Raw genomic sequence first — 54,995 nt, forward strand, 5'->3', positions numbered from 1 at the left:
CCGCCTTCATCGTCATGTTCAAGAAGTCCATGGGGACGCCCCCTGCACGCTATTTCTCCGAGCGTCGATCGCGTCGTGGTGCCTGAGCGTCACGCCGTGGGGTCCAGTGCACCGAAGCGGCAGCCTCTCCGAGCGCGGCGTCAAGCGCGCCACGCCATGTCATGCGCATCCAGGCCCCAGGGCATTGCTGCCTGCCCGGCAACGCCGTGTGGCCTGTTTGGCTGCTACCGCCTCCAAGGGGCGGCCCCTACGATGCCGCCATGCATGAAAAGCAAGCAACCTCGCCTGATGAGGCTGGCGATTCCCGACTGGGTATGACGTCCACCGCTGATGAAGTTCTGTCAGGCATCGACCTTCGCGGGAAGCGCATCCTCGTGACCGGTGTGTCGTCCGGGATCGGCGTGGAAACCGCGCGGTCCTTGGCCGCGCGCGGCGCGCAGGTCATCGGCACCGCCCGGGACCTTGGCAAAGCCGCAGACGCCACCGCGCCGGTCCGTGCCGCTGTGGCCGGCGGCGGCCTCGAACTGGTCGCACTCGACCTGGCCTCGCTCGCGAGCGCGCGCAGCTGCGCCGATGCTCTTGTTCGCGACGGGCGCCCGTTCGATGTCGTGATCGCCAACGCGGGGGTCATGGCGACACCGTTGGGCCGCACGCGTGACGGCTTCGAAACACAGCTGGGTACCAACCATCTCGGCCACTTCGTGTTCGTCAATCGCCTCGCCCCCTTGATCGCCGACGGTGGCCGGGTCGTGGTCGTGGCCTCCGCCTCCCATCGCTCGGCGAACTTCACGCTCGATGATCTGAACTTCGAACGCACCGCGTATGAGCCCGGAATCGCGTATGCGCGTTCCAAGACAGCAAACATCCTGTTCGCTGTTGAGTTCGATCGACGCCACAAGTCGCGCGGCGTGCGCGCGACCGCCGTGCATCCCGGAACCGTCCGGACGGAGCTCGGACGGCATATCGGCCTTGAAGCGATGGATCAGATCCTGCAGCGAATCAGCGTCGACCTGGTGGCACAAGGCCAGCCACCGTTCCAATGGAAGACCGTGCCTCAGGGTGCAGCGACTACGGTGTGGGCCGGTGTCGTCGCGACATCCACTGAGGTCGGTGGCCGGTACTGCGAAAACTGCCACGTGTCCGAGGTGGTCGACCGGGCTGTCAGTCCCGTTGCCGAAGGCGTTTGCTCGTACGCGCTCGACCCGGAAACCGCCAGACGGCTGTGGAGCAAGAGCGAGGAATTGGTGGGTGAGCACTTTTGAATGCCACAGCGCCGATGGCATGCCCGCGTCAAGAGAAGGACGCCAATTTGGCAGCAAGGAAATCAATGAAGAGGCGCGCCCTTGCGGGAGCGTGGCGTCCGAAGGCGTGCAATGCATACACCGACACCAACGGAAGTGGAACCTTCGGCAGCACCGGCTTCAACCTGCCGGCGTCGATGTCGTCTTGGATGGCAAAGCGCAGCATCTGCACGATGCCCATGCCGTTCAACGCCGCAATGCGCGTCGCAACGCCACTGTCCGCATCGAGGACACCTTCCGGCGTGAAGACGCTGCCGTCGGCGAACTTCAACGGAAAAGGCTTGCCGGCGAGCACGTAGCGGACGTGATCGTGATCCCGAAGCGCTTCCTTGCTCTTTGGAGCGCCGTGGGCGGTCAGGTATGCCGGCGACGCCGCCAGCACCATGGGCAGCCTGGCAACCAAGCGCGAGGTCAGGTCGGAATCCGCGACATCGCCTGCCCGCACCGCGATGTCGAAACCTTCGCGGATCAGGTCAACGTGCCTGTCCGTCAGGCTGATCTCCAGCTTGAGCCCTCGATGTCGGGGCAGGAACTCCCGGGTCAGCGGCTCCATCAGCACCCGGCCCAGATCTCCGGGTGCCGTCACGCGCAAGAGGCCTTGGGCCGTCGCCGTCGCGTGCATCACATCGCCCGCCTCGTCGAGCGCGCGAAGCAGCGGTGCGACGCGTTCGAAGTACGCCGCACCCTCCTGGGTCAGCGTCAAGGTGCGGGTGGACCGCTGGAACAGACGCACGCCGAACCGCGCCTCGAGCCGCGCCACGCTCTTGGAGATTGCCGATGGCGAAGTGCCCAACGCCCGCGCCGCACCGCTGAACGAGCCGGCCTCCACCGTGCGCACAAATGCGATCAGACCCTGGGTTCGATCCAGCATCGATTCAACTTCTTTTGGAACAAATGTTTGTCAAATTATGGACTACTCAATCCATTCAGGAATACCTAAATTCGTTGCATCAACCAAGGAACAACTCATGAGCAAGCTATCCGGAAAAATTGCAGTCATCACGGGCGGGAGCAGCGGCATCGGTCTCGCCGCGGCGAAGGCCTTCGCGGCCCAAGGCGCCAAGGTCGTCATCGTGGGTCGGCGGCGGGATGCCGTGGACATCGCCCTGGCCGAACTCGGCCCCGAAGCCACAGGAATCATCGGGGACGTCGGCGACTTGTCGACACATGACCGGCTGGTCGCGGAGGTCTCGGCCCGATTCGGCGCGATCGACATCTACATGGCCAACGCCGGCATCAATCGCATCGAGCCTTCATTGGCGGTGAGCGTGGAGAGCTACGACGCCCAATTCGCGACCAACACTCGCGGCGTCTTCTTTGGCGTCACCAAGATGCTGCCCTTGATGCGCGAGGGGGGGTCCATCATCCTCACGGGCTCGATCGCGAGCGCGAAGGTGCTCGACGACCATGCGGTCTACGCAGGGACCAAGGCGGCCATCGGCGCATTTGCTCGAAGCTGGGCGCTGGAACTGAAGGGTCGCGGCATCCGCGTCAACGTCCTCAGCCCCGGGCCGGTCGACACACCCATCCTGGAAAAGCTCGGCATCTCGCCAGAAGACCGACCTGCGTTCGAGAAAGGCGTGGCATCGGCGATCCCGCTCGGCCGTCTCGGCCGGCCCAATGAGCTTGCGCGCGCCGCGCTGTTCCTGGCATCCGACGAGAGCAGCTTTGTGACGGGCATTGACTTGCGCGTCGATGGCGGCATTGCCATCACATAGGTTCAGACGTCGTGACCATACTGGCCAGGCTCAGTGTGTGTTGACTTCAGCGCACTAACCCGTGACTCGCAACACCCGGGCCAGGCTCGCGCCGAGGTCGCGCGCCGAAAGCGGCTTCTGCAGGACTTCGTCGGCGCCGATCGCTGCACCCAGCGAGTCGGCAGCACCGCTTTCGCGCGCCTTTCCTGCCCTCGCTCCCAGATACCCGCTCATCAGCACGATGGGGATGGACTCGCGTATCCCTCGCACTTCGCGAATCAGCGCCGATCCCGACATTTCCGGCATGCGCTCATCGGTCATCAGGGCATCGAAGCGCTCGGGGTCTTCCCGGAATGCCGCGAGCGCAGCCGCACTCGAAGTAAAGCCGATGGGCACATAGCCCAGATCCGCAAGAGTACGGGTCGCAAGATCCACCAACGGCTCCTCGTCGTCGACGATCAGCACACGCTGACCATCGCCGCGCGGCGGGGCCGACTCCTGTTGATCGTTCGGCTCTGCCGCGTCACCGGAGCGCGGCAGGTAGACAACGAAGGTGCTGCCGGCGCCGAGGGAACTCGCCACGTCGATGGCACCGCCGAGCTCGGTGACGATGCCATGCACGAGGGAAAGGCCCAGACCGGTACCGGTGCCGACCTCCTTGGTGGTGAAGAAGGGATCGAAAATGCGATCGATGATCTCCGGCGCGATGCCGGCGCCGGTATCTGCGACCGTGAGTACGACATATTCGCCGGGCCGACGTGCGCCGATCGTCCCGGCTCGTCGAGCCTCGACGCGCTCGATGGCGAGCTCGACGCGCAGCCTTCCGCCGGCCGGCATTGCCTGGATGGAATTGGTCGCAAGATTGGCCACGACCTGATGTACCTGAGTCGCGTCGCCGAGTACCGCGGCGGCCCCCGCGTGCAGCGTGGCGTGCACCGTCACGGTCGCAGGCAACTTCGCCGAGACCAGGTCAAGCACCTCGCGTACCACCCCCTCGACGTGGACCGGCACACGTTCGCCGACCGCGCTGCGACTGAAAGCCAGCAAGCGCTCGACGAGTGCGCGTCCGCGCTCGCCGGCGACCATGATGCTGTCGAGGTCGCGCGCGAGGCGACTCCCCTTGGCCGCATCGCGCAATGCCATTTCGCCATACCCGAGGATCGCGCCGAGGATGTTGTTGAAGTCGTGCGCGATTCCGCCCGCAAGTGTTCCTATCGACTCGAGGCGTTGCGCCCGGCGCAGCTTGCGCTCCATGGTCCTCAACCCTTCCTCCGCGAGCTTGCGCGCCGTGATGTCGGTAGCCGATCCAGTCCACCGTGCGACCTTGCCCGCGTCGTCGCGCTTGCAGATGGCCTGAAGGTTGTGCCAGCGAGGCTCCCCATTGACGAGGTAGCGCACTTCCATGGCAATTCGCTCGCCCGTTCCGGCAAACAATGCCTGCCGCGCGGTCTCCCATCTCACGAAATCCTCCGGGTGCATGTTGATTCGCGCTCTGTAGTCATCCCTGTCGGCCCAGGTCGTGCCCGGCGGAAACCCGGCCAGTTCAAACGCTCTCGGCGATGCAAAGTACGTGTCGGTAGGAATGTGCCAATCCCAGTACCCCGATTCGCTCGCGGCCATGGCGAGTTCGTAGCGCTGCTCGGACTCCCGCAACGCCTCTTCGGCGCGCTTGCGCTCGGTGATGTCTCGCACCGTGCCGGTCCAGCGAACGACCGCGCCGGAACGACTGCGCGCTGCCATGCCGGCCAGTTGCACCCAGCGCGTCGTTCCGTCCCGGATGAAGCGGGTCTCGACTCCAAAGCGCGCCTCCTTGCCGGCAAAGTGCTCGGCAAACGCACGCAGCAATGGCGCACGATCCTCGGGATGGAACGGAATTTGTGCGATGAACTCATCGCGGCCGGTGAAACATGCGCCCGGCGCGAGGCCGTAGATCTCCAACAAACGTGGCGAGGCATAGATGGCGTCCTTGGCGACGATCCAGTCCCAGAAGCCATCGTCGCTGGCGTCCATGGCGCGCACGTAGCGCTGCTGATCGCGCAGCGCTCTGGCACGCCGAGCGCTCATCCAGCCTATGACAAGTCCCGCGACTGAGAACGTGACGAAGCGGGGCAGATCGAGAAAGCCGCCAATCAGCGGATAAGGCACCTCGATCAGCTGGGGCAGCGTGAGTGTGGCCGCCAGTGCAGCCACGAGTCCGGGTCCCGCGCCGCAGAACCACGCCGCGGCCAGCACGGCAAACACGAACAGGCCCGCGAGGCTGAGAGTCGGGCCGGCGGGTGAGAGGTGCACCAGCACCGCAATCACGATGCAGGCGGGCGCAAGCGCGTACCGCACAGCGACCGATTCCGTCACTCGCTCGTCGAGCAAGGCGGCTCCAGCCGACAACACCTTCTTTCGGGTAAATGGATTGGAACGCACCCTTCTTGCTCCGAGGCTGCGCGGCGGAAACCGCGCATGAAGCGTCCCAACAGGACGAATAGCGCGGCAGCATACACGGCCCAGGGCTCGCCAATTGTTACACTTCCGATCCGCTGAGCGGCGAGGTTGCGGCCTGATCCGTGCATCGCGGAACGTGGCCGGTCCGGCCCGACACAAGCGCACTGACGAGGAAGGAAAAATATGGAATTGCCCGCGCAGGGCGTAGCGCCACACGTTCTCGTGGTCGACGACGACCCGTCGATACGGCAGATGCTGGTGGATTTTCTCGGTGACTACGACTTCAAGGTCAGCGCTGTGGCATCTGGTGCGGCAATGAGGGAGGCACTGAACCTCAGCGCCGTGGACTTGCTGGTTCTCGATGTCCGCCTCCCTGACGAGGACGGCATCCAGATCGCACGCCGTTTGCGCGAGCAGTCCGACTTGGCCATCATCGTCATCACTGGCAGGCGTGACGAGGCCGACCGTGTGATGGCGCTCGAGCTCGGCGCCGACGATTACCTGACGAAACCCTTCTCGCCGCGTGAACTGTTGGCCCGCGTCCGCGCGCTGCTGCGCCGATCGAAGATGCGGGAGGTTGCAAGCCGCCGCGAGTCCGGAGTCCGCGCTTACCGCTTCGCCGGGTGGGAACTCAACGTGGGCTTGCGCAGGCTGTCCTCACCGCTAGGGGAAGTCGTTGGCCTGTCCAACGGCGAATACAACCTCCTCACCGCCTTTCTAGGTGCGCCGCAGCGCGTGCTGACGCGCGCCCAACTGCTTGAGCTCTCACGCCTTCATGACGACGAGGTCTATGACCGCTCCATCGACGTGAAGGTCGGTCGGCTCCGTCGCAAGCTGGAGTCCGACGACCGGCCTCCCATCATCCGCACCGACCGCGGCGCCGGCTACATCTTCATTCCGACGGTCGAGATCGTGCGCTGACGCAATCGCTCAACCGCCGCCCAGACACCGAGCGACCGCCGTAAGTAGTTCCTTGCACGTGAATGGCTTCGGCAGCATTCGGGCGACGCCAAATCGCCGCGCCGCGTCCTCTGACGCGGCGACGTCTCGCCTGAACCGGCCCGATATGGCAAGGATTGGAGCGCCGCCATGGCGGACACTGAGCGCCCGCAGCGCGACAGCGGCCTGCGCAGGGTTCGGAACATCCGCGATCACGAGCGCGACGCCCCTGGGCGTCGAATCGTCCATCTCGACCAGATAGCCCGCCTCGGTCAGCCAGCGCACGAGCAATTCGCGGATGAGGTCATCCGTTTCGACGATCAACAGCCGTCTGTTTTTATCTGGAGTTCTTTCGGTGGTCATGGCGGAGGGCCGCTCCGACGCGCTTCGTCAAATTGAGTAAGGCCATTGCACCGCCAGAGGTGCACGGTAATGTGTCTGTGGGGTCATGTTGTGTGTCAACCGACACAAATGCATGCAGCAGCTCCTGCATGACACCCTCCACGACGCTCCAATATGACAACTGAGAAGTGCCATTGCGATGCCGACATCGTGCGACCACGTCCCGAGAAGACATTGAATCCCCTCGATCTGCAGGAGCGAAGCATGGAATTCAATACGAGCATCCGGGACGCGCGCCGCACGGTGCCAGCATCGCCATCGATGCCTCTTCAAATTAAGGGGACGCTTTCATGACGTGCATCTCGGCCCCCTTTGCACCCGCCCCGACCCCTCTGCGTGCAGACCCCTTGGCCTCGAGTTTTGCCACGAGCTATGCGGGGGTCGTCGCTTTCATCGCCGTGGTCACCGAAGGCAGCTTCGCGCGGGCCGCCGAGCGCCTGGGCATCGGCCGCTCTGCGGTAAGCCGCAGCGTCCAAAGGCTCGAAGACCAGCTGAACGTGCGCCTGATCCTTCGGACCACGCGCAGTACCACGCTGACCCGCGAAGGTGACCTCTTCTTCGCCAATTGCCACGCCGGGGTCGATCGAATCGTCCGGTCCATTGAGGAAATGCGGGATCTGCGTGAGGGCCCTCCCCGCGGTCATCTTCGGATCAGTTCGCCGGTTGGCTTCGGGCGGAGAGTGGTCGCCCCCTTGCTCGGCGAGTTTCGAGCAACCTATCCGGACGTGTCGATCGACCTGCTTCTGGACGACAAGCCGGCCGACTTCATCTCCGACCGCGTGGACATCGCATTTCGCAATGGGCGGCTGGAGGACGACCGGACCATTGCGAAGCAGATCATCCCGATGCAGATATTGGTCTGCGCCTCGCCCGAGTACCGGGACGCCCACGGATTGCCAGACAGCGTGGATGACTTGGCCCATCACCAATGCATCAACTTCCGCTATGGGGCGGGCCGGATCCACGAATGGGAGTTCAAGGTGGACGGCCAGGTCCGGAAGTTCCAGCCACAGGCCAAGATCACCTACAACGACCCGAGCCTGGTGCTGCAGGCCGTGCTCGACGGGCACGGCATCGCACAGATGGCGGGCTACCTGGCCAGCGATGGACTCCGCTCCGGCGCACTCGTTCCGTGCCTCGCGCGGTATGCACCTGAAGACCGCGGCCACTACATCTGCTACTTGAGCCGGCAACACCTGCCTTCACGCATGCGCGTCTTCATCGACCTCATGACAGCCAGGATCCGAGCGTGCAACCATCAGTGCCTGACAGACCATAGGGACCTGAACGCCCCGGCTCAATCGGTGCGGCTGGCCGGCAGCACGAGGGTCATGAGCACCCTGCTCTCTTCCAGCGCATGAAGGCCGTGCAGCAAGCGGCCAGCGAGGTACATGATTTGCCCGGCCTCGAGCAGCTTCAAGTTGCCGTCGAGGTGCACCTCAACCCTTCCGCGCAAGCACTGCAAGGTCATCGATGTCGAGACGGCGTGCGACGGCACCCGCCTTCCGGCAGGAAGCACCAGCCACATGATCTCGACGTCGCGAGCCTTCAAGAGTGCACAGGTCTCTTCGGCGTGCATGTCGAGAGCGCCGAGATTCACGACCTGACCGGATGATGCGTGGGTGATCGCCATAGCTGACCTCTGCGCAGCCGTTCGGTCAAGCCTCATCTGGCTCGACGTCCGGGAAGCGGCCGTATCGAACGCAGTCGATGACCTGCCCGTTCTTGACAACGAACCCGGCGAACTCCTGGTGGTGTCCGTAGAACAGGTTGCGCGCAACGCCGTGGGCGATCTGCTGGAGCTCTTGCGCCGCCGCGGAGGGTAGCAGCGCGTCGGTGTGCTTGTGCCATAGCGTGAGCCAGCGGGCAAAGTGCGCCTCCGACATCGTCTCCAACGCCATGTGCTTCTTGAAGACATTGCCGCGGAACGACTTGCTGGCCAGCAATCGACGAGTTCTTTCAAACTGTCGCGACTGACCAGCCGCCTCATATTTGCTGCTTTGTCGTTCATGCAAGGCCTGGTTTGCGTTGCGTCCGTCACGTATCAGGTGCTGCGTAAAACTCGACGAAGAACCGGACCGGTCCCATCGGCTCCACGCGGTGCAGCACATCCGGAACCACGATGCCTGGGGCCTCCGGCGTGAGCGTCACGTCCGTGCCCCAGATGTCGACGACGTAGCGCAATCGCCCTTCCAGGACGTGGATCCTCCCCCAAACGCCGCCTCGGGTCGAGTGATCCTTGCGCAACGCGGCGGGAACAGTGTCCTCCATGAAAACCGGACTGGCCCTGTAGGGCTTGTAGTGCTCCGGCAATTCGAACCTTTCGCACCGCACGCACTGCAAGTGGGCGCCGATCTCGCTTGTTCTGCCTTCTTCGCTCAATACCCAGGGGCGGGACACCAGCGGCGGGGTGTGCCTGACGTGCTGGCGACGCCCGCAGTCCAGTAAGGCGACCCAGTCAAACACCTCGTCCTGCACGAAGTCAACGATGGAACGTTGCATTTCCAGCTCCGGTATGTATGCGGCGCAGTCCCTAGAACACCTCGTGTGCACCTTGCGGATTGCCGAGCGAATCCGCCATCGCATGGTTGACGTCGCGGTGCCCGGCCTCGTCATCCCGGACGGCCACCACCACGTCGCGCAACCGTGCGTCCTGATCCAGGCCCCAATACGCTATCGCGAGTGCAGGGGCCACAACATTTTCGACCCTGCCTCCGTCGATCTCCTTCAAATAGAGCGTGTAGCTCACCACGGCCTCTTCCTCGAAATAACCCACCAGCCGATGTGCCGTGCGGGCGGAGCACACGTACAGCGCCAGGAAGCACACGCAGAACACGGCCTGTGTCAGCAGGACCACAATGCGTTCGAACCAGTTGGGTTTTGCGATCTCCAGGAACGTCATCAGGTGCATGCGCTCGTTCTCGGCCTCCGCCAGCAGCTTCTGGATCCAGCCTTCATCGTCGATCATCCAGCGCAGGCACTTCAGGTGGATCAGCATGCCGCCCACCATGCCAGGCACTGCAGCAACGGTTTCCAACACGATCGCGCGGTTTCCATAGCGCTTTGCGAAGAAGGTGTCGGCCAAGAGCCGAAGCGTCAGCGTAATGCCCAGTGCCAGGCGATCCGAAATGCCATGAGGCTTGTGATGCTTGTAGCTGTCGGATGGAGGGCTGTGCTGCGTGTTCATGGACGACCTTCTGGAATCGAAGCTGGACGTCTGCTTCGGACGTTTTTGGATGACTGTGCGCCAGGCGTCTCGTATCGCCTTTGCTCAGGAAGCGACGCACTGAAGCAAATGCTAGAAGGTGCCGATCTTTGTCGGAAGGTCGATCTGTCTCACCTCGGTGTTTCCCGGAAGGCACCGACGCGAAGCACCGATCTCCAATGCCGTGACAACTGCCCGAAGCTGTTGTCGGGATTCGGTTAAATTGGAAAGAAAACGACTGAACACAATGCATAGCACTCGCCTCCTGTTCCCAAGACTTGTTGGATTGCGGCCATGACCCTTTGCCTGCGTCGTCGTCATGTCCTGGGGATCGCCGGCAGCGCCCTGCTAGGTGTTACCGGCGTGCATGCCGGCACATTCCCTGGCAGGCCGCTGAGCATGATCGTCCCCTACCCTGCAGGAGGCCCCGCTGACGCGCAGGCGCGGCAGCTTGAACCGCCAATGCGCGACGCGTTGGGCCAACCGCTCGTGGTGGACAACGTGGGTGGTGCCAGCGGCTCCATCGGCATTCACAAGCTTTTGTCGGCGCCACCAGACGGCTACACGATGCTTCTCGGCACTCCCAGCGAGGTGATCCTCGCGCCGCTTGCGCTGTCGGCCGTCAAGCACACGCCCGAACAGCTTCGCCTCATTGGCGTGACAGGCCACTCGCCCATGATTCTGGTCGGCAGTCAGCACCTCGGACCCCAATCCCTGGAACAGCTCGCGGCACGCGCGCGCGACAGCCAAAGGCCAAGCCTGACTTACGGCAGCATCGGTCCCGGCTCCCTCCATCACTTGATACTGGAAGACCTCGCATCGCGCTGGGGAGTCGTCATGACGCACGTTCCCTACAAAGGCGTCGCTCCCATGGTGCAGGATCTCATGGGTGGTCACCTCGATTTGTCGATCCTGCCGTCTGCTGGCAATGTGGTCGACCTGATCACCCAAGGCAAGCTGCGCGCATACGCCGTTGCCGATACCCGGCGTCTACAACAGCTGGCCCAGGTCCCGACCTTCGCCGAAGCGGCGGGCGCGGGCTTTCGCGACTTCATCTACGAGATATGGGGCGGCATGTTCGTAGATCGAAGGATTCAGCTTGAACATGCGCTGCGCCTCAACGCGGCGCTGAACGCCGCCCTGATGGACGTGGAATTTCAACAAGCGCAGTTGGCGGCCGGCTCCGTTCCGGGAGTGGCGATGAGTCTGGGAGAGGCCGAACGTGTTCTTACGGAACAGACCGCGCGCTTCCGGAGCATTGCCCAGAAGATCAACCTTCGGCCTCAATAGGGCGAGAGGCAAGACGCCTCGGGTCCGGGCCAATCGAACGGACGCCAGTCGGTACACGCTTCCCTCAGAAGCGACCGTCTCGGGAAACAGCGCCCTGACAGGAGGCTAGAAAGGCAACCGTGTGGCAATAGCCGCACGCAGTTGATCCCTCTGTAACTTCTGAATGTCCACGCGGGGCACTACTCACCGTTCATTGCGCACCCTAGATTCAGGGACTCGTCTGAATCCAAGGAATACCTGATGAACAAGCTGCCTGGAAAGAATTCGCCGTCGTCACTGACGGCAACCGTGGCAGCGGCCTCGTGCAGCCAGGAGCTTCATCGCCGAAGGCGCCAGAGTGCCTTGAGCACTGCCGGGTTTGACAGGTCAAGATACGGAACGTATCGTATCGAATTCCGAGCAATCGCTTGCCGTCCAACCTGTTTCTTCGAAGCGCATGCCCAGTTCCCCTCGAGCATCCGGCCGTTCCCAAGCGCCCGCCGGCCGCCCGCGGAGCGACGACGCCACGCGGGCGGTGCGTGCGGCCGCCTTGGCGCTGGCCTATGAAAAGGGCACCCAGTTCGCCACGGTCGAACGCATTGCCGCCCACAGCGGCGTGGCGAAAACCTCGATCTATCGCCGGTGGCCCAACGCGGCCAGCATCGTGATGGACGCCTTTCTGGCCGACGTCGGTCCCAAGATCCGCTACCGCCGAAAGTCCTCTGTACAGGAGACCTTCGCCGACTCTGTTCGGCAGTTGGTTGCCTCACTCGAGGGTCCGCGTGGCGATCTGCTGCGCCACGTCCTCGGCGCTGCACAGTCGGACACGCAGTTGCAGCGGGCGTTCCAAGAGAACTGGATCGCGCCCCGCCGGGCGCAGGCCATCGCCGTCATCGCGCAGGCGCAGGCCGATGGCGAGTTGTCGGCGTGCATCGACTCCGATGCGCTGGTGGACGCCATCTATGGCGCCGTGTACTACCGGCTGATGATTCCCTATAGCGACCTCTCGACGGCCTACGTAGAAACGATGGTGCGTCAGGTCTTCGAGGGTGTGATGGGCGGCCGCTCCGCGTGATCCGCGGGAAAGGCTCGCATGTGGCAGGCGCTCTGCCACTCCGATGAAGGACGAAGAACCATGAATGCCTTCGCGAATGCGGGCGACGCACCGACACCTGTCTCGCTCCATGGACCGGGGAACGTCGCCATCAACGCTGCCGTATCTCGTGCCCAGAGCGTCTCCTTCGGGCCGTTTCGCCTCGATCCCGCCGCGCGGCGCGTCGAGAAGGACGGCGTCCCGTTCCCGCTCAGCAGCCGCGCGCTCGACATCCTGATCGTGCTCGTGGAGCATGCCGGCGAAATCGTCGGCCACAGGGACCTGATCGCACGAGTTTGGCGCCATCTCGAGGTGGGCCCTGGCAGCCTGCGCACACACGTCGCCAGCCTGCGCAAGGCACTGGGCGATGGCGAAGGCGGCGCCCGGTACATCGCGAACGTCGCAGGCCAAGGCTATTCCTTCGTCGCACCAGTCCAACGCCGGCATCTGTCCGAACCCGCGTCCTCTCCAGTACGGGCCGGCGCCCGCGAGGGTGCCGCCTTCAAAATGCGTACGCTGCCACCGCTGCTCACCCAGATGGTCGGGCGCGACGAGGCGAGTCGCGCCATCGCCCACGACCTGATTGCACATCGATTCCTCACGATCGTAGGCCCTGGAGGGATGGGAAAGACAACGGTCGCCGTGGCCATCTCGCACGCCATGCGCGAGTCTTTCGCCGATGCGGTGTGCTTTGTGGACTTGGGCACCCTGTCAAATCCCGCGCATGTCGCCTCCACGGTCGCTTCGACGCTCGGGCTCACCATCGGAGCCGAGGACGCACTGCCGGAGTTGCGCGAATCACTGCGGCGGTCGCGAATGCTTCTGGTTCTTGACAATTGCGAACACGTGATAGGGGCGGCGGCGGCGCTGTCCGAGCAGATCTTTCGCGAGGCGCCAGAGGTACACATCCTCGCGACCAGTCGTGAGGCTTTGCGGGTCGACGGCGAGTGCACCTATCTGCTGCCCGCACTCGAGTACCCGCCGCCCGACATCCGCCTCGATGCAACCGCGGCCCAGTCCTTCCCGGCCGTCAAGCTCTTCATCGAGTGCGTCGCCGCCACCGGTTCCCGGTTCGAGTTGAGTGACGCTGACGCGCCCATCGTGGCGAGCATCTGCAGTCGGCTCGATGGAATCGCACTCGCGATCGAATTCGCGGCGGGGCGTGTCGGCGTCTACGGCATCGACGGCATCGACACCTTGCTGAACAGCCGCTTCGGCCTGGAATGGCCCGGTAGGCGCACCGCGCCGCAGCGCCACCAGACGCTCCATGCCGCGCTCGATTGGAGTCACGATCTGCTTTCCGACAGCGAGCGGGCGGTGCTGCGACGACTGTCCATCTTCGTCGGTACCTTCACGCTGGAAGCCGCACAGGCGGTAGCGTCCTCAGGCGACTTCGACAACGACAGTGTTGTCATCGATGTCGGCGAACTCGTGGCGAAGTCGGTGGTGTCCGCCGTCGCGGCCAACGACCGCATGGTGCGCTACCGGCTCCTGGAGACCACCCGTGCCTACGCATTGGAAAAGCTCAACGAGAGCAATGAACTGGAGGCTACCGCCGCACGTCACGCGGCGTATTTCACGCGGCTCTTCGATGCCGAGGGCGGCATCGACCCCCATCGCGACGATCGTGCCCTCGCCCTCGCCGAGCACCTGGGCAACGTGCGGGCGGCCCTTGATTGGTGCTTCAGCGAGCAGGCGAATACCCCACGGAGCACGGCGCTGGGTGTTGACCTCGCCGCCGCAGCGGCGCCAGTCCTCATGCAGCTCCTCCTATTGAACGAGGCCCACCGGTGGACCACGGCGGCCCTGGCGATGCTGGACGATGCAGACCGCTGGACCAGCAAGGAAATGATCCTTCAGGAGACGCTAGCGATTGCGTCGATGTGGACGCGATCCAATGGAAGTGACCTGCGCAACGCCATCACCCGCGGCCTCGAGATCGCCAACCGCCTGGGTCATGCCCGGCACCGGCTGCGATGGATGGTGGGAATGCACATCTATCTCCTGCGGATTGGGGATTTCTTCGGCACACGCGAAGTGGCTGAAACGCTGGATGCGGTCGCCCGCACTTCGGAAGATGTCTCGTTCATGGTCATGTCCGACTGGCTGCGTGGATCGTCGGCGCATTTCATCGGCGATCAGCAAGCGGCGAGACGGCTCTTCCAGAATGGTTTCGGGCGCACCGGGCCGCGGAACCTGCAGCTCTTCGGGCTCGACTATCGTGTGCGGGCGCTGGTGACCTTCAGCCGCGTGCTGTGGCTCAGCGGATCCCCCGACCGCGCGATGCAGGTCGCGCGAGAGGCGATCAGCGAGGCAGAGACTTTCGGCAGGCCGCTCGACGTGTGCTTCTCGCTGCTCTACCCCACGTCGGTGTTCCTCTGGTGCGGCGAATGGGAATCGGCACGGCGCTCTTTCGCCCAGCTGACGCAGCACATCAACTGGCCCGCGCTGCCTTCGTTCCACTCAACGGGCCAGGCCCTGGAAGGCGAGCTGCTCCTGAACCTTGGAGAAATGGAGCGCGGCGTCGCGATGTTGCGCACCGCCTTGCAAAGCATGCGGGATCATCGACAGCTCCTCTTCTTCACGCGGGCCGCCTGCGCACTCGCGGATGGCCTCATGAGACAGGGGCAGCCGGCCGACGCTCTCACCGTCGTCGACGACGCTATTGCTGAAACCGACGGTGGCGCCGAGGGAACGGAGTTCGCGGAATTGCTGCGGATGCGGGCCGAGGCCTTGATGCGGCTGCCCGGCTTCGACGCATCCTGCGTGGAAGACGCGCTGACGCGTTCGCTCGACTGTGCCCGCCGCCAGCACGCACTGAGCTGGGAGTTGCGAACATCCATGACGCTCGCGCGCCATCGCGCTGGCCAGGGCCACCGTGACGAGGCTCATCGCGTGCTCGTCGCGGCCCATCAGTCGTTCACCGAGGGTTTCATGACCCCGGACCTGCAGTCGGCCGCGCGCATGCTGAAAGAGTTGGCCCCGTCGGCCGAGGCGCCGGGTCCGCGCACCCGACGCATCAGGAAGTCAAGGGAAATCCCAGCGTCGTCAGGAGATCCCGCGCAGTGATGAGGTCGACCGTGCGGTGACCTTCGGAGAAGCGGCCGTGGATTGGCGCAAGTAGTCGTCTCGCCGGCTCAACCCGGCGTTGTCGTAGCCAGAGGCCCGCGAGGCTGTTTGACGCGCGCAGTTCCCAGGACAAGGCCCCCTGTCGGCGTGCGAAGTCGATGGCGTTAAGAAGGCATTGCTCAGCCGATTGCAGGTCGGCGGCCGGGGCGCTCGCCAGGATCTCACCTTTTACGCGCAGCGCCTCCGGCATGTTCGAGTAGCCGCCATGGCGTTCGATGAGCGAGATCGCTTCCTCGATGGCCGCCATGGCCTCGGAATGCTTCCCCAGTTTGGTGAGGCCTTCGGCCAGCGCGATGATGAACACACCGGTGCGCATATCGTAGCGATCGGCCCGCACGGCCCGCAGGCTCTCGCTCAACAGCCCGACACCCAACTCGGGCCTCGCGTGCCGGACCGCGACCTCGCCGCGCAGCCCCATGGCGACCGCCGCATAGGGCGACAGCGAGTGCTTGGTGGCATGAGCATGCAGCCGCTCGGCGATTCTTTCCTCGCGCGACCAATCGCCACGCCAGAGAAACACGGACCCGGCCCAAATCAACGCGATGCAAAGCGTCACGGGATGATCGAGCGACTCGGCCTGCTCGATCGCGTGCTGCGCCAGGACAGCCGCCTGATCGCATCGACCGCGAAGCCAGTGGCATCGTGCCTGGCCGGACAACGCATGGACGCGGTGATCGAAACCGAGGCGAGCCGTGCGAATGCGATTGCCCTCGCTGCTGCCCTTTAGCGCGGCCTCCCAGTGCACCTCGGCGTCAGCGATTTGCCCCGACAGATCAAGCGCCACGCCCAGCATCGAGTCCACCGTTCCCGACGCCACAGGGTCGCGCATGGCGCCTGCCACCACGTCGGCGTGCCGTGCGGCCTCGAGCGAACCCCTGAAATCGCCCATCCGAAGCAGGCACGTGCCGAGGCCGGCGAGCAGCCTCAACTGGTAGGCGTAGTCTTGGAGTTCCTTGGCAATCTCGAGGCCGTGCGAGAACGCGCGCCTCACCTCCTCGCTGTTGCCGCGGGTGAACATGAGCGACTGACCGAGCGAGGCTTGCAGTTCCATCTCACGGCGCGTCCCCCGCGCGGCCTCCGGCAGCGAGGCGATGGCCTTCTCCATCCAGCCACGGCATTCAGTCAGGAGCGACATCTCGAGGAAAAGCGGCGCCGCCGCGGCGGCCAGCGCGGTGCCTACGTCCATGTCGCCGGAATCTGAAAGGCTCCGGTCCAGCGCAGCGCGCACGTTGCCGAGCAGTTCGGTCGGCTGCAGGGGCGTTCGTTCGGCCTCGGTGGCGAATATCGGCAGTGCGCGCCGCTCGACCGCCCCGCGGAACCAGGCCGCATGTCGCGACGCCACCGCGGTCGACTCGCCGCACTCGATCAGCCTTTGCAAGGCGTAGACCCGCGTGCTGTCCAGCAGGCGATAGCACATGCCCTTTCCTCGGGCCTCGTTGGTCAGCAGAGACTTCGCCACCAGGTTCGCGACGGCCTCGACGACTTCAGCATCGTCTGTGCCAGGCTCGCCCGCCACGAACTGGGCCGCTTCGAGCGAAAAGTTTCCTACGAATGCCGAAAGCCTGCGTAGCACCGTGCGCTCGATCTCCGTCAGCAAGTTGTAGCTCCATTCGAGAGCTGCACTCATCGTCTGGTGACGCGGCACGGCTGTGCGGCGACCATGCCACAGCACAGCGATGCTCTTGTTGAGCAAGGCGGCGATCCCCTCGACTCCGTAGGCATCCAGGCGCCCGGCGGCCAGCTCGATGGCGAGCGCAATGCCGTCGAGCTCCCGGCAGATCCTCGCCACGGCTGGCGCGTCGGCGTCGCCGAGTCTGAAACGCCCGGCGTTCACCCCCGCCCGCTGCACGAAGAGTTGCACCGCCGGGTAGGCTAGGGCTTCTTCGGCCCCGAGCGAATCGCCAGCGGGTGGACACGCGAGCGGCGGCAGCAGGTGCACCCGTTCGCCCTCGACACGCAGGGACTCTCGGCTGGTCGCGAGGATATGGACCCGGGGTGCTTCCATGTAGATCCGATCGGCCAGCGCCGCTACAGCGCCGATCAGGTGCTCGCAGCTGTCCAGAACGAGCAGCATGTGCTTGTCGCGCAGGAAGTTCACGATCCCCGACGGAGCGTCGCCGAGGTGACCGACGAGCCCCAGCGTCGCCGCAAGCGTCCCGGGGACCAGGGCAGCGTCATTGACCGTGCACAAGTCGATGAAGCACGCGCCGTCGTCGAAAATCGGAAACATCGCGTGCGCCGTCGAGACGGCGACCGTCGTCTTGCCGATGCCTCCGGGACCGACCACGGTCACAAACCGCTTCTGTCGCAACTCCGCCTGGATCGCGCGAATGGTGTCGTCACGGCCCACCACACGTGCAGCCGAAGCCGGCAGTCCCGCGGCCGGCTCCGGACGCGCGGGAGCTTGCCCGAGCAATTGGTTCCGTGACACGTATGAGACGGGCGCCACGAAGCAATAGCCCTGGCCGGCGACGTTCGTCACGTATCGGGCGTCGGATGCGGCGTCGCCCAGGGCCTTGCGCAAGGCGACCATGTGGACTCGAAGGCTGCCCTCATCGACCACGACGTCGGGCCAAGCTCGTGCCATTAGCTTCCGCTTGTCGATGACTTGACCGGCCGCAGCAACAAGCGCGATCAGCAGGCTCAGCGCGCGTCCTCCGAGACGCACCGGCACGCCGTCCCTGTCGAGGAGCCGCTCGGCCGCGGACAGCCGGAAGGGACCGAACGCGGCAATCCAGTCTTCCTTGTCAGCGTGGTCCATCGTCGGTGTCGTCATCGCGTCGGCTTTACCTATGCAATCGAGCAACATTCTCGCTTCTCCTAGGATGCAGGAAGCCTCGACCCGGCTCGTCGGCAGGGCCATAGTCGAAGCTAACGCTCATGCCTGCGGCGCTGCGTCCGGCGGCCGACGCGTGAGGACCGCACTTTGAAGAGTTCGAATCTCCGGCGGCGAGTCGACCGGCCGCTTGTTGAGTATGAACAAGCGGACGATCTTGTCTGAGTGCATCGAAAAGTGGAAGGTCAGGGTCAGCACGCCCGGCAGCCCAGCCTTGTCGAATTCGCCATCCACGTTGGCAGTGAGGATCACCTCGCCGAAGTGCTCAGCAGCGTTAACGACCTGCATGGTCATTTTGCCGCCGACGATCTCGCGCTCGGCCCATCCTCGGATCGCGCTCGTCCCCAAAAAGTCGCGCAGCTGGTCGTTGACCAGCGCCCCGGGTGCAAAGCAGGCCACCAACGCGTCGGCATCGAAGGCATTGGTGGCTGCGACATAGGCTGTGACCGGCGGGGGCAGGCCGCCCGCCGGCAAATCCGCGATCTGCTCGCGCGAAGGTGTCATGAGGTCGCTTTGGTCTGTGCGTCTGGCGCGATCATCGACCTGTGCCGCGCCTTCTGCACGTCAGAACATGTCAAGCCTTGTTAATTTTGTCGGCCGGCGCCCGGGACGCGACATGCCACGAAGAACTGTCGGTCCCCTGCGCGCTTGCCTACGGTCCGGCTGGCGACCTTGGGGGCCGCGTTATCTCCAGCCTGAGCCGGTCTAGGCTTTCTTCCGTTCCTCGTATTCGCTGCGCGCGATCTTCATGTCCGTCGAGGTACGCGAGCTGCTCGGTGTAGACCATGCGAGTTCCGTGCTTGTGGGCAAAGAATTCGACCGTCACGAGTGAAACCGATAGGCGGCGTGAGTCGAGCTGGATGTCGTAGGCGAAGACGATGCGCCGTGCAGATTCGATGTCGAAGAACACTTTCTCGATCTGCTGAACGCGTCCGTCGGGATAGAGGACTTGATGCGTCTCATGCCCGAACGGGCGGAAGTCCAGACGGTACCCGGTTGTGTGCTCGGCGTGGCAGTCGGACCAGCGGCGCTTTGCCTGCGGGTCGGCCCAGGCCTGGAATACCGCCTCGGGCGTGGCGTCGAACTCGCGTTCGATGATGAAGTCGGTGTGCGTGCTGGGGATGTCCTTCATGACGCGGCCTTGCCTTTCTGCTCGGCGAGGTAGGCATCCAACTGGTCGAACTGCGCATTGAGCAGCGCCTTTCGCCTGGCGACCCATGCTCCCATTGCATCGAGCGCCTTGGGCTCGGCCGTATAGGTCCGCACGCGGCCATGCTTCTGGGAGGCGACGAATCCTCCTTCCTCAAGCACGGCCAGGTGCTTGACTGCCGAAGGCAGCGCAATGCCAAGCGGTTCGGCCAGTTCGGACACCGATGCTGGCCCTCGGCTCAGGCGATCAAGCATGCCACGGCGATACGCGTCGGCCAGAGCAAAGAACATGCGATCGAGCCGTGCGGGATCGGCGATTGCTTGCATCTCAGGCCGTCGCCGGATCGAAGAAGCGCCGAGAAAGGCCGCTACGCCCTGGATAGAACTTGAAGTAGGGCCGCGCGTGATCAATGGTGGACGCCACCGATGGATGATCCATCAACCGCTCGAAGTAGGCGGCCAGGTGGACATGCTGCGGTGACAGCGGCACGTATGTCACCGCATAGAACAGGGCCGGCGCCGCGGCGCAGTCAGCCATGCTGAACGCCTCGCCAGCCACCCAGGTCCGCCCTTCAAGGTGTCGGTCGATGAACGCGTAGGTCGATGACAAGCCTTCTCGTGCTTTGGCCACCCCGTGTGCGTCATGCTGACCTTCCGGCCGCAGAAGGTCAGCGGTCAGCGCCTGCATCGGCGTCATCACGTGCAGGTCGAAAAGACGGTCCCACAAGCGCACCTCAAGCGCGGCGTCCGGAGCATCCGGGATGAGCGTGCGGTCTGACTTTGCGTGACGCTGGAGATACTCGATCATGATGCTCGATTCGGGCACGGGCCGATGCCCGTCCACCAAGAGCGGCATCTTGCCTGTGGGCCACAGGGCAAGGTGCGACGCCCGCTCTTCGGGGTCGCCCAGGTTGAGCAGCCGCTTCTTGACCTCAATGCCCAACACGTCGATCGCGATGAGCACCTTGTGGCAGTAGGACGAGAGCGGGTGATAGTGCAGCGTGAGGTCCATGAGTCATCCATACTTTCCGACAAAGGAAAGTATATGTTCATGCGCATGCCGAAACAAGAGGGCGTTGGGCGCCCCCCTCACTCGGGATTCGCCGAGGAGTGGGAGCCGTAGTGCCCCAAGCCGCATCAATCGGGCGACTTTGACACGCCCGCGCGCGGTCAGTAATCCCAGATGACCGGTACCCAGCGAAAGATGTCGCCGTCGAACGCCACCCGGCCTACGGATGGGAACGGCAGGTGAGCAGCCACCAGCAGCCCGCGGGTTTGCGCCAGTTCGCGGAACAGACCGACACGAACGCGGGCAGATTCCTCGGGGTCATGCTCGAAACCGTTGTGCCAGTCGGGGTGGTCGAATGCGACCGGGAACATGGCGTCGCCGGCGAACATCAGGCGTTCACCGCCCGACACCAAATCGACCACGCTGTGCCCTGGGGTGTGGCCGCCGGTGAGACGGACGACTACACCTGGCGCAACCTCATGCTTGTCCTCAAAAATCCGCAGCCTGTCGCGGTACTCGTTGTAGAAGCTCGTGGCGGTCGAGCGGAGCACGCCCGGCACCGGCTTCGGCATGACCGTTTGGGAGAAATCGGGCGAGATCCAGAACTCGACTTCGGCCGCGGCCACGTGAATACGCACGTCCGGACTCAGTCGCTCCTTGATCCCGGGGACGAGCAGCCCGCCCACGTGGTCCATGTGCATGTGGGTAATGATCACGTCGGTCACGGACTCGAGTTCGATGCCGGCCGCGGCCAAGCGCTGGGGAAACTGCCCGGCGCGCGGAAACCCCGAGAACTGCCCGCCCAGCCCAGCGTCGATGAGGATGGTCTGGTCACCGCTGCGGGCGACCATCACGTTCAGCGGCCAGTCAAACTTGTCCGGCGGCATGAACATGTGGTCCAGCCAGTTCGCCAGATCGGCCGGGTCGGCATTGGTGGCCATCGTCGAGGTTGGGAGCGGCAGCACCCCATCGCTGACCACCAGCGCGTCAATCTCTCCAACCCGAAGCGCGTATCGGGACGGAACCAGGTCGTTGGATCTCTGGCTACTGGGATGCAAGGTGTCAGCTACGGAAAACATGGCGAAACTCTCCAAAAGGACGGCCCGATTACCCGGACCAAGACCAGCCAGGCGACTGGCAGCAAATTGCCGTTCAACACCCAAGGTTGTCCGGCACCGATCACGGCAGAAGGCCGACTGACACTCATCGTAGGTAGGAGGAGCAGGAGGCGGTAGGCCTGCGAACGGGCTCACTGTGGTGCCTGATATGCACCAAACGCGTGTGGAACGTTGCTATCGGCGGATCAGGTGCAAGACCTATGTCAAGACGGGATCACCGCGCGTACGGTTGAGCGACCACTCGTCGTTCTGCTCGAGCATCATGGCGCCAACCAGGCGCGTGATCGAGGCGTCGTTGGGGAAGATGCCCACTGACCTCCGCGGTGCGCGCTGCCCCTGGCTCTCAGTGAACAGATGGCAACCGATGGCACTGAAGGTACAACCGTCAGGACGCGGGCACACGTGCTCCCCCTCGAGAACTCGTCGTCCTGCAATTCCACTGACAACCTTAGCGCGGGAGAAATCTACCTGGGAAGTGCTTCGACAGCTGGAGGTCGATCCAAGTGCCCCACAAGGGCGGCGCGCCCCTGGCCACGGACGTGGTCGGCGGGCGCCTGGATGTCGGCGTCAACGACATCAGCGGCATCCTTCCGCTGGCGCGCGGCAAGAAGCAGGAGCGGAAGTCGCACGTATTCCCCGTTCGGAATCAGCCCCGTCCCGCTGATGTCTTGGTGCCGACCCGAGTCGCGGACACCGACGGCCAGGGAAGGGCTTCGATATATTCTTGGCTCATCTGCCACATTCCGAGACACGTTCAATGATCAAGACTCGTTCATTGCTGCTTTTCATCGGCGGCTTATGGACTTTCGCCGTTGGAATCTTCGGAAATCTCGTTGCACAACAGATTATCGACCCCAGCAACTTCGATGCGGTGGCGGCCGTTCACAGAGCCCTGTGTGTCACCGTCAACGTTACGATCTGGCAGATATTCCTGCTCGCGGCCGCGGCGACGGCGAGCGTCATCGTGCTCAACCGCGCAATCGAGCTGAAGCAGAAGAAGGCGACTGAACTCGAGGCGCAAATGGCCCATGATCGCCGCGAGTCCGAAGCGCAGATCGACTACCGCGACCAGACCATCGGCACGCTCCAGCGCCATTTGCACGATGCTAGGCAGTTCAGGTTCCTCGATGTCGTCACGGGCATTCCTAACGAGGCCAGATGGAAGAACGACATCATCCAGTACTCGGCGAAGGCGTCCATCGACACGCCACGACAGGTCGCGCTGATCGACTTGGTAGACTTCGGCCGCCTCAACGATGAACTGGGCTACAGCACCGTCGACAAGATATTGCGATACTTGGCGCAGTCCCTAGAAGAGAGCATGCGCAAGAACGAAGGCCTCTACAAGCGCCATCTGGTGGACAATGCGCTGCTGCCGAGCAGGCTCTACCGCAAGTATCCTGGGGGCGACGAGTTCTACGTCGTGGCGGAAGGTTCGGAAGCGTCCATGATAGGCCTTCTCACCCGGTTGCAGCGGTTGATCAGGACTCGCCTAGACGAGCACATTTCTCAGTCGATCGCGCAATCGAAAGCTCCGCTTCAGATCCTATTCTCAGGCGCCGTTTGCGAACTCCATCGTGATGAAGAACCTGAGGCGCTGACCCGCCGCCTCGAGGACCACCTGCGGCCGACCCGCTATCCCGATGCGACACTGCGCTTGAACTGGCAGTCCGGACAGAGGAGTGCCGACTTTTTGGTCGGCTCGATCGAACACAATCTCTATCGCGAAGCCGAGCGAGAATTCGCCATCGCGAGACCTGAAACCCGAAAGGCCCCGCAGGCGCTACCTCCCGAGTTGCCTGGTGCGCCGTCGTAGGGCGCCTTGGTCGTTACGATGCCTGAGAGGGGCTGGGCAACCACGCCTGAAGCGATGATGTCGTCGCCGCCTGGATCGCTCGCGACGAACGCGTGGCGGCATTGATTCGGCCGGAGACGTTTGTCTATGGGCTCGCGATATTGTTTGAACGTCAGCGCGGTCGCGACGGCAGGTTTGGGCTGAAGCTGACACTGGTTTCGAGGACCGCTTTCGGGAAGGGCGCAGCCCGTTGCAGACTTTAAGTTTGCCGACCTCGCCTCCGAAAAGCAGCCGTTGAAAGCAGCTCTGAGCTGGTGCCGTCGCCGAGCGGCAATGGATCGATGCTTGCGCGAGTGAGGCGTTGTACTCGGTTCCACCGCGCCATTTCCTGCGGCTCAAATGGGATCGCGTCTTCTTGTCGGCCATGAGGCCATACCCGATCTGCAGCATGACGACGGCGACGAAGGCGGCGAGCGTCAGCACGCCGAAGAGCCAATCCCCAGCCCCTGACGAGACCCTGCCTGTAGACCTCAATCGAGTACTGATGTTGGCAAGGCGCTTGATACCTGCGCGACTACACCCAAACACCCAACCATCCAACCATCCAACCATCCAACCATCCAACCATCCAACCATCCAACCATCCAACCATCCAACCATCCAATTATTGGATCTATTTCTCAAGGTACCACCGAGACCTTCGCCGATCAGTGTGCGCATCGCGATCGCGTGCCGAACTCGGCCGAGCTGAAATGCTCCTGCAGGGCTCGCTCCGCCCTGGCCCGCGCCTCGTTCACAGCCTCAGGACCGTGGCCGGTTCCTTCTACCGAGAAGAAGCGCAGGTCTCTCAGCCCAATCGAGCCGAAGACGACCTTCAGATAGGGCGTCAGGAAGTCCGGTTGCCTGGCCCGCTCTCCCGAGAAAACGCCACCCGAAGCAATGGCGATGAAGACGGGACGATCTGACAGAAGTCCCACCTTGCCTGCCGATGTCACGTTGAAAGTGCGACGGGCGCGAACAACGTGATCAATCCAAGCCTTCAAGGCTGAGGGGACGCTGAGGTTGTGCATGGGCGTGCCGATGACAAGGACGTCCGAATCTTCCAACTCGCGGATCAGGGCTTCGGATCTGGACACAGTGCCCTCCTGGTTGATCTGCGCCGCTGCGTCGTGCTGCGCCATCGCATAGTTCCCGTCTACATGCGAGATGCCGCCCTCGCCAAGCGACCGATCCACGACGATGGCCTCGGGCACGTCCTTCAGTAGGCAGTCAACGATCGTTCGAGCGAGTCGATAGCTCTCCGCTGCCTGCCCGCGCGGGCTGCAGCTCAGGTGCAGGATATTCATGGTCGATCCAGTTCCGGTTTCAATGTGGTGCAACCAGTCTAGGAAACCCATGGTATTGGCAGAAGATCCATGAAATAGACTTTTGGGTGATCCATGATCTTCGAGGAGACGCAAGCATGACTGTGATCGAATCCAGCAATCTCTCGCCCTTGGACCGCAGCGCCGCAGAGCCCTTCTACAGGCAGATCTATGACCGGTTTCGCAGCGCCATAGCCAGCGGCACGCTCAAGCCCGGCGACCGGATCCCTTCGGCGCGCGCATTGATGAAGGAACTGGGCTTGGCGAGAGGCACGATCGAAGCGGCCTACTCGCTGCTTGCTGCCGAAGGCTACATTCAGGCGCGCGGGCAGGCAGGAACCATCGTGACGCCTGGCCTCAAGCCCGGGGCTTCGCTTGCAAGTCCGCCGCCGCGCGCGGAAGACCATGAGGCCCCGCCCAGTTTTCGGCCGGATACGACCTTGCCCTTTCAAATGGGCTTGCCGGCGCTGGACGCATTTCCTCGAAAGATCTGGGCGCGTCTTGGCGCTCGCTGCGTCCGCGCCATGCAGCCCGTCGACATGGCGCATCCCTCGGTCTACGGCCTGCAGGCACTTCGCGCGGAGATAGCCTCCTACTTGAACATCTCTCGCGGCCTGAACTGCGCTCCTTCACAGATCTTTGTGACCTCCGGTTATCGCCACACCATCGGGCTGATCGGGCGCGCACTTCTCAAGGAAGGAGACCGCGTCTGGCTCGAGAATCCAGGCTATCCCCCGACGCGGGAGATGTTGACCCACATGAACATCGACGGTGTGGCAGTGCCCGTGGACCAGGAGGGGATCGACGTCCTCGAAGGCATTCGACTGGCACCTCGCGCACGTGCCGCGGTCGTCACTCCGGCGCATCAGAGTCCGCTGGGCGTGTCCCTTTCCTTGTCCCGTCGCTTGACCCTGTTGAACTGGGCGGCGCAGCACAAGGCCTGGGTCATCGAGGATGACTACGACGGAGAGTACCGGTATGCCAGCCGGCCGCTGCCTGCGCTGAAGAGCCTGGATCGTGAGGGACGCGTGCTGTACGCAGGCACCTTCAGCAAGGTTCTCTTCCCGAGCATCCGACTGGCCTATCTTGTGGTTCCTGAAGCCCTGGTCGATCGTTTTGAACAGATCAGCCAGGCCTTCGCGGGGGGCAGCCCCCAGTTGACGCAAGCCATCGTCACGGCCTTCATCACCGAGGGCCACTTCGCCCGACACATCCAACGCATGCGCAAGCTCTACGCCCAGCGCCGGACAGAAGCGGTAGCGGGCCTGGAGGCTGTGCTGGGCAAGCATGTGCGAATCGACTCGCAGCCCGGCGGCATGCACCTGATCCTGCGCCTCAAGGCGACGCGCTCGGACAGGAAACTCGTCGCGCGCATGAAGCAAGCCGGCCTTTACGGGGAAGCCTTGTCGGACTGGACGATGAACGCGGACGGCTCATCCGCCGTGCTGCTCAGTTTCACGAACATCGAATCGCGCTCCATTGCCGAGCGACTAGCGAGGCAAATCCTTGGCCTAATGTGACGGCGATAGTGGTCTGGCCAGGCCGTGATCATGGATCAGTAACAACGACCATTCTTGGCTCTTCTTAATAGATCCAAGAATACGCATCATGACGTCCTCTCTTCACCAAACAAGCAAGGATGATCATGAGCAATCGCATCGACTACGCCGCGGCGTCCCCTGACGGCTACAAGGCCTTCGGCGGCGTCTATCTCACCGTCTTGAAAAGCGGCCTGCCCAAGGAACTTGTAGACATCGTCTACCTGCGAGTCTCCCAGATCAATGGCTGCGCCTTCTGCATCGACATGCACTCGCGCGATCTACTCAGGGGCGGCTTGAGTGTCGAAAAGCTCGTGTTGGTACCGGTCTGGCATGACGCTGGCCCGGTGTTCACTGCCCGCGAGCGTGCCGCCCTGGCATGGGCGGAAAGCGTCACAAGGGTCGCCGAAAGCGGAGTTCCCGATGCCGCCTATGAATCTGCGGCTTCCGCGTTCAACGACAAGGAACTTGCCGATCTCACCTACGCCATCGGGCTGATGAACGCCTTCAACCGCTTCGGCATTGCGTTCCGCTCGACCCCGGCTGCCGCTGCCAAGGCCTGAACCCGGCTGCCGCAAGCGCCGCAGATGGCGAGCCCGTCAAAGGGCGCTTGCGTTCATCCTAACGAACCAATGATTGGACCTGTCAGCCATGGCATGGATATTCCTGACTGTCGCCGGCTTCCTCGAAATCGCATTCGCCTTTGCGATGAAGTCGTCCGAAGGTTTTACACGCTTGATCCCCGCGCTGGGCACGGTGGCATTCGGCCTGACGAGTGTTGTCCTCCTTTCAATTGCCTTGCGCACGTTGCCCATGGGGACGGGCTATGCAGTCTGGACAGGCATTGGAGCGGCCGGCACGGCAATCCTGGGAATCCTGGTTTTGGGTGACTCCGCGGCGCCGCTGAGGATCCTTTGCATCGGGCTCATCCTGGCCGGCGTCGTCGGCTTGAAATTGATCTCCGGAGACTGAACACCTTGCCCTCTATCGTCACCGATGGCCGGCTCCCCATGCTGGGCAAGTCGCCCGTGTCTCCGTGGACGCTCTTCTGGATCTCCAGCATCGCCGTGTTCCTGGTCTAGGTGGCTTGAGCGGGTGCGTCCAAGGCAAGCACTCTCGTCTGGATGGTCGAAGCCGTCATCGGTGAATCTGAACCCGGAAAGGCTTCTTCGGGAGTCAGCTTTTCGATGAAGAGGCACCCGCCTCAGCTGGGTCGAACACCGTGAACGTCTGGCGGATCTGCGCGAGCAGATGACCGGCCGCGACCGAAAGCGGTCGACCTTCGCGCATCAGCAGGCGGACCTGCGCGGTCTTGCACAGCTTGTGCGACAGGTCGAGCGTCACGAGCTGGCCGGCCTCGATCTCGGGCGCCGAGGCCATGCCTGCGCCCACGAAGGACACGCCCTGGGTCGAGCGAACGAAGCGCTTGAGAGCCATCACGGAGTTGCTGCGGAAGGCCGCATGCAGCGTGACGTGCTCCGCGTACGCAAGTAGCTCCACAAGGCGACCGACGCCGTAGTCGGGAGGCATGAGCGCGAGGGGATAGTCCAGGACCTGCCGCAGCTGCAGCGGACCCTTGAGCTTCGTCAGCGGATGACCTGCACGGACCAGCAGCTTCGTCGGTGCGGCGGCACTGGCGACGACCCGCAGTTTCGGATCGGACGGCGGGTTGTACGCGATGCCGATGTGCGCCTCGTCCTCCATGACCTGGCCGACAAGTTCGCCGACAGGCATGGCATCGACCGTCACCGAGAGCTTGGGATGCGCTGCGCAGAAGGGCGCGACCACCTGGTCGAGCAGGCCGCCGATGAAGCCTTCGCTTGCCACGATCCGCACGCTGCCGGCGTCCATCGACTCGATGGCGCGCAGTCGCTCCCCCAGTTGTTCCTGGTGCGCCTGGCACGCCTTCCAGTAGTCGAGCACGTGCAGGGCTGCATCGGTCGCGACCACCCCGCGCGACTGGCGCTCGAACAGCACCAGGCCGAGTTCCTCCTCCAGCAGCGCCACCTGTCGCGTGATCACCGACGGCGCGGTGTTCAGCGCATCGGCGGCGCCGCGGATCGACCCGCTGACCAGCACCTCTCGGAAGTACTTCAGGCGTTTCTGATTGATTTCTCGCATGGCGCGCCCCCGTCCGTTGCCCAAGGAGCAACGAAGTGGTCACAAAATTGCTGTTGCTCGAACGAATGCTAGCTCAAACAATCCGCTTCACCCACCTATTCGCGACCACCCGTACCCTCAAGACAAGGAGCTTTCATGCGATACCTCAAGAAGTCCGCCGCCTGCCTGATGGCCACCATCGCAGTGCTTTCCATCGGCGCCCAGGCGCCGGCCCTCGCAGCGGAAGCGTTTCCTTCGAAGCCGCTGACCATGCTTGTGGCGTTCCCGCCCGGCGGTCCGGCCGACGTGCTGGCCCGCGCGATGCAACCCACGATGAGCCGACTGCTGGGTCAGCCCTTCATCATCGAGAACCTGCCGGGCGCGGGCGGCGCACTGGCGGCGCAGCGGTTGCTCAGCCGTCCGGCCGACGGCTACACGCTGATCATGGGCTCGCCCAACGAGGCGATCCTCGCGCCGCTGGCCAACGCGTCGGCTAAGTACAAGGCCGAGGAGTTTGCGCTCCTGGCGCCGATCTCCACGCATCCGCTGGTGGTGATGGCCCGCAACGACCTGCCGTTCAACTCGCTCGAGCAACTGATCGCAGACGGCAGGAAGCCCGGCAGCAAGAGCCTCACCTTCGGCAGCCCGGGCTACGGTTCGATGTACCACATCGTCTCCGAATACATGGCGCAGACCACGGGCGCCAAGCTGTTGCACGTGCCCTACAAGGGTGCCACGCCGATGCTGCAGGACCTGGTCGGCCAGCAGATCGACATCACGATCCTGCCGAATCTCGGCGCCTCGACCCAGCTGCTCGAAAGCCACAAGCTCAAGGCCATCAACGTGCTCGACACGCAGCGCATGCCCACGCTGCCCGACGCTGCCGCGATCTCCGAATCGGCGATCCCGCAGAAGGCAGAGCTCGTGCATTCGGTCTGGCTGGCCGTCATGACCAAGAGCGGCATTCCGGTCGACCGCCAGAAGGTGCTGCTGGAAGCGTCGCAGAAGGCGATCCAGTCGCCCGAGATGATCAAGGCACTCGAGCAGTCCGGCGTGCAGCCGATGAAGCCGCAACCACTTGAAGCCTCTGCGAAGTTCTACGCCGACGAGACGGCGAAGTTCCAGAAGATGGCGCGCTCGATCAAGCTGGCTGCCGAATGAGCCGCTGAAACCTGATGGAAGAAAGGTCCTACATGAACATCCTCGTCGCCGGTTTCCAGCACGAAACCAACACCTTTGCACCCACTGTTGCCAGCTACGAAAGCTTCGTGCGCGGCGAAGACTTCCCCGGCATGGTGCGCGGCGAACGGGTCTTCGAACTGCTCGACGTCAATGTTCCGATTAGCGGATTCATCCACCACGTGCGGGCGAACGGCCACAGTGTGACGCCCGTGATCTGGGCCGGCGCGGGGGCCTCCGCCCATGTCACGACCGATGCCTACGAGCGTATCGCGGGGGAGATCCTCGCGGCGGTGATGACCGCGTCCTACGATGCCATCTACCTGGACCTGCACGGGGCCATGGTCACGCAGCATCTCGACGACGGGGAAGGCGAACTGCTGGCCCGCATCCGCGCCGTCGTGGGACCCGCGGTGAAGATCGTGGCTTCGCTGGATTCGCACGCCAACGTCACGACCCGGATGCTCGCGCTGTCGGACGGCCTGGTGGCCTACCGGACCTATCCCCACATCGACATGGCCGACACCGGCCGCCGCGCGGGCGAGATCCTGCTGGCGCTGATGGGGGCTGACAAGCCTGCCTGCCGAGTCGTGCGGCGCGTGCCTTTCCTCATTCCGGTCAACAGCATGTCGACGATGCTGCAACCCGCACGCGGCGTCTACGACCTGTTGGAGGAACTCGAGGCCCAGGGCGTGCTCTCGCTGTCCTTCGCGCCCGGGTTTCCGGCGGCCGACTTTCCGGAATGTGGCCCCGTGGTCTGGGGCTACGGCTTTGACCAGGCGCGCATCGAGCAAGCGGTCGACGCGCTCTTCGCGGGCGTGTGCGTTCCCGAAGAGAAATGGGCGGTGCAATTCCAAGAGCCGGAGGCTGCGGTGCGGCGCGCCATGCGCATCGCGGAGACGGCGACCCGCCCGGTGATCCTTGCGGACACGCAGGACAATCCCGGCGTCGGTGGCGATTCGAACACCACGGGCGTGTTGCGGACGCTGCTGAAGTACGGCGTGAAGGACGCGGCGATCGGGCTCATCTGCGACCCGGTCACCGCGGCTGCCGCCCATGCAGCCGGCGTCGGCGCGACGATCGACATCGCGCTGGGCGGTTGCCCGCAGGTGCCGGGCGACGAGCCCCTTCGCGCCGCCTGCCGGGTCGAGGCACTCGCGGATGGCAAGTTCGTCTACGGCGGTCCGATGATGAACGGCAAGCAGGCCGACCTGGGCCCCATGGCCTGCCTGCGCATCGACGGCGTGCGCGTCGCGGTGAGTTCGAGCAAGGCGCAGATGCTCGACCGGAACATGTACCGCACCGTCGGCATCGCACCCGAGGACATGAAGATCCTCGTGAACAAGAGTTCGGTGCATTTTCGCGCCGACTTTGCGCCGATCGCCGAGGAGATTCTCGTCGTGCGTTCGCCCGGCCCCTTTGTCGCCGATCCGTCGCAACTGCCGTGGCGCCATTTGGGCCAGGGCATGCGCATGAAGCCGAACGGGCCGGCGTTTTCTGGCGATGCGGGTCGGGGCTCAGATGCATACCAACGCCTCGAGGCCTTGGGAATCGAATTACCCACGCCGAGCGCGCCGGCCGCGGCGTATCTTCCTTTTGTGCGCGCGGGGCAGATGCTCTATCTGTCCGGCCACCTTGCGCGGTTAAACGGCCAAGTCTTGGCTGGTCGGCTTGGTGACGGTTTGAGCACTGCGCAGGGCATTGAAGCCGCGCGTGCGACGGCCACCGAACTACTCTCGACCCTCCATGCCGCGACAGGCGATCTGAACAAGATCATGCGAATCGTGAAGCTCACGAGCTTCGTGGCGTCGGCCGGAGACTTCACCGAGCAGCACCTGGTCACGAACGGAGCTAGCCAGCTGTTCGCTGAAGTGTTCGGCGACAAGGGCGCTCACGCCCGTAGCGCAGTAGGCGTGGCGCAGCTTCCGCTGGGCGCCTGCGTGGAGATCGAACTGATCGCGCAACTCGTGGAAGCGGCCTAGGTCGGTGGGACGTTCACGTATCCGCTTTGGGCAGGAGCCGGCACTCCAGGCATTGGGAGCGTTCTTGCCAGAGTAGCCGACGGCTTCGCAGCGAGAGCCGACGTTCGACCCGGCACTCGAGCAAGACTGCATTGCCTTGCTCTTCAGACAACGAGGGCTGCATCGCCATAGACAGCCGAAGGTCGAGCAATTCGCCAAGCGCGCGGTGCCTGTCGGGCTTAAACGGATTGCCTTCCCGCAACCAAGCTTGGTCACCGACCTCGATCGAGTCGGCCAAATCTTCCCGACGAGCGTCACTGGCCGCTCCGGTCAGTGGCTACCCGGCCGACATTGGCCACTCCGTCGAGTGACCGCTTGCCTGTTTGCGGTAAGCGAACTCGATTTCGGCAGAGTCCCCACGGCCCTCCGATTGACCACCCCCGGCAGACCAGTCTAAGGCGTGAACGTGTCCCCCAGGACCAAGCCTTCACGACGTGGGTCGGCGCCGCCCTGCAAAGTGCCTTTCTTATCCTGGAGCCGGATGATCGTGGCGACGCCGCTGGACTGCGCACCGACGTTCACGGTATGCCCCATCGCGCGAAGTTCCGTCACCAATGGATCGTTGGCGCCGTTGTTGGTGGCATCGATTTTCGGATGCTCGCCGCCGATGGAGGTGGTCGGGCTGTTGGAGGCGCCGAAGTTCACCATCGCGCTCGCCTGCTGCGCATCGAAGTTCCAGTCCAGCGCGCTTACCAAGGTCTTTGTCACGTACTGGATGATCGCGGAGCCGCCGGGCGAGCCTGTGGCCATCACGAAATCGCCGCGGGAGCCGTCCGCCGCCTTGCGGAACACGAGCGTGGGCGCCATCGAGCTGCGCGGGCGCTTGCCTGATTGAACACGGTTGGCAATCGGCAGTCCGCTGGCGTCGGTCGGCGCGGCGGAAAAGTCGGTCAGCTGGTTGTTGAGCATGAAGCCGCGCGCCATGTGATACGAGCCGAAGCCCGACTCGACCGTGGTGGTCATCGACACGACGTTGCCGTCCCGGTCCACGATCGTCATGTGCGTGGTGCCGTTCTCGGGCGAGGGCGGCATGATGCCGGCCGGGATCGGGCCGAGGTTGCCCGGCTGCGCCGTGTGCATGCTGGTGGCAAGGTTGATGAGGCCGGCGCGGCCGCGCAGATAGTCCCTGTCGACCATGGTGGGCACGCCATTGCCAGGCAGCGGCTGGTAGTCGGTGTCGGCGACGTACTTGTCGCGGTCCGCATAGGTTAGGCGCTGGGCTTCGGAGACGAGGTGCACGGCCATCGTCTGCGGCCGACCACCGTCGTTGTCCACGTTGGTGGGCCGGTATTGGCTCAGGTCGAAGTTCTCCAGGATGCCCAGCGATTGTGCTACCGCGATGCCACCAGAAGACGGCGGCCCCATGCCACAGACCCAATACGAACGGTAGGTGGTGCAGACCGCATCGCGCTTCTTGGCCCGGTAGTTCGCCAGGTCGGCCAGCGTGGTCTTGCCCGGCGTGATCGGCGTGCTGCCGTCGGCGCTCGTGGCGATGTTGATCTTGGCCACGATGTCCTGGGCGATCGGGCCGGTGTAGAGCGCGTCTGCGCCACCCTGCGCGAGCGCCCTCAGCGTCTGCGCATAGGCGGGAATCGTCAGCACCGTCCCCAGTGCCTTGGCGGAGCCGTCCGGATTCAGGTAGGTCGCTGCCGCTTCGGCGTCTCTAATCAGGTTGGTTCGCGCCCCAGCGATGGCATCTGCCATCCGCCCCGGGATCTTGAAGCCGTTGTCCGCGAGGTCGATGCCGGCATCGAACAGGTTCTTCCAGGGCTTACGTCCGTGCTCCTGGTGCACCAGCTCGAGCATGCGGACCGCGCCTGGGGTGCCGATGGACCGGCCGCTCGCGCGGGCGCTCGGGCGTGGCGTGGTGCGGTCGGCCACGTCATCGATCCAGCGGAGGTGGTTCTCGGTAGCAGCAGCCGGTGCCGTTTCGCGCCCGTCGTAGGTCTGCACCACCTGGGTCCGGGCGTCATAGTGCAGCAAGAAGGCACCGCCCCCGAGGCCACTGGACTGCGGCTCGACCAGACCGAGCACCGCCTGCACCGCGACTGCGGCATCGGCCGCGGTGCCGCCGGACTTGAGCACGTCGCAGCCGGCCTTGCTGGCGAGTGGGTTGGCCGCCACCACCATGAAGCTCTTGGCAGAAACAGCCTGCATGCCGGTGCGGTAGCCCGACGCGAGTTCCGGGGCCGCCGGGTCACCAGGAAGGCCTGAGCCGACGACGACGGAACCGCTCGCAGTGATCGCGGTGCATGAAGGATCCGACTGCGACGCCGCTGTCGCGGGCTTCGTGCTCTGGGCGACTGCGGCAGGGAAACCCCCTGCGCTGTCACCACCTCCGCCGCAGCCGCCCAGGAGCAGCAGCAATAGAAGAGAGCCAGTGAGGACACGGTTATGCAGGGGGAAGTGCATGCTTATCCTTCGAAGTACCGGCAGATGCCGAAGCCAGCGGTTTAGCATCGGAAGGCACGCGGTACGCATGGTGCTTTCCCCCTACAGATCGGGGTCTGCATGGGACATGCGAATCAGGCCTAGCTCGAAAGCCTGAGTCGAAGACTCAACCGTTGTGCAGCGGGAGCCGACAGTCAGCGAAGCACTATCGACCGCTGCTCCGTGCCCGGTGCGGAAGTTGCGCGCTCGCGAAATCGGTCTTTCTAGCCCAAGTGCCGCGGGCAACCATCAACCGAAATTGGCTGGAGCTCTCAACGCCGCCCGCCTCTGCGCCGCGGGTTGGTCGGACGCAGCGAGCACTCCGACGAATGTTGAGGCCTTGTCGACGATCACTCGCACAACCTCCTCGGTCTCTTCGAAGGTGCCTGCCACGGACACCTGCAGCCTCATGAACTGTTGCGCAGCGTAAGCGTAGTCGACGTGGAGTACGTCAACGCCGCGGGCGACATAGAGGCCGAGGATGCGGCAAAGCAAGCCAGCATCGCGCTCAACTAGATAAACCTGCTCGAGGGTGGGCGCAGTTCGGGGGGTGAGGTTGGGAGAATTCATGACTTCGATCCTGGTCGTCGGCGATGGCTAGCCCTGCTGAGGCTAGCGATGAGGACGCGCGTGGATCGAAGAGGGGAGAAGAAGTTGCCCGAAGCGTCGACCCGGCTGACCGGGACGACGCGCACGTGCCCGGTCAGCGGGGAATTCGAATAATCACCGGAGTCGACGTGCGAAGTGGCATGTGTCGAAGTCTAGCAGTGGCCGACCCTTGCGCACCTCGAGGTCCGGTTTTGGCCCGCATTCAGTCGCGAGTGCAGACCTAAGGTCATGATGCATGTAGCGGAAGTTCAATCAAAGCTGAAAGCGGAACTGCGTCCAACCGGGCTGCGCTTGCCACCACGATGGCACGGTTGGAAGACCCAGCCACGTCGGCAAGCGCACGCCACAGGAAGCGGATAGACGCGTTGTCAAGCCCGGCTGTGGGCTCATCAAGCAAGGTCAATGCGCGTCCCGAAGCGAGCGCAGCCGCGAGCCAAACCTTGCGCTTCGAACCGGTCGAGAGCATGTACATCGGCTTGGCAAGATGCGGGGCCAAAGAAAATCCCGCAACACAGCTTCCCCACCGGGCTTCATCGAAGCCGGCATCGCTGGCCCGGAGCATTGAAGTGCAGTCAGTCGCGGTGACCTCGTCGAACTCGTCAGTCGCCGGGTCCACGAAGAACACGCTTCGCTGATAGGACTTGAGGTCTCGGCTGCTGCCAGCGCGTGCAAGGGTCAGCTCGCCCTTTGCAGCCAGCCTGCCCGCCAGCAATCGGAGAATCGTCGATTTTCCGCTGCCGTCGTCGCCGTACAGTTGGGTGAGTCCGGCCCCGATGGACGCGCTCCATCCGGATAGGAGCGGCGGGTGACCTGGATAGGCGAAGCACAAGTCTTTGACGACAAGAATGGGCTCGGATGCCGCTGAGTTCATGCCCTAACCCTACCGCATCCCCGCACGAACACAGAGCTGAGCACTGTCCACGCAGTGCATCAGAGGCGGCCAGGGCATTGCCAGGCAGGCTGGAGCTGCTCTGTCCCAGCCTAAGGCGCCGGAAGCCGGGCACTCCCGAACATCGGGCGAGGCTGGTCGACTAGCATGTCGGCATGAACCCATTGCAGTTCGAACTCGATCGCCTGTACGGACTGGTGCGAGCGCCGCGCACGGCGCTGCCCCAGCGGCCGCCCAGGGCGTTCGAGCCTTGGTGCTGGAGCTGAGGCCCCCCGCGGGATGGGCCCAGCTTTCCTCGGTCTGGACGGGCGTCCAATCGGACCTCGGCTTTCCTCCCCCGGCCATCGCGGTCTCGGGAGTCGACGCACTGCAGCTGTGGTTCTCCCTTGCATCGCCGACTTCGCCGAGTGCTGGCGAGCTTTTCCTGCAGGGCCTGCGTGCGCGGTATCTGCCGCACGTAGGATCGACCCACGTACGTCTGATCGCCGACGCGGCGCAACTCCCGTCCGCGCCGCCCTTAGAGACCAGCCCGGATCGCTGGTCGGCATTCGTCGCCCCCGACTTGGCTTCAGTGTTTGCCGATACACCGTGGCTGGACCTTCCTCCCAACGGCGAAGGCCAGGCAACGCTTCTGCGCGCGCTCGAGCCCATCCGGCAAGTTGCCTTCGAAGCAACGTTAAGCCAGCTTAGCGTCATAGAGGAAGTGCCAGCTGACTTGAAGCTGTCCGGCTTGCCGAAAGTGGCCACCTCCGAACAAGGGGGCGCCGACGCAGAGCGCTTCCTAAGAGGCGTCATGAACGACGAATCGGTGCCTATGGCTTTGCGGATAGAAGCCGCAAAGGGCTTGCTTGGCCATGCCAAGCGATCGTAGGCAGATCGCCGGAACCATCAGACGGAGATCCTTGGATAAAGCTGCGGTCTCGCCTTCGGCTCGGTCGGCTCGCTGCTTCGCAGCAGCGATAGCAGTCGTCCAATCCCGCGTATGCGGATGACCGCAAGGTATCGCTCTGCAGCCATTGCCAGCGCCCTGCCCCGTTGTCGGTGCCTCGCGTCGAGTAGGTTCCCTTGCAGAGGTAGAGAGCGGCGCTCCGCGTCCCTACATGTTGGCCATTGCCATCGTGCCAAGTCTCCATCGCGCAAACGCATTGGAACTCCTTGTCCCAGCGCGCTTGCTCCTGCGACGGCCGATGCAGCTGAAATGCACGCCGCCAGCTCCGATCCCTGCCTCTGACTCAGTCCGGCACGCGAACGCTTCAGAGAACTGCAGCCTGAGACCCGCCGAAGCTTGAAAAGTCCGTGAATCCAAGCGGTCCTCGGCGGGTGTAGTAGGTCGACCGGTCCGCTTCGACCAGCGGCCATCCGTGCCTGAGCCGCTCTGCCAGGTCCGGGTTCCCGATGTAGGGCCTGCCGAACGCGATCAGATCCACCAGCCCGGTCTCTAGTGCTGCCTCGGCACCCTCACGGCTCTTGAAGCCTCCGCACCAGATGATCGCTCCCGGGAAAGTGGCGCGAACCTTCGCCAGCAAGCCATGATCGATGTAGCGCGCCTTGAATTCGGCGGTCTCCATGTTGCCCGTCGGCATGAGTTCGTAGATCAGGTGCAGATAAGCGACGCCTCGGCGCCCCAGTTCCTCGGCGAGGTACAGCAAGGTGCCCTCGACGTCCGGATCCGCCGGCATCGAGTTGAAAAGGCCGAATGGAGACAGCCGGACACCAACGCGCCCGGGCCCAGTTCGTGCACCGCCGCGTCCACCACTTCCATCAGGAAGCGGGTGCGATCCTGGAGGCTGCCGCCGCCGTAGCGGTCCTTGCGCGTGTTGAGCACCGGGTTCATGAACTGCTCGAACAGGTAGCCATTGGCAGCGTGCAGCTCCACGCCATCGAAGCCGGTCTCTCTCGCATCGACGAATACCTGGGCGAACGTCCGAACCAGGGCGGACACCTCATTCGTCGCGAGCCGTCTCGGAGTTCCTGCGCGGATGTAGCCCAGTTTGCCGTTCGCATCATGGGCGAACACGTCAGAATGCTCGGCCCTCTGTTCCGTCACGCCCCAGGGCATCTCGCCGTTGGGCATGATCGAGGGATGCGCCATCCTGCCGACGTGCCATAGCTGCATGAAAACCGCGCCCCCTTTCGGTGGATCTCGTCAGTCACGAGGCGCCAGTTTCTTCGTTGGGCCTCCGAATAGATGCCAGGCGTCCACGCATATCCCTTGCTGGACGGCGCGACATCAACCGCCTCAGTCACGATCAGGCCCGCACTCGCACGCTGCCCGTAGTACGTAGCCATGAGCGCACTGGGGACGTCGCCCTCGGATGTGCGCGTGCGGGTCATGGGCGCCATCACAATCCGATTGTTCAGTGACACAGTGCCGCCGAGCGACAGGGGTTCAAACAGGTCTGCCACAGTCTTCCTTCAGTTGATTCCGAGACTGAAGGTTATTTGTCGCAAGGCGCCGTATCTACACACACATTGGTCAGTGGTTGAACATGAAGCTCATCAAACGACTTCCAGGCTTGCCGGTTGAACGGGCGCTGGGAATGATTTCCGGGCGGTGGAAGGCCGTTCTCCTGCTTGCCCTGGGAGAGGGTCCCCAACGCACCTGCGAACTGGACAATCGGATTGCCGGCCTGTCGCAGAAGGTGCTGATCGATCAACTGCGCGCGCTTGAGGAACACGGACTGGTGAGCAAGCAGCCTGTCGCGTCGGACTTGCAGGGGGTCGAGTACCGGTTAACCCCGCTGGGCGAGAGCCTGTTGCCCATCCTCCACTCGCTGATGGATTGGGGCGCCCATCACGCCAGCGAAGTCGACGAAGCCCAAAGGCTGCTGCCGTGCGAGCTTGTCGTGCAAGGTCGTGCTGCATTCGTGACCGGCAGTGGACGCGCTCGCGCGCGTGAGCAAGGACGGTAGCGCGACTCCGGCAGGAGCGCTCGGGAACGCTGGGCGACTGCCCGGCCTGTCACAGGGCTGCTCGCACGAGCGGGAGTTCCGGATGTAGAAATGGCACGCCCACGGCGCGCGCCCTGCCCTATCGCACCGGGCTCTTCTAGCCGAAGAGCTTGGACGCAATGGACGCGACGTGCCTGCCTTGGAACTCGGCCATGCCCAGCTCCTGCTCACTGGGCATGCGCTCGCCTTTACCGCCGGCGATGGTGGCGGCGCCATACGGGCTGCCGCCCTTGATCTCGTCGATTCCCATCTGACGGGCTTCGGCGTAGGGCAGTCCGACCACGACCATCCCGTGATGCAACAGCGTCGGCAGGAACGTGAGGATGGTGCTCTCCTGGCCGCCGTGCTGGGTGGCGGTGGAGGTGAACACCGATCCAACCTTTCCGACCAGTTCGCCCTTCATCCACAGCGGCCCGGTCTGGTCGATGAAGGCGCGCATCTGTGCGCTGACATTGCCGAACCGCGTGGGCGAACCGAAGACGATCGCATCGTAGTTCGCGAGTTCCTCCGGCTTCGCAAGCTGCGCCGGTTGGTCGACCTTGCCGCCAGCCCCAAGGAACACGTCGGGGGGCACAGTCTCAGGAACCCTCTTCAGGTCCACGACGCTGCCCGGCACGCTGCGTGCCCCGCGCGCCACGGCTCCTGCCATGGCCTCGATGTGTCCGTAGAAGCTGTGATAGAGAACGAGAACTCTTGCCATTGAATGAGCTTGCCTGGAGTGGTTGAGAAAGAAGAGTGACGTGCATTCGCCGATACGGCGAAGCACTTGCCGCGATCCGCCCTACTTCTGCAGGGCAGCCTGAGGGATGTTCCGGAAACTGATGGCCATGCGGTTGTAGGTGTTCATCAGTCCGATTGCGATCGTGAGGTCCACCAGTTCGCGCTCCTCGAAGACGTGCCGCGCTGCTTCGTAGTGCGCGTCCGGAACGCCGGTCTCGGCCACACGCGTCACCGACTCGGCCCAGGCCAGAGCGGCGCGCTCGCGCGGATCGAAGAGTTCGCCCGCCTCCCGCCAGGCCTGCACAAGCGCGAGCTTCTCGATGGCCTGCCCCTTCTTCAGAAGATCTCGCGTGTGCATGTCCAGACAGAAAGCACAGTTGTTGATCTGCGAGACGCGCAAGTACACGAGATCGACAAGCACGGGTGAAAGCGCACTCTGCGCCACGTAGCCATAGACAGTGCCGAGCGCCTTCAGGCCGGCGGGAGCGAGTGCGTTGTAGTTGAGGCGACTGCTCATTACTTCTTCTCCAGAGGTGCAGATACGGGCATGGTGAGCGGCATGTCGCCTGTGTCCACGACGAACACCGCCAGCAATTTCGCGGGCTGGGTCCGGCTCGCGTTGCGACTCACGCGATGCGTCGCACCGGGAGATTCATAGAAGCTGTCGCCTGCCCGCAGAATCCTCTTGGGCCCGTCGTCCACTAGCGATTCGATGGCGCCCGACACGACATAGGCGTAGATGAAGGCAGACTTCGAATGCGTATGGGACGGCGAGGCGGCCCCCGGCGCATAGTCGACGACGAGCGCAATCAGCGACTTGCCAGGAATGTTCGGGATGGCTTGCTCCAGCTTGGGGGTCACCTTCTCGGTCGCTTCATGCGCCGAGGCTGGCGCGGGCGCAAGGACGCCCATCGCGGCGGCGGCGACGGCCGCTGAAAGCAGCGCGATGTTCATAGGGGTTCTCTCGATTGGTCGCGCATCGCGCGCAAGGTCACTGCGAGAAGCCAACCAGCCGCGCGAAGGCGCGCACACGCTCGCGCGGCATCGGTGCCTGGTTGACCTTCGCGTCTGGATCGCCGTATCCCATCGACATCCCGAAGGCCGTCACTTCCTCGGGGGCCATCTCCAGGTGGGACGCGATCACCTCATGGAAGGGCGCAAAGGACACTTGCGGGCAGGTGTCGATGCCCCGCGCCTTTGCCGCGATCATCACGTTCTGCGCGAACAGACCCAGGTCGATCCAGCTGTGCGGCTTCAGGCGACGGTCGATACTAAAGAGAAGGCCAACGGGCGCCCCGAAGAACGAGAGGTTGCGTTCGGACTGGCGTGCACGCGCAGGCGCGTCGTTCCGATCGATGCCGAGCGACGAGTAGTAGCGCGCGCCGAAGTCCTGCAGGCGGGCGCGGAACATGTCGGGCAACGGATCGGGAAAGTGTGCGGGCGCAGGCACGGCGCCTGCGCGGGAGGCCGCCAGCATTGCATCGGCCAGTTCGTCCTTGACGCTGCCACTGACCACGTAGACGCGCCAGGGCTGGATGTTGGCGCCGCTCGGTGCGGTCGCGGCGTCGTCAAGGATGTCCTCGACCAGCTGGCGATCGAGCAGCAACGGCTTGAAGGCCCGGGTCGCGCGACGGGAGCGCACGACGCTCGAAACGCATTGCGCGACGGCCTCCTGCGCCAGATGACATACGGAATTGTCCATCGCTCACTCCTGCGGCGCAGCGTGGTAGGAGATCCGGCCCGAGGGCAGGAAGAACAGCGCGATCACGGCGCCATCCCTGGCCTCTGGATAGTGCTGGCTGCCTGGCGAGGGGGCGGTCCACCCGCCAAAACACCATCCGTTGGGGCCGTTCAGGGCAGCGCCAGGCGTGACGGGCACGACCATGTTGAACTCGCCATAGGGATGCCCGTGGTACTGGCCGCGCAGCCGCTGGTCTGCATGTCCCTGGCAGTTGCCGGTGCTGTCCATGTACACCGCCGTGATGCTGAAGTGCAGCGTGCGCTCGGTAGGTTCGGCGATGCGGCTGCGACGGTAGACAGGGCCGTCGATCTCGACGTTCGCTGCCCAGCCATCTTCCACACCTTTCTTCACCAGCCGGGCCAGGGTCTGGTAGAGCTCGCTGTCCGGGCCGTACTTCTGGTTCAGCCAGTGTTCGACGTCGGTGCCCGCGGTCATGTCTTTCACTTCCTCGAGAAAGGAAGCCGAGCGCTCGATCAGCGCTTCGCGGTCTCGGATAAGGGTCTCGGTGGTCATGGTGTGTGCGCTCTCGCGATGATCTGAAGGCAATCATCGGCCGCCACCGGACTGAAGGGAACTGATGCTTTTGCAAGCTCATAATGCATGCCGTTCAATTTGCCGGGAGAGCGCCAGATGAGCTTTGGCCGCATGGACCTCAACCTGCTCAAGGTCTTCGATGCGATCTACGAAGAGCGCAACCTGGTCGTGGCGGGCAAGCGGCTCAACCTGACCCAGTCCGCGGTGAGCCACGCACTGGGGAGGCTGCGCGAACTGGTGGGCGACGAGCTCTTCATGCGCACGGGCAAGGGCATGGTGCCCACAGGCCGCGCTGCTGCCATGGCGCCCGCCCTGCGCGATGCGCTGCGCCAGATCCAGGCGACGCTGGGCGTGGAGCCTTTCTCAGCGCAGGAGTCGAAACGGCGCTTCGTCATCGCGGCGAACGATCATCTCACCGCCGTGATCATCGCCCCGCTGTCGCGCGAGCTCCAGCAGGTGGCGCCCGGCGTCGACCTGGTGATCCGCCCCTCTACCCGGCTCGACCTGGCAGAGCAGATCGATCTGGGACGCATCGACCTCGCCATCGGCATCTTCGCCCAGGTGCCCAGTCGCCTGAACTCGCGCACGTTGATGTCCCAGGGCGAGACCATCCTGATGCGCAAGGGACACCCTGCCTCGCGCCGCAAGCTCACATTGCGCGACATGGCGAAGTTCCCGCTCGTCACGCTGTCGGTAGGTGGCCAGGAGGAAGGGGCCGTCGGAGGCTTCATCCTGGAGCGCGGCCTTGCACGCCAGTCCGAGATGTTCGATCGGCACGCGCTCGAGGAAGCGCTGCGCGAGCTGAATGAGCTTCCCCGCACGCGCGTGACGGTCCCGCACTCGCTGGCCATACCTGAACTCCTTCGCGAAACCGACATGCTGTCCATCGTGCCCGCGTCGCTTGCGGTGGCGCTGGCAAAGCACGGCGACTTGCTGCGCCGTCCCCCTCCCTACCCAGCGGGGACCTCGTCCATCCGGGCAGTCTGGCATCGCCGGGAAGAGCATGACGTGGGGCACAGCTGGTTGCGCGAGATGGTGGCCGATGCGGCACGGCTGACCGAGGAGGCGCTCGGCTAGCTGACGCCGCCCAAGTGCACGGCGTGCATCTTGCCCTTGCAAAGACTTCAGTTCCCTTCGGCCCGGCCAGCCACCATCATTCCGCCACTTCGAGTTGTCCAACCATTTGGGGTGCGGAATGAACACCATGAACCGTCGCGCGTTTGCGCGCATCGCCTTGACACTGCCAGCGGCAAGCTGGCTTCCGCCCTCGTTCTCGCAGGCGGTGGCCGGCGTGGGCAAGCTCCTGGTGGGCTATCCGGCCGGGGGCACCCTCGACACGACGGCGCGCCAGTTGGCGGAGGCCTGGCGCAAGCAGGGGCGCCAGTACATCGTCGACAACCGGGCGGGCGCGGCCGGCCGCATCGCCAACAGCCAGCTCAAGCGCGAGCGGCCCGACGGCGCAACGCTTCTTTGCACGCACACCTCCGCATTGACCATCTACCCGCACGTGTATTCGCGACTCATGTACGACGCGGCAGCAGACCTGCAGCCCGTGTCACCGCTGGTCGCCGCCACCTGTGCGTTCGCGGTCAGCAGCACCGCGCCTGCCGGCGTTGTCGACGTGAAGACGTATGTCGACTGGGTCCGCCGCGCGCCCGATGCCGTCAGCTATGCCTCCCCGGCTGCCGGCTCCTTTGCGCATTTCCTGGGGTATCAGTTCTCCGATGCGGCGGGGCTGAAGCTGCAGCATGTCGGATACCGCGGGTCCGCCCCTGCGATGCAGGACCTGATCGGAGGACAGATCCCGGCCTACTTCGGCTTCGTGGCAGATTTCCTGCCCTATCTGCAGCAAGGACGCATCCGGATCCTGGGGGTTACCGGCGACAAGCGCACGCCCTTCCTGCCCAAGGTGGCGACCTTCACCGAGCAGGGGTTCCCGAAGGTTCGCGGCGTCGAGACCTATGGGATCTTCGCGCCTCCCGGCACGCCTGAAGGCACAATCGAGGCGCTGCATTCGGCGATGGTGACTGCAACCAAGGACCCTGCGCTGCGCACGGCCTTCGAACAGGTCGGCCTCGAGCCGCTGACGGTCACGCCGCAGGAGTACGCGAAGCAGTTGCGGCGCGAGCGGGAATTCTGGGCGCCCATCGTTCGCGCCTCCGGGTTCCGCTCCGAGGAGTGAGACATGGATGCCGGCCACTGCGAGCTCACCTGCCGGATGAGCCCGACGCAGGACATTCAAGCCTTGCATGACCGCCAGGCTGCACTTGGGCATTGCGTGGAGCAGGTCCTGCGATCGCGTCGGTCCACGCGCGCCTACAAACCGGATCTCGTGTCCGCGCAAGCGGTGCTCGACATCCTCGACTGCGCTGCCACCGCACCCAGCAACTCGAACACGCAGCCGTGGCGCGTGCATGTGCTGGCTGGCGCGCCCCTATGCGAACTGGGGGATGCGCTGGTCAAGAGCTTCCGCGAGGACCTACTGCCGCCCTCCTCCCATTTCCCGGATCCGCTCCCGGCAGAGTTCGGCGCGCGACAGGCGGACTTCGCTTCCCGCTACTACGGCTGCCTGGGCATCGACCGGCTGGATGCCGCGGCCCGGTCAGCCCAGACGGAGAGGAACTTCCACTTCTTCGGCGCACCAGTGGGCCTCATCTTCAGCATCGACTCGCGCCTCACGGCACACAGCTGGCTGGATCTGGGGCTGTTTGTGCAAAGCGTGATGATCGCCGCAGGTGCGCGGGGGCTGGCCACCTGCCCGCAGGTGTCGTTCGCGCGCTTCCATCCCGTGATCGCATCGCGCCTGCGCATGCCCGCGCATTACGTGACAGCCTGCGGGATGTCCATGGGCTTCGCGCAGAGCACGGCACCTGTGAACCAGGTCCGCATGCCGCGAGCGAGCGCGCTCGAATTCGCGCAGCTCGCCGGCTTCTCCTGATGCCCTCATTGCAGCTCCAGCCCTGCGGGCGAGCGCCTGACCTGGTTGGATCGGACGGGTGCCGGGCACCCGCACACCGCCAGAAGAACCTAGAAGAACACTGATCATGGACCGTCGTCTCCCTGTCCTCGCCCTCGGCATGTTCGCCATGGGAACCGACAACTTCGTCGTTGCCGGCATCCTGCCCAGCGTCGCTGCTTCCCTCGGAACCTCCGTCAGCCTCGCGGGCCAGATGGTCGCCGTGTATGCACTATCGTTTGCCATCATGGCGCCGGTGATGGCCGCGGTCGGCGGCGGATGGCCGCGCAAGCCGCTACTGGTCACTGCGCTGGCCGTCTTCGTCGTGGGCAACGCCATCAGCGCCTTGGCCACCGACCTCAACACCGTGCTGCTGAGTCGCGCACTGGCAGGCCTGGGTGCGGCAATGTTCGCGCCGACGGCGCTGGGCGTCGCATCGACGATCACTGCGCCGGAGAAAAGAGGCCGCGCGTTGTCTATCGTGACCGCTGGCCTGGCAGGTGCGACAGCCCTGGGGTCGCCGCTGGGAACCTTCATCGGCGGGCTCGGGACCTGGAGGACGACCCTGTGGTTCGTCGCGATGCTGGGCCTGTCCGCGATGCTCGCCGTCTGGTGGCTTCTGGACTCCGTGCGTGCGCCCGAGCGCATCACGCTGCGCGAGCGATTCGCGCCAGTGCGCGATCTGCGCGTCACGCTCGCGCTCTTGACGAACGTCTTCGCGAACGGCGGCTTGCTGATGGTCTACACGTACGCGGGCTCGGTGCTGGACCGCGTCACTGGCGGCAGCGAGCGGATACTCGCGACGCTCCTGCTGTTCTGGGGCGTGTCCGCCCTGATCGGAAACCTTGCCTCCGGCCGGTTGGTCGACCGCTTCGGCAGCCGCAGCGTAATGAATGCCTCCCTCGCGATCGCCATCATCAACTTCTGCGCCTTGCCTTGGGCATCCACTTCGGTGGCGGGCGCCGTACTGTGTTTGGCGATCTGGGGGTTCGTCGGCTGGGGCGTCATCGTTCCGCAGCAGCACCGCCTGGTGAAGATGGCACCGAAGGTCGCCCCCTTGCTGCTGGCACTCAACAACACGGCCACCTACGGTGGACTGGCCTGCTCCAGCGTGCTGGGCGGGCTGGTGCTCCTCGTCATTGACAGGCACTACCTCAGTCTCGTGGGCGCCGGCATGATTCTCGTCGCGCTGGCGCTGGCGGAGGTCACCCATGGCTGCATCGTGCGTAGGAGCATAGGTGTGCACCGGGAGCCCGAGCTGCAGACGCAGCCTTGACCTAGGATGGCCACGCCCGCGATCTGCGCACGCCAGACGCGCCCGGATCTGCTGGCCGTCGAAAGGGATCGCTCCGCCATGGCCCTTCACTGCAGAAGTGCCAGTGCGGCGCCCGGAATGGCCGGAAAGCGGCGATAGGCAGTCGTCCGCGCTCAAAGAGGGGAAGGACCGCAATCGCTGCGAAGCACTCCGTCGAGACTTGACGCGCGAGACTTCAAACGATCTTTTGCCGCAGACGGCGAAAATGCTCAGACATGGATTTCCATGTCGAGTTGGGTGGCCGCATGCGGGCATGCTTCGGCCAAGCTCAGCGGGTCGGGCGAACGATTGGTCGTGGAACTGAGATGCATTGATATGCCACCGAACGGCCGGAGAATGTTGCTAGGCAGTGGGGCGGCGCTGCTCGCCGGCAGCATGTTGAGGGTATCTGCCCAGCCCCGGATTCCTTCCAACGAGGCAAGCGCTCGCTGGTACGAAGCCGCTGCCGAGATGAAGCGCCTTGCTGAGTCTTGGGGTGACCAACCGTACGGCGCCGTGCTGGTGCTGGATGGCGAGCTCGTTGGCCAAGGGCCAAGCCGGGTCGTGAAGAATCGGAATCCCGATGCTCATGCGGAACGAGAGGCAATCCGCGATGCGCAGCTCAAGCTGGGGCGCGAAAGCTTGCTGGGAGCAGTTCTCTACTCCACTTCGCGGCCGTGCAGTCGGTGCGAAGCGGTAGCGGCAAAAGCGGGAATCTCGCAGATGTACTTTGGCCCATCACTCACTGACGCTGGAGTTCCGCAGACGACATGACCGTGGTCCCCTTCGCGCATGGCGCGCCGATCGTTGCTAACACATTGCGGGACACGCCTCCAAAAGCGAGCCAATGGCAAAAGCGGAGCCGGCCATGGCGCCGCGAGGCCTTAGCAGCAGCCGGAACGCCGAAACGGCATATGGGGGGCGCAGCGCCGAAGGGCTGCATGGGCAGGAACTCCGGAGCGACTTTGGGAAGAGGGAAGAATCGCCGCTCCGACCTTCCGAACTCGCTCCCAAGCTCAGGACCGCTATTCGCCAGGCGCGCACGTTTTGGTCGGTGTGCAAGTGTCGCCTCTGCAGGTTTTGCCATTGAGGTCCGTCCAAACCGTGCAGGTCACGGACTTCTGGGTTCCGCCGCTGCACTTGTAATACTCGACATACGTTCTTCCCGCGGTGCAGTGGAGTTGCGCCACGACCATGTCAGCAGGGCCCCGCACTGCACTTGGCGATTCGGGCAATTGAGAGCTGCTGCCCTCGACAACACCACAGCCTGAAATCAAGAGAGCGCTCGTGAGAACGCAGAAAAGAAATCCAATCTTCATGTTGATTGTCCTCGTAATGCGATCCGAAGGGATTTGCGTAGCCATATCACTGCGGGGGATGTGGCTCGGCCGAATGTGTACATCTGATCAACGGCCGACGTCCCCAAAATAGGTGATTTGTAGCTCGAGATCGACACGTATGCGATTCCGGTTCCTTGTCATGGTTGAACCTGGCTGTCATGATCGCCAAATCCTATGGAGGGAGGCGACGCTATGAATCGGCGTGAGGTGCTTCGTTCTGCTCTTGGGGGGGCCTCGTGGTCGACGGTGGCGTCGGTCCCATGGGCTTTTGTGTCACGTCCTGCCGCTGCGGCCATAGACCCCGTCACAGCGACCACCACGGCGATCGGCGCCATTCGCGCGATCCGGGAAGCGCTGGGCGGAGATGGCGGACTGGGCGCCACGCTGCGTGCCATCAATGGCAAGCTTGATCTGGCCATCAACCAACTGGCGCAGGTTCAAAAGACGCTCAGCCGCATCTACGAGCAGCTGGCGATGCTCGATCGGACCATCGTAGATGCGATGGGGCAGCAATATGCCTTCGAACGATGCAACGAGATGAAATCCGCGATCGCGGAATGGCAGAAGATCATCGAAGAAGCTCGCTTACGCGCGATCTCACTGGATCCTGCGAATCCTAGTCCAGACCAAGCGACGATCTATTCAAGACTCCAGGAGGCGTGGAAAGAATTCAACCTCCAACGCAACAGGCTCATGCAGTGGCAGTACGGCGCGTCGTCTTACGCCTCGACGCTCACCTCGGCCTGTGTCGCGCTCGACTGCATGGCCTTCGGCTACGGGTTCTTCTCTGAGACGTACCTGGCATTGACACTGAGGGAGCATCTCAAATGGTTGAACAGGTTCAGCAAGCCCGATGACTACACCGCGCAATGGGAACTCGATCGGGCACTAAAGGAAGAGGCCAATGTCATCGCAGCGGCAGACAAGGAATCGAAAGATTCGCTGAACACTGCTGATACGCGCTTTGTCAACCGCCTCGCGGTGCTGGCCTACAAATCGTCGCCGGCGGATGTTTGCGTCGTGAACACCGTGGAGGGAGAGATCTTTTCCCAGAGTTACCCCGGCAAGGTCATCAAAGTCCGACGCAGCACGCTTGTCATGGTCACGAAGATCAAGCGCGATGCGGTGGATCATTCAGGCGCCCTCTTTCTCAAGAACCTGCGCAACGACAAGACATTCTACGATCACGCTCTGATCACGCCGAGTGGGGGGATCTACTACAACACCCATGGCGTCGCCGGTTTTGATCGCAGTCAGTGTTTCTCGCACGCCTTGACCGACTATCGGATAGGCTCTGAGGAAGCCTACCGGAACAAGATGTACGACTTCTGGAACGAGGACACGGCGTGGTTGGACCAGAGATTCAGATACAGAGTCTCCCAAGAGCACCGATCACGTGATCGCTTCATGAAGGGGGCCGAGGCCGGGGCCAGCTGGCAGATGACGACATACATCGAAGGGCTTCGGACAAGGGCGGCGGCCGAAAAGGATGAGAACAAGAAAAAGAAGCTGGAAGCCTACATCCCACCCATGACCAAGCTACACAGCGAGACTTGGTATCCGCTGGACGCTGCGCAGCAGGTGCTCGACTCAGTCAACGTTCAGCGCATCAAGCAGGCCTTTTCGAAGGAGTGCCTGGCGCATGTCGCGGAGGAGCTTCGCGTGGTCAAGCGACTGATGGCCGATCTGCCACCGGTGGGCGACGGGGCGACGCCATGAGCCGACGGTGGCTCGTGGCGAGCGCCATGCTTTTGGCCTGGGTCACGCCGTTGGCCGGCATGGCCGAAACGCGGGCTGGCACTGTTGTCTTACCGCCGAACATGCCCCCGCCGGACATGAGCAAAGCGCAGGCACACGACTCGTTTGTCGAGCTGATTGGCCGCGCCATGTCCGGCATCAACAACAAAGGCGTGCAAATGAGGATCGCTCAGGGCGTCGCGTCGATCCTCCCGCGTGTTGCCGACGATCTTCAGCACGCGAAAGGCGTGCTGGTGATCATTCCGGTGCAGGTCTCGCAGACTGACTCTGGCGACTATCAGAGCCTGATCGGCAGCGGTCTCGAGTACGTAGGGATCGGAAGTTCGCCCGCCGATGCCAACCTCGCCTACACCTCCAGCGACAGACTGAGCCAGGGGGGCAAACCGGATCCCGAGGCGAGCCTGAGCTACTGGTTCACCAAGTCGAGTGACGGGTCGATCAAGATTGCTTACAGCCAGCTCAGTTGGTTGAAGCGCGGAACGTTTGCGTTGTATGGCGAGCGCAAACTCGCCAAGTACGATTGGGTGCGTGCGCGCCAGGATGAAGTTGGACGTCTCGCCAGATCCTTCGCGGCGCAGACCCGGGATGCGAATCTGCAATCCGAGATGACCAAGCTGGAAAACCAGCGGACGGCGGCGCTGAAGGAACTCGATGAACTCAACCGCCGCTTGTACGAGGAACTGGCGCAAGCCCAAAGGGCAGCGGAGAGCGGCCGCATCCTGCAGCTTGTCGGGTTCGGCCTGGAGCTTTACCAGTTCAAATTGAAGGCGAGCGAAGGTCTGAATCCGGCAAACAAGGCCGCGCTCATGAACGAGCAGACCTCGGCGGGTGTGCTGCAGAAACTCACGGAGATCGAGACGAACTCGAATTCCGAGGCGACGCTCATTCAGCAGCGCGTGCTCGTCGAGACCAACACCTACGACGGCATCGAAACGAAGCAGATCTACATCCTGCAGAAAAGCCGGGTGCCGGTCGGCAACCTGCCGTCTGGGTCGGATCCGCAACTCGAGCAGCCGTAGCGATCGCAATCGCCGGCGAGTTCAAGAGCGCTTGGCGAGAGATCGTGCTGCACGTGTCCAACAAAGGGCGTTGGACATGAGCACGCTCGCTAGGGTGCAACCGCGTCTGGTTGTGCGCGGAGTGCGGCTCCCAGCGTGCGGTCGGCCAGAAGCGGGGCTGACGTTGGAGGGCCACCACACAGCGGAATTCAGCGCGTGCGCGTTCGATGCAGCCGGCTCAAAATCGCAGTTGCCCGCGTGTGGTGGATGTGGAAGTTCAGCAATCGGCTCGACAAACGCTCGCCGACTGCGAAGGCATCAGTCCCTCGCTGTATCAGCAGTGCGTTCGCGCCGCGAGTCCACCGACGCTCGCCGACTGCGAGGGCCTCAGTTTCTCGCTTTATCAAGTGTGCGTTCAGCGAGCCACGGGCCGCTAGTCGGCGACCACGCGGCGAAGGCCAATGTGCCTGGAGGCCAGGCCAATCCGATACGCGTGGTCAACGATCAGGTTGCGCCGGCGCACACGGCTGCATCGCAGCAGCAGCTGCGCGACTGGCGCTGGCCATGTCCGCGCCAGTGACGATCGCAATCAGCGTCAGTGCAGCGGCAACCGCGGCGGAACAAAGCAGACAAATCTGTGCCGCCATGAGCCAGACCGCCTTTTTCTCCAGTTCGATCCGAAAGTCCGCGTTGACCAACGCATGGTCCCTGGACACGGCGAACACCAGTCGCGCCATTTGCTCCTCTGCAACGCTCTGCTTGGCAAGACTTCGGCGCTTGTCCGGGATGAGGATGTCGAGAATTCCGGAGGGTGGCGCCTGCGGGACTTCCTTGGTTGTATCGGCTGCCTTCGTGGCGTACTTGTCCAGGACAGTTTTTGCCGACCAAGGGTTCGATGTCGGCCTGTTGAAAATCGCGATAACGGCCAGCGCGATGGTCGCGACCAACAGAACGATCACGACGCACAGAAGCCACTTCTCGTACTCCTCGAGCGCGAGGTTTGTGTTCCGAACAAACGAGAACACTGCAGCCACGAAAACGCCGCTGATCGTGGCTGTGGCTTGCGCCTTGGTGTCGATGTGCTTCCAGGTGTCGGACAGGAGCGCGTACTCCTTTTCCGCTCTATCGAGCCCGACCTTGAAGAAGTCCTGGGTGGTAACCGGGGAAGCCATAGACAGCGCCCTCCTGCCTTGCGGCTCATTCCTGACGGCAAATGAAGGGGCGTTGCCGCTGCGCCAGCGAGCTTGGAACTTACTTTTCTGGCGGGAGCTTAATGTCCGGAGGCAAGTCTTCCAGCGGACTCTGGGAGGCGGCAGGATCAGAGAGATCAGAGGAGGCGGTGCTGCCCAGGATCATCCCCAGGACGCGCGATCTTGGAATTGGCGGCTCTCGGTGGTTGCGATGCTTCGAGCAGTACATGTCCCAATCGCCCACATTGTTCTGGCAATAAGGGTAAGCGCACTTGGTCATGATCGTCTCCTTCTCAGAAAGGGCCCCAATCGGCGGCCATTCTGGAACGGCGCCTCGTGGCTTTCAACCCCAATTTTGGACACCCATTCGAAATGGTCACAAGGAGCACCCCGCACGGCAACGCAGATCCTGCAAAAAAAGTGGGCTCGATGTCCGGGATGTTAGACGGCTCAAGGGTTGCGCCCACAGCCGGGCCTGGTCTGCGCTGCACCGAAGCGGCGGGGCGTGCGCCGCACAGATTTTTTATACAAACGCGGTCGTTAGATCCCGCCAGAAACGACTAAGCCCGCCGAAGCGGGCGTGGTGAAGCGCCGAAGACAAGCGTCCTCAGGGGCGCCCGAGCCGGGCGGGCAGGCCTGGTTCATCCAGAAGTTGTTGCTGCCGCTGCCGTACTTGGGCGCCGCGTTGTCAGGCATGCCCGTGACGCACAGACCCCCAACGGTCACGGACGTCTGCGCGTCGCTGACCCCATTGGTCACCGTCCCGGACCAGCTGCCAACGACGTTGCCGCCCCCACCCCCGCCGCCGGCGTGGGACAGGGCCTGCTCGGCCAGGAGTTGCACCAGGGTGATCCGGCCATCGATCGCGGCGGCGTTGCTGTCCCGCTTGTTGTTCACCCACGTGATCGTGTTGTTGGACACCGCGATCTGCCAGTACAGGTTGTTCACCTGGTCGATCATCTGCTGGTTCACGATGTTGACCTGCTGCTGCTCCGGCAGGATCTTCGAGTCCGTGTAATCGCGCCCGTTCTGGTACGTGGTCGAGTCCACCTGCTGGATCTCGGTCTAATTGAACATCGAACTCACGGCGCGGTTGTTCGTCACGCTCATCCCCGGCGCGGTGCTGCCGGCCGCGAGGGCCGGCGCCGCAGCGCAGGCCAGCGCCGCGGCCACGAGGAAAAGCTTCAGGTCCTTGGATGGCTGCATGGTGTTCTCCCCGGGTCTTGTTGTGATGCTTTCGCTATACGGCATCCATCGACATCGCGTTGGCGATAGCTGTGGTCAATAGAACGGCGCTCGTGTTCCCCACCTGCTGCGGGAACCGAATCCGGATGCCCGCGCGCCTTGACCATCCAGACGGCATCCACAGCCGGGTGGCACGGCGGTAGAGTCCGAGCGGCGCCATGTCCAACGGCCTCTATCAGGATCCTGGTGGGCGGTCTAGGTCACGCCGTCGGCGTCGTGGGGGGAATCGATCAACCTGGAAGAAGGCGTCCTTTGCAGCGCATTGAAGGCGCATCTCAAAGAACAATACGAAGTGAAGTGGGTGCGGCATGGATGGACCGGGGCGAACTCGCATGCGGCCCGCGAAAAAGGCTCCGCAGAATTGAGGCAAAAGATTGCCTCGCTGCCGCCCCAGTCCGATGAGAACCTGAACATGCTCCTTGCGCATAGCCATGGCGGCAACTTGGCGCTCATGGCGCTCACCAACGACTCGGAAACCCGCAAGACGATCTCGATGGTGGTTTGCCTCTCGACGCCATTCATCGAGGCTAAGGAGCGCAAATCCTTGCCGCTGGAGATGCTGAGCGATTTCCCGCTCGGGAGTTGGCTGGTCTGGCTCGCATGTGCGCAGTTTCTGGCCTATGCGTTCAGCCAAATGCTTGGCGTGCATTGGCTGTACGCCATTGTGCTCGTTGCCGTTTGGCTCGGCCTGACCAGCGTCCTCATGCTTTACTGGCGCGTCACAGCGGAGGACCTCGATCCCGCGAGTGTGCTGCGACCCTATGAGTACAGTCGCATCCCCGCGCACGTTCTTTCGCTGCGAACGAAATTTGATGAGGCCTTGTCAACTGTTCGTGGGCTGTCGCTTTTCGGTGCCGTGAGCAGCGTGCTGCCCGTCATGTTGGCCGCCGCAAGCGTTGTCCTCATGATCTTGCCGCCCTTGATCTTGGTGCTTGGGCTGCCGATCTTTTTTATCATAAACGCCTCGCCACCCGGCCCTGCCATCGCATGGATGTTTCCACTCGGAATGGCATTGATGCTTTTGAATCCTTTCGCGGTCTTGCCGACACAACTGGTGTGGGCGATTCTCAGGGCGCTGGCCATGGGAGAGGATCCGCGAGTTGGGATTCATTTTCGATTCAAACTCGTGATAATCCCAAACAAGCTCCTTCACCTGGAGGAGCGTGTGGTGGCGAGATTTCCTCGATCTTCCTGGTTTCGATTCAGATTCAACCACTCGTATCTTCACTCGCAAGAGGAAACCGCCATTCCGATTGCAGCGTTCGTTCGCGGCTATCGATTTGACCCACAGCGAGCTTCAACCGTCCACTTTCCCCCGGACGACTCGGGTGCAGGTTACGTCGTCTCCACCAGCGAGTGGATCGGTCGCTGCGTTGCCGAACTACGCATGCTGCACTCGACGGGATCGATGGCGACTCAGCACGTGGCCACGCAACTATCCAAGCAGAGGGAGGTGCGGCTGCAGTCTCCGGAGGTCGCTGCACAGCGATATGAACCGCCGTCATAGGCCCGGTAGACAGACGCCGGGCCCGGTGCCCGTGCAGGTCCTGCGCGCGTCCCCTTCGATGGGCATGGTGGGGCGGCAGCTCGCGGCCACGCGCCGGCTGATGCCTCCTTATCCGAACCAAGGGTGCCGACCCCGCCCCACCTCCAGATACCAGTTCCAACTGCCGTCCAGCTCGGACACGTGCTTGGCTTTGATCACAAACGCGACCCGCTTGTCGCCACCGAACGAGATCGTGTCGCCGACGTGCAAGGAGCTTGGATCGAGGTCGGGTCGAAAGTCGCGATCCCTGGGGACCGCCCCGTAGTCCGACTCAAAGTCTTCGGGGTCGGGGTAGAAGTAGAGGCGGTGCGGCTTGTCCATGGTGATCGGCATGTGAATGACAGCGGCCATTCTGACGCGCTGAAAGGCGCAGCCGGTGCCGGCGTCTTCAGCCTTCGAAAAAGGCATACACGTCCCACGCGTATCAGGCGTCCGGCGCCCGTCCACGATCGGGCGCGTCGAGTGGGCGTGGCGCGTCAGGGAGGCGCGCCGCGCCTCCTCGGGCAGATCGCGCGCGAGGCAAGCCGAGCACGAGTGCGTCGAGTTGAGGGTGCGTCCAACGACAGTGTGGGCCCCGCATCCTTGGGCCACGCGAACTTGCCCTGGTTGAGCCGGCGCGCAGCAAGCCACACACCGATGCCGTCGTGTACCAGCACCTTCATGCGGTTTGCCCGTCGATTGGCGAACAGGTACGCATGGCGCGGGTGCGCTGCGCCGAAGACGCGCACGACGCGGGCCAGCGCGGCTTCGGTTCCTAAGGCTCAGAAAGTCGACGTACGGGCCCTTCGTGGGGTGCAGCAACTTTCCACGTTGCAGGTACACGCGTGACGCCCGCCGTCAATCCCGGTGATTCGCCGCGCAGTGCGCTCCGCAGCGGGAGCCGACGTTCGATGGCCGCGCTTAGATTTCGGCACGCGGCCAGGAGCCGACCTTCGCGACAGTCGGCTGCAGGCGAAGAGGCCGGCGGTCAAAGCGCCCCGCAGCCTCTCAACGCACGACCTCGTCGGCGCGCAACAAGAGGCTATTGGGCACCGCGACACCGACCGCAAGGGCAGTCTTCAGGTTAATCAGCAGTTCGAACTTTAGCGGCTGCTGGACTGGGAGGTCGGCGGGCTTGGCGCCCTTGAAGATCCGGTCGACGTAGCCGGCGGCGCGGCGCGCCAGCGCGGCGTAGTCCGCCCCGTACGTCAGCAAGGCGCCACCGACATGGTGGT

54 protein-coding genes and 4 pseudogenes (2 of these 58 only partly in view) are annotated in these 54,995 nt (G+C 63.7%); 27 read left to right on the forward strand and 31 right to left on the reverse strand.

Annotation, left to right across the window (positions count from 1 at the left end):
* Both QTI04_RS12740 and QTI04_RS12745 read left to right on the forward strand, forming a co-directional pair.
* On the forward strand, positions 1–86 hold the 3' portion of the coding sequence (locus tag QTI04_RS12740; protein WP_286615997.1) for a helix-turn-helix domain-containing protein. Its footprint begins 670 nt before the window's first position; the window shows 86 of its 756 coding nt (coding positions 671–756); its start codon lies off the left edge, out of view; it ends in the stop codon at positions 84–86.
* 174 nt (positions 87–260) lie between these two features.
* A complete protein-coding gene (locus QTI04_RS12745) occupies positions 261–1,262 on the forward strand; it encodes an SDR family NAD(P)-dependent oxidoreductase (protein ID WP_286615998.1) in 1,002 nt (333 codons plus the stop codon).
* 28 nt (positions 1,263–1,290) lie between these two features.
* On the opposite strand, the gene QTI04_RS12750 is transcribed toward QTI04_RS12745, so the two are convergent.
* Positions 1,291–2,172 (reverse strand): LysR family transcriptional regulator, encoded by an 882-nt coding sequence (locus tag QTI04_RS12750; protein WP_286615999.1) that lies wholly within the window; start codon positions 2,170–2,172, stop codon positions 1,291–1,293.
* A gap of 97 nt (positions 2,173–2,269) precedes the next feature.
* Between QTI04_RS12750 and QTI04_RS12755 the strand changes: the two genes are divergently transcribed.
* Positions 2,270–3,019, forward strand: a complete 750-nt coding sequence (locus tag QTI04_RS12755) for an SDR family NAD(P)-dependent oxidoreductase (protein ID WP_286603014.1) — start codon at positions 2,270–2,272, stop codon at positions 3,017–3,019.
* A gap of 54 nt (positions 3,020–3,073) precedes the next feature.
* On the opposite strand, the gene QTI04_RS12760 is transcribed toward QTI04_RS12755, so the two are convergent.
* Complete coding sequence (locus tag QTI04_RS12760; RefSeq protein WP_286616000.1) at positions 3,074–5,650, reverse strand: ATP-binding protein; 2,577 nt, start codon at positions 5,648–5,650, stop codon at positions 3,074–3,076.
* Here QTI04_RS12760 and QTI04_RS12765 point away from each other — a divergent pair.
* The gene (locus QTI04_RS12765; protein ID WP_286603012.1) at positions 5,618–6,355 is read left to right on the forward strand and encodes a response regulator; all 738 of its coding nucleotides are present in this window, start codon (positions 5,618–5,620) and stop codon (positions 6,353–6,355) included. The two genes, QTI04_RS12760 and QTI04_RS12765, sit on opposite strands and share 33 nt — an antisense overlap.
* Before the next feature lie 9 nt (positions 6,356–6,364).
* On the opposite strand, the gene QTI04_RS12770 is transcribed toward QTI04_RS12765, so the two are convergent.
* Positions 6,365–6,736 carry a hypothetical protein gene (locus QTI04_RS12770; RefSeq protein ID WP_286616001.1) on the reverse strand — a complete coding sequence of 124 codons (372 nt, stop codon included), beginning with the start codon at positions 6,734–6,736 and terminating at the stop codon, positions 6,365–6,367.
* A 329-nt stretch (positions 6,737–7,065) separates the two neighbouring features.
* Here QTI04_RS12770 and QTI04_RS12775 point away from each other — a divergent pair, with 329 nt between their 5' ends.
* Positions 7,066–8,136, forward strand: a complete 1,071-nt coding sequence (locus QTI04_RS12775) for a LysR family transcriptional regulator (RefSeq protein ID WP_286616002.1) — start codon at positions 7,066–7,068, stop codon at positions 8,134–8,136.
* On the opposite strand, the gene QTI04_RS12780 is transcribed toward QTI04_RS12775, so the two are convergent.
* From QTI04_RS12780 to QTI04_RS12795, 4 genes are all read right to left on the reverse strand, one after another.
* Complete coding sequence (locus QTI04_RS12780; protein WP_286616003.1) at positions 8,073–8,408, reverse strand: hypothetical protein; 336 nt, start codon at positions 8,406–8,408, stop codon at positions 8,073–8,075. The genes QTI04_RS12775 and QTI04_RS12780 overlap by 64 nt on opposite strands.
* A gap of 25 nt (positions 8,409–8,433) precedes the next feature.
* A complete protein-coding gene (locus QTI04_RS12785; protein WP_286616004.1) occupies positions 8,434–8,721 on the reverse strand; it encodes a hypothetical protein in 288 nt (95 codons plus the stop codon).
* 91 nt (positions 8,722–8,812) lie between these two features.
* On the reverse strand, positions 8,813–9,277 hold the full coding sequence (locus QTI04_RS12790; protein ID WP_286616005.1) for a DUF3565 domain-containing protein: 465 nt from the start codon (positions 9,275–9,277) through the stop codon (positions 8,813–8,815).
* A gap of 31 nt (positions 9,278–9,308) precedes the next feature.
* The gene (locus QTI04_RS12795) at positions 9,309–9,962 is read right to left on the reverse strand and encodes an alternative oxidase (RefSeq protein WP_286616006.1); all 654 of its coding nucleotides are present in this window, start codon (positions 9,960–9,962) and stop codon (positions 9,309–9,311) included.
* Between the two features lie 312 nt (positions 9,963–10,274).
* Between QTI04_RS12795 and QTI04_RS12800 the strand changes: the two genes are divergently transcribed.
* The 3 genes from QTI04_RS12800 to QTI04_RS12810 all read left to right on the forward strand — a co-directional run bounded on the left by QTI04_RS12800 (position 10,275) and on the right by QTI04_RS12810 (position 15,411).
* Entirely contained in the window at positions 10,275–11,270 is a 996-nt protein-coding gene (locus QTI04_RS12800) for a tripartite tricarboxylate transporter substrate binding protein (RefSeq protein WP_286616007.1), read from the forward strand.
* Between the two features lie 436 nt (positions 11,271–11,706).
* Positions 11,707–12,324, forward strand: coding sequence for a TetR/AcrR family transcriptional regulator (locus tag QTI04_RS12805; protein WP_286616008.1), 618 nt, complete (start codon positions 11,707–11,709; stop codon positions 12,322–12,324).
* 60 nt (positions 12,325–12,384) lie between these two features.
* Entirely contained in the window at positions 12,385–15,411 is a 3,027-nt protein-coding gene (locus tag QTI04_RS12810) for a winged helix-turn-helix domain-containing protein (RefSeq protein ID WP_286616009.1), read from the forward strand.
* Here the strand turns inward: QTI04_RS12810 and QTI04_RS12815 are convergent.
* From QTI04_RS12815 to QTI04_RS12845, 7 genes and pseudogenes are all read right to left on the reverse strand, one after another.
* Positions 15,362–18,334 carry a winged helix-turn-helix domain-containing protein gene (locus tag QTI04_RS12815; protein WP_286616010.1) on the reverse strand — a complete coding sequence of 991 codons (2,973 nt, stop codon included), beginning with the start codon at positions 18,332–18,334 and terminating at the stop codon, positions 15,362–15,364. The genes QTI04_RS12810 and QTI04_RS12815 overlap by 50 nt on opposite strands.
* Before the next feature lie 15 nt (positions 18,335–18,349).
* On the reverse strand, positions 18,350–18,811 hold the full coding sequence (locus QTI04_RS12820; protein WP_286616011.1) for a nuclear transport factor 2 family protein: 462 nt from the start codon (positions 18,809–18,811) through the stop codon (positions 18,350–18,352).
* Positions 18,812–18,959: 148 nt separating this feature from the next.
* Positions 18,960–19,439 (reverse strand): SRPBCC domain-containing protein, encoded by a 480-nt coding sequence (locus tag QTI04_RS12825; RefSeq protein ID WP_286616012.1) that lies wholly within the window; start codon positions 19,437–19,439, stop codon positions 18,960–18,962.
* Positions 19,436–19,783 carry a helix-turn-helix transcriptional regulator gene (locus QTI04_RS12830; protein WP_286602996.1) on the reverse strand — a complete coding sequence of 116 codons (348 nt, stop codon included), beginning with the start codon at positions 19,781–19,783 and terminating at the stop codon, positions 19,436–19,438. Before QTI04_RS12830 ends, QTI04_RS12825 begins: the two co-directional genes overlap by 4 nt.
* Position 19,784: 1 nt before the next feature.
* A complete protein-coding gene (locus QTI04_RS12835) occupies positions 19,785–20,468 on the reverse strand; it encodes a glutathione S-transferase family protein (protein WP_286602995.1) in 684 nt (227 codons plus the stop codon).
* A gap of 158 nt (positions 20,469–20,626) precedes the next feature.
* Positions 20,627–21,544: an MBL fold metallo-hydrolase gene (locus QTI04_RS12840; RefSeq protein WP_286616122.1), complete on the reverse strand. Its 918-nt coding sequence runs from the start codon at positions 21,542–21,544 to the stop codon at positions 20,627–20,629.
* Positions 21,545–21,808: 264 nt separating this feature from the next.
* Positions 21,809–21,904: pseudogene (locus QTI04_RS12845) on the reverse strand (transposase); the annotation flags it as partial.
* A gap of 436 nt (positions 21,905–22,340) precedes the next feature.
* Between QTI04_RS12845 and QTI04_RS12850 the strand changes: the two are divergent.
* The 3 genes and pseudogenes from QTI04_RS12850 to QTI04_RS34295 all read left to right on the forward strand — a co-directional run bounded on the left by QTI04_RS12850 (position 22,341) and on the right by QTI04_RS34295 (position 24,260).
* On the forward strand, positions 22,341–23,399 hold the full coding sequence (locus QTI04_RS12850) for a diguanylate cyclase (RefSeq protein ID WP_286602994.1): 1,059 nt from the start codon (positions 22,341–22,343) through the stop codon (positions 23,397–23,399).
* Between the two features lie 427 nt (positions 23,400–23,826).
* A pseudogene (locus QTI04_RS34290) lies at positions 23,827–24,030 on the forward strand (hypothetical protein); the annotation flags it as partial.
* Positions 23,973–24,260, forward strand: coding sequence for a PT domain-containing protein (locus QTI04_RS34295; RefSeq protein WP_369292798.1), 288 nt, complete (start codon positions 23,973–23,975; stop codon positions 24,258–24,260). The pseudogene QTI04_RS34290 and the gene QTI04_RS34295, both read left to right, overlap by 58 nt.
* On the opposite strand, the pseudogene QTI04_RS12855 reads toward QTI04_RS34295, so the two are convergent.
* A pseudogene (locus QTI04_RS12855) lies at positions 24,143–24,775 on the reverse strand (FMN-dependent NADH-azoreductase); the annotation flags it as partial. The gene QTI04_RS34295 and the pseudogene QTI04_RS12855 overlap by 118 nt on opposite strands.
* Positions 24,776–24,840: 65 nt before the next feature.
* Between QTI04_RS12855 and QTI04_RS12860 the strand changes: the two are divergent.
* The 3 genes from QTI04_RS12860 (at position 24,841) to QTI04_RS12870 (ending at position 27,252) form a co-directional block, all read left to right on the forward strand.
* Positions 24,841–26,262 carry a PLP-dependent aminotransferase family protein gene (locus QTI04_RS12860; protein WP_286616014.1) on the forward strand — a complete coding sequence of 474 codons (1,422 nt, stop codon included), beginning with the start codon at positions 24,841–24,843 and terminating at the stop codon, positions 26,260–26,262.
* 125 nt (positions 26,263–26,387) lie between these two features.
* Positions 26,388–26,843, forward strand: a complete 456-nt coding sequence (locus tag QTI04_RS12865; protein WP_286616015.1) for a carboxymuconolactone decarboxylase family protein — start codon at positions 26,388–26,390, stop codon at positions 26,841–26,843.
* Positions 26,844–26,931: 88 nt separating this feature from the next.
* Complete coding sequence (locus QTI04_RS12870) at positions 26,932–27,252, forward strand: multidrug efflux SMR transporter (protein ID WP_286616123.1); 321 nt, start codon at positions 26,932–26,934, stop codon at positions 27,250–27,252.
* A gap of 204 nt (positions 27,253–27,456) precedes the next feature.
* On the opposite strand, the gene QTI04_RS12875 is transcribed toward QTI04_RS12870, so the two are convergent.
* Positions 27,457–28,401: a LysR substrate-binding domain-containing protein gene (locus QTI04_RS12875; protein ID WP_286602989.1), complete on the reverse strand. Its 945-nt coding sequence runs from the start codon at positions 28,399–28,401 to the stop codon at positions 27,457–27,459.
* 135 nt (positions 28,402–28,536) lie between these two features.
* Between QTI04_RS12875 and QTI04_RS12880 the strand changes: the two genes are divergently transcribed.
* Both QTI04_RS12880 and QTI04_RS12885 read left to right on the forward strand, forming a co-directional pair.
* On the forward strand, positions 28,537–29,541 hold the full coding sequence (locus QTI04_RS12880) for a tripartite tricarboxylate transporter substrate binding protein (RefSeq protein ID WP_286616016.1): 1,005 nt from the start codon (positions 28,537–28,539) through the stop codon (positions 29,539–29,541).
* 32 nt (positions 29,542–29,573) lie between these two features.
* A complete protein-coding gene (locus tag QTI04_RS12885) occupies positions 29,574–31,541 on the forward strand; it encodes an Atu1372/SO_1960 family protein (protein ID WP_286616017.1) in 1,968 nt (655 codons plus the stop codon).
* A gap of 432 nt (positions 31,542–31,973) precedes the next feature.
* Here QTI04_RS12885 and QTI04_RS12890 read toward each other — a convergent pair whose 3' ends face one another.
* From QTI04_RS12890 to QTI04_RS12900, 3 genes are all read right to left on the reverse strand, one after another.
* Positions 31,974–33,992, reverse strand: coding sequence for a gamma-glutamyltransferase family protein (locus QTI04_RS12890; protein ID WP_286616018.1), 2,019 nt, complete (start codon positions 33,990–33,992; stop codon positions 31,974–31,976).
* Positions 33,993–34,259: 267 nt separating this feature from the next.
* Complete coding sequence (locus QTI04_RS12895) at positions 34,260–34,580, reverse strand: hypothetical protein (RefSeq protein WP_286616019.1); 321 nt, start codon at positions 34,578–34,580, stop codon at positions 34,260–34,262.
* 265 nt (positions 34,581–34,845) lie between these two features.
* A complete protein-coding gene (locus QTI04_RS12900) occupies positions 34,846–35,490 on the reverse strand; it encodes an ATP-binding cassette domain-containing protein (RefSeq protein WP_286616020.1) in 645 nt (214 codons plus the stop codon).
* A 268-nt stretch (positions 35,491–35,758) separates the two neighbouring features.
* On the opposite strand from QTI04_RS12900, the gene QTI04_RS12905 reads away from it, so the two are divergent.
* A complete protein-coding gene (locus QTI04_RS12905) occupies positions 35,759–36,379 on the forward strand; it encodes a hypothetical protein (RefSeq protein ID WP_286616021.1) in 621 nt (206 codons plus the stop codon).
* A 382-nt stretch (positions 36,380–36,761) separates the two neighbouring features.
* On the opposite strand, the pseudogene QTI04_RS34300 reads toward QTI04_RS12905, so the two are convergent.
* Positions 36,762–37,851: pseudogene (locus QTI04_RS34300) on the reverse strand (alkene reductase).
* Between the two features lie 146 nt (positions 37,852–37,997).
* Between QTI04_RS34300 and QTI04_RS12925 the strand changes: the two are divergent.
* Positions 37,998–38,420 carry a helix-turn-helix domain-containing protein gene (locus QTI04_RS12925; RefSeq protein WP_286616024.1) on the forward strand — a complete coding sequence of 141 codons (423 nt, stop codon included), beginning with the start codon at positions 37,998–38,000 and terminating at the stop codon, positions 38,418–38,420.
* A 136-nt stretch (positions 38,421–38,556) separates the two neighbouring features.
* Here QTI04_RS12925 and wrbA read toward each other — a convergent pair whose 3' ends face one another.
* The 5 genes from wrbA to QTI04_RS12950 form a co-directional block, all read right to left on the reverse strand.
* Positions 38,557–39,159 carry an NAD(P)H:quinone oxidoreductase gene (gene wrbA / locus QTI04_RS12930; protein WP_286602973.1) on the reverse strand — a complete coding sequence of 201 codons (603 nt, stop codon included), beginning with the start codon at positions 39,157–39,159 and terminating at the stop codon, positions 38,557–38,559.
* Positions 39,160–39,240: 81 nt separating this feature from the next.
* Positions 39,241–39,696 (reverse strand): carboxymuconolactone decarboxylase family protein, encoded by a 456-nt coding sequence (locus tag QTI04_RS12935; protein WP_286616025.1) that lies wholly within the window; start codon positions 39,694–39,696, stop codon positions 39,241–39,243.
* Positions 39,696–40,133: a cupin domain-containing protein gene (locus tag QTI04_RS12940; RefSeq protein WP_286616026.1), complete on the reverse strand. Its 438-nt coding sequence runs from the start codon at positions 40,131–40,133 to the stop codon at positions 39,696–39,698. The genes QTI04_RS12935 and QTI04_RS12940 overlap by 1 nt, the downstream gene beginning before the upstream one ends.
* Positions 40,134–40,170: 37 nt before the next feature.
* Positions 40,171–40,881: a nitroreductase gene (locus tag QTI04_RS12945; protein WP_286605115.1), complete on the reverse strand. Its 711-nt coding sequence runs from the start codon at positions 40,879–40,881 to the stop codon at positions 40,171–40,173.
* A 3-nt stretch (positions 40,882–40,884) separates the two neighbouring features.
* Positions 40,885–41,433: a DUF4863 family protein gene (locus tag QTI04_RS12950; protein ID WP_286605113.1), complete on the reverse strand. Its 549-nt coding sequence runs from the start codon at positions 41,431–41,433 to the stop codon at positions 40,885–40,887.
* Positions 41,434–41,550: 117 nt separating this feature from the next.
* Here QTI04_RS12950 and QTI04_RS12955 point away from each other — a divergent pair, with 117 nt between their 5' ends.
* The 7 genes from QTI04_RS12955 (at position 41,551) to QTI04_RS12985 (ending at position 49,821) form a co-directional block, all read left to right on the forward strand.
* Positions 41,551–42,531 (forward strand): LysR substrate-binding domain-containing protein, encoded by a 981-nt coding sequence (locus tag QTI04_RS12955; RefSeq protein ID WP_286616027.1) that lies wholly within the window; start codon positions 41,551–41,553, stop codon positions 42,529–42,531.
* Positions 42,532–42,658: 127 nt separating this feature from the next.
* Positions 42,659–43,636: a tripartite tricarboxylate transporter substrate-binding protein gene (locus tag QTI04_RS12960; protein WP_286616028.1), complete on the forward strand. Its 978-nt coding sequence runs from the start codon at positions 42,659–42,661 to the stop codon at positions 43,634–43,636.
* A gap of 3 nt (positions 43,637–43,639) precedes the next feature.
* Positions 43,640–44,392, forward strand: a complete 753-nt coding sequence (locus QTI04_RS12965; RefSeq protein WP_336621886.1) for a nitroreductase — start codon at positions 43,640–43,642, stop codon at positions 44,390–44,392.
* 106 nt (positions 44,393–44,498) lie between these two features.
* Positions 44,499–45,686, forward strand: a complete 1,188-nt coding sequence (locus tag QTI04_RS12970; protein WP_286605108.1) for an MFS transporter — start codon at positions 44,499–44,501, stop codon at positions 45,684–45,686.
* 414 nt (positions 45,687–46,100) lie between these two features.
* Positions 46,101–46,478 (forward strand): deaminase, encoded by a 378-nt coding sequence (locus tag QTI04_RS12975; protein WP_286616126.1) that lies wholly within the window; start codon positions 46,101–46,103, stop codon positions 46,476–46,478.
* Positions 46,479–47,236: 758 nt separating this feature from the next.
* Positions 47,237–48,763: a hypothetical protein gene (locus tag QTI04_RS12980; protein WP_286616029.1), complete on the forward strand. Its 1,527-nt coding sequence runs from the start codon at positions 47,237–47,239 to the stop codon at positions 48,761–48,763.
* Positions 48,764–48,789: 26 nt separating this feature from the next.
* Positions 48,790–49,821 (forward strand): hypothetical protein, encoded by a 1,032-nt coding sequence (locus QTI04_RS12985; protein ID WP_286616030.1) that lies wholly within the window; start codon positions 48,790–48,792, stop codon positions 49,819–49,821.
* A 476-nt stretch (positions 49,822–50,297) separates the two neighbouring features.
* Here QTI04_RS12985 and QTI04_RS12990 read toward each other — a convergent pair whose 3' ends face one another.
* The 3 genes from QTI04_RS12990 to QTI04_RS13000 all read right to left on the reverse strand — a co-directional run bounded on the left by QTI04_RS12990 (position 50,298) and on the right by QTI04_RS13000 (position 52,196).
* Positions 50,298–50,834: a hypothetical protein gene (locus tag QTI04_RS12990; RefSeq protein ID WP_286616031.1), complete on the reverse strand. Its 537-nt coding sequence runs from the start codon at positions 50,832–50,834 to the stop codon at positions 50,298–50,300.
* Between the two features lie 696 nt (positions 50,835–51,530).
* Positions 51,531–52,040: a hypothetical protein gene (locus tag QTI04_RS12995; RefSeq protein WP_286616032.1), complete on the reverse strand. Its 510-nt coding sequence runs from the start codon at positions 52,038–52,040 to the stop codon at positions 51,531–51,533.
* Positions 52,041–52,055: 15 nt separating this feature from the next.
* A complete protein-coding gene (locus tag QTI04_RS13000; protein ID WP_286616033.1) occupies positions 52,056–52,196 on the reverse strand; it encodes a hypothetical protein in 141 nt (46 codons plus the stop codon).
* A gap of 301 nt (positions 52,197–52,497) precedes the next feature.
* Between QTI04_RS13000 and QTI04_RS13005 the strand changes: the two genes are divergently transcribed.
* Complete coding sequence (locus tag QTI04_RS13005) at positions 52,498–53,742, forward strand: hypothetical protein (protein WP_286616034.1); 1,245 nt, start codon at positions 52,498–52,500, stop codon at positions 53,740–53,742.
* 108 nt (positions 53,743–53,850) lie between these two features.
* Here the strand turns inward: QTI04_RS13005 and QTI04_RS13010 are convergent, their stop codons facing one another.
* A complete protein-coding gene (locus tag QTI04_RS13010) occupies positions 53,851–54,189 on the reverse strand; it encodes a hypothetical protein (RefSeq protein ID WP_286616035.1) in 339 nt (112 codons plus the stop codon).
* Between the two features lie 68 nt (positions 54,190–54,257).
* The gene (gene tnpB, locus QTI04_RS34305; protein WP_369292799.1) at positions 54,258–54,521 is read right to left on the reverse strand and encodes an IS66 family insertion sequence element accessory protein TnpB; all 264 of its coding nucleotides are present in this window, start codon (positions 54,519–54,521) and stop codon (positions 54,258–54,260) included.
* Here tnpB and QTI04_RS34310 point away from each other — a divergent pair.
* Entirely contained in the window at positions 54,449–54,631 is a 183-nt protein-coding gene (locus QTI04_RS34310; protein ID WP_369292797.1) for a topoisomerase DNA-binding C4 zinc finger domain-containing protein, read from the forward strand. The two genes, tnpB and QTI04_RS34310, sit on opposite strands and share 73 nt — an antisense overlap.
* Before the next feature lie 137 nt (positions 54,632–54,768).
* On the opposite strand, the gene QTI04_RS13015 is transcribed toward QTI04_RS34310, so the two are convergent.
* Positions 54,769–54,995, reverse strand: the 3' portion of a protein-coding gene (locus QTI04_RS13015) for an ABC transporter substrate-binding protein (protein WP_286616036.1). 769 nt of this gene lie beyond the right edge of the window; only the last 227 of its 996 coding nucleotides appear in the window; the start codon falls outside the window, past its right edge; the stop codon is at positions 54,769–54,771.

The sequence above is a fragment of the Variovorax sp. J22R115 genome (genome assembly GCF_030317005.1).
Classification (GTDB): domain Bacteria; phylum Pseudomonadota; class Gammaproteobacteria; order Burkholderiales; family Burkholderiaceae_C; genus Variovorax.

What these genes read in the sequence shown, in the direction of transcription:
- QTI04_RS12745 (WP_286615998.1), top strand. Translation starts at nt 261, where the DNA reads ATGCATGAAAAGCAAGCAACCTCGCCTGATGAGGCTGGCGATTCCCGA.
- QTI04_RS12750 (WP_286615999.1), bottom strand. Translation starts at nt 2,172, where the DNA reads ATGCTGGATCGAACCCAGGGTCTGATCGCATTTGTGCGCACGGTGGAG.
- QTI04_RS12755 (WP_286603014.1), top strand. Translation starts at nt 2,270, where the DNA reads ATGAGCAAGCTATCCGGAAAAATTGCAGTCATCACGGGCGGGAGCAGC.
- QTI04_RS12765 (WP_286603012.1), top strand. Translation starts at nt 5,618, where the DNA reads ATGGAATTGCCCGCGCAGGGCGTAGCGCCACACGTTCTCGTGGTCGAC.
- QTI04_RS12770 (WP_286616001.1), bottom strand. Translation starts at nt 6,736, where the DNA reads ATGACCACCGAAAGAACTCCAGATAAAAACAGACGGCTGTTGATCGTC.
- QTI04_RS12775 (WP_286616002.1), top strand. Translation starts at nt 7,066, where the DNA reads ATGACGTGCATCTCGGCCCCCTTTGCACCCGCCCCGACCCCTCTGCGT.
- QTI04_RS12780 (WP_286616003.1), bottom strand. Translation starts at nt 8,408, where the DNA reads ATGGCGATCACCCACGCATCATCCGGTCAGGTCGTGAATCTCGGCGCT.
- QTI04_RS12790 (WP_286616005.1), bottom strand. Translation starts at nt 9,277, where the DNA reads ATGCAACGTTCCATCGTTGACTTCGTGCAGGACGAGGTGTTTGACTGG.
- QTI04_RS12795 (WP_286616006.1), bottom strand. Translation starts at nt 9,962, where the DNA reads ATGAACACGCAGCACAGCCCTCCATCCGACAGCTACAAGCATCACAAG.
- QTI04_RS12800 (WP_286616007.1), top strand. Translation starts at nt 10,275, where the DNA reads ATGACCCTTTGCCTGCGTCGTCGTCATGTCCTGGGGATCGCCGGCAGC.
- QTI04_RS12805 (WP_286616008.1), top strand. Translation starts at nt 11,707, where the DNA reads ATGCCCAGTTCCCCTCGAGCATCCGGCCGTTCCCAAGCGCCCGCCGGC.
- QTI04_RS12810 (WP_286616009.1), top strand. Translation starts at nt 12,385, where the DNA reads ATGAATGCCTTCGCGAATGCGGGCGACGCACCGACACCTGTCTCGCTC.
- QTI04_RS12815 (WP_286616010.1), bottom strand. Translation starts at nt 18,334, where the DNA reads ATGGCCCTGCCGACGAGCCGGGTCGAGGCTTCCTGCATCCTAGGAGAA.
- QTI04_RS12820 (WP_286616011.1), bottom strand. Translation starts at nt 18,811, where the DNA reads ATGACACCTTCGCGCGAGCAGATCGCGGATTTGCCGGCGGGCGGCCTG.
- QTI04_RS12825 (WP_286616012.1), bottom strand. Translation starts at nt 19,439, where the DNA reads ATGAAGGACATCCCCAGCACGCACACCGACTTCATCATCGAACGCGAG.
- QTI04_RS12830 (WP_286602996.1), bottom strand. Translation starts at nt 19,783, where the DNA reads ATGCAAGCAATCGCCGATCCCGCACGGCTCGATCGCATGTTCTTTGCT.
- QTI04_RS12835 (WP_286602995.1), bottom strand. Translation starts at nt 20,468, where the DNA reads ATGGACCTCACGCTGCACTATCACCCGCTCTCGTCCTACTGCCACAAG.
- QTI04_RS12840 (WP_286616122.1), bottom strand. Translation starts at nt 21,544, where the DNA reads ATGTTTTCCGTAGCTGACACCTTGCATCCCAGTAGCCAGAGATCCAAC.
- QTI04_RS12850 (WP_286602994.1), top strand. Translation starts at nt 22,341, where the DNA reads ATGATCAAGACTCGTTCATTGCTGCTTTTCATCGGCGGCTTATGGACT.
- QTI04_RS12860 (WP_286616014.1), top strand. Translation starts at nt 24,841, where the DNA reads ATGACTGTGATCGAATCCAGCAATCTCTCGCCCTTGGACCGCAGCGCC.
- QTI04_RS12865 (WP_286616015.1), top strand. Translation starts at nt 26,388, where the DNA reads ATGAGCAATCGCATCGACTACGCCGCGGCGTCCCCTGACGGCTACAAG.
- QTI04_RS12870 (WP_286616123.1), top strand. Translation starts at nt 26,932, where the DNA reads ATGGCATGGATATTCCTGACTGTCGCCGGCTTCCTCGAAATCGCATTC.
- QTI04_RS12875 (WP_286602989.1), bottom strand. Translation starts at nt 28,401, where the DNA reads ATGCGAGAAATCAATCAGAAACGCCTGAAGTACTTCCGAGAGGTGCTG.
- QTI04_RS12880 (WP_286616016.1), top strand. Translation starts at nt 28,537, where the DNA reads ATGCGATACCTCAAGAAGTCCGCCGCCTGCCTGATGGCCACCATCGCA.
- QTI04_RS12885 (WP_286616017.1), top strand. Translation starts at nt 29,574, where the DNA reads ATGAACATCCTCGTCGCCGGTTTCCAGCACGAAACCAACACCTTTGCA.
- QTI04_RS12890 (WP_286616018.1), bottom strand. Translation starts at nt 33,992, where the DNA reads ATGCACTTCCCCCTGCATAACCGTGTCCTCACTGGCTCTCTTCTATTG.
- QTI04_RS12895 (WP_286616019.1), bottom strand. Translation starts at nt 34,580, where the DNA reads ATGAATTCTCCCAACCTCACCCCCCGAACTGCGCCCACCCTCGAGCAG.
- QTI04_RS12900 (WP_286616020.1), bottom strand. Translation starts at nt 35,490, where the DNA reads ATGAACTCAGCGGCATCCGAGCCCATTCTTGTCGTCAAAGACTTGTGC.
- QTI04_RS12925 (WP_286616024.1), top strand. Translation starts at nt 37,998, where the DNA reads ATGAAGCTCATCAAACGACTTCCAGGCTTGCCGGTTGAACGGGCGCTG.
- wrbA (WP_286602973.1), bottom strand. Translation starts at nt 39,159, where the DNA reads ATGGCAAGAGTTCTCGTTCTCTATCACAGCTTCTACGGACACATCGAG.
- QTI04_RS12935 (WP_286616025.1), bottom strand. Translation starts at nt 39,696, where the DNA reads ATGAGCAGTCGCCTCAACTACAACGCACTCGCTCCCGCCGGCCTGAAG.
- QTI04_RS12940 (WP_286616026.1), bottom strand. Translation starts at nt 40,133, where the DNA reads ATGAACATCGCGCTGCTTTCAGCGGCCGTCGCCGCCGCCGCGATGGGC.
- QTI04_RS12945 (WP_286605115.1), bottom strand. Translation starts at nt 40,881, where the DNA reads ATGGACAATTCCGTATGTCATCTGGCGCAGGAGGCCGTCGCGCAATGC.
- QTI04_RS12950 (WP_286605113.1), bottom strand. Translation starts at nt 41,433, where the DNA reads ATGACCACCGAGACCCTTATCCGAGACCGCGAAGCGCTGATCGAGCGC.
- QTI04_RS12955 (WP_286616027.1), top strand. Translation starts at nt 41,551, where the DNA reads ATGAGCTTTGGCCGCATGGACCTCAACCTGCTCAAGGTCTTCGATGCG.
- QTI04_RS12960 (WP_286616028.1), top strand. Translation starts at nt 42,659, where the DNA reads ATGAACCGTCGCGCGTTTGCGCGCATCGCCTTGACACTGCCAGCGGCA.
- QTI04_RS12965 (WP_336621886.1), top strand. Translation starts at nt 43,640, where the DNA reads ATGGATGCCGGCCACTGCGAGCTCACCTGCCGGATGAGCCCGACGCAG.
- QTI04_RS12970 (WP_286605108.1), top strand. Translation starts at nt 44,499, where the DNA reads ATGGACCGTCGTCTCCCTGTCCTCGCCCTCGGCATGTTCGCCATGGGA.
- QTI04_RS12975 (WP_286616126.1), top strand. Translation starts at nt 46,101, where the DNA reads ATGTTGAGGGTATCTGCCCAGCCCCGGATTCCTTCCAACGAGGCAAGC.
- QTI04_RS12980 (WP_286616029.1), top strand. Translation starts at nt 47,237, where the DNA reads ATGAATCGGCGTGAGGTGCTTCGTTCTGCTCTTGGGGGGGCCTCGTGG.
- QTI04_RS12985 (WP_286616030.1), top strand. Translation starts at nt 48,790, where the DNA reads ATGCTTTTGGCCTGGGTCACGCCGTTGGCCGGCATGGCCGAAACGCGG.
- QTI04_RS13000 (WP_286616033.1), bottom strand. Translation starts at nt 52,196, where the DNA reads ATGCAGCCATCCAAGGACCTGAAGCTTTTCCTCGTGGCCGCGGCGCTG.
- QTI04_RS13010 (WP_286616035.1), bottom strand. Translation starts at nt 54,189, where the DNA reads ATGCCTTTTTCGAAGGCTGAAGACGCCGGCACCGGCTGCGCCTTTCAG.